Source organism: Zoogloea sp. (assembly GCF_028689785.1).
GTDB lineage: Bacteria > Pseudomonadota > Gammaproteobacteria > Burkholderiales > Rhodocyclaceae > Zoogloea.
The window spans coordinates 1-57,671 of the sequence record NZ_JAQVCN010000006.1; the positions used below are offsets into that span (position 1 = coordinate 1).

47 protein-coding genes (1 of these 47 running past the window's edge) are annotated in these 57,671 nt (G+C 66.6%); 24 read left to right on the plus strand and 23 right to left on the minus strand.

Annotation, left to right across the window (positions count from 1 at the left end; translation table 11 throughout):
- Positions 1-145 precede the first annotated feature (145 nt).
- From PHI64_RS04650 to PHI64_RS04665, 4 genes are all read left to right on the plus strand, one after another.
- Positions 146-571, plus strand: coding sequence for a hypothetical protein (locus PHI64_RS04650; protein WP_299879329.1), 426 nt, complete (start codon positions 146-148; stop codon positions 569-571).
- Positions 572-666: 95 nt separating this feature from the next.
- Positions 667-1,083, plus strand: coding sequence for a VOC family protein (locus tag PHI64_RS04655; protein WP_299879334.1), 417 nt, complete (start codon positions 667-669; stop codon positions 1,081-1,083).
- A gap of 83 nt (positions 1,084-1,166) precedes the next feature.
- On the plus strand, positions 1,167-1,526 hold the full coding sequence (locus PHI64_RS04660) for a DUF1801 domain-containing protein (protein WP_299879336.1): 360 nt from the start codon (positions 1,167-1,169) through the stop codon (positions 1,524-1,526).
- Between the two features lie 159 nt (positions 1,527-1,685).
- Entirely contained in the window at positions 1,686-2,174 is a 489-nt protein-coding gene (locus tag PHI64_RS04665; RefSeq protein WP_299879339.1) for a hypothetical protein, read from the plus strand.
- A gap of 162 nt (positions 2,175-2,336) precedes the next feature.
- On the opposite strand, the gene PHI64_RS04670 is transcribed toward PHI64_RS04665, so the two are convergent.
- Positions 2,337-4,340, minus strand: a complete 2,004-nt coding sequence (locus PHI64_RS04670; RefSeq protein WP_299879342.1) for a UvrD-helicase domain-containing protein — start codon at positions 4,338-4,340, stop codon at positions 2,337-2,339.
- 120 nt (positions 4,341-4,460) lie between these two features.
- On the opposite strand from PHI64_RS04670, the gene PHI64_RS04675 reads away from it, so the two are divergent.
- The 9 genes from PHI64_RS04675 (at position 4,461) to PHI64_RS04715 (ending at position 12,098) form a co-directional block, all read left to right on the plus strand.
- Positions 4,461-5,408: a homoserine kinase gene (locus PHI64_RS04675; RefSeq protein ID WP_299879344.1), complete on the plus strand. Its 948-nt coding sequence runs from the start codon at positions 4,461-4,463 to the stop codon at positions 5,406-5,408.
- A 109-nt stretch (positions 5,409-5,517) separates the two neighbouring features.
- Positions 5,518-6,321 (plus strand): BPSS1780 family membrane protein, encoded by an 804-nt coding sequence (locus tag PHI64_RS04680; RefSeq protein ID WP_299879347.1) that lies wholly within the window; start codon positions 5,518-5,520, stop codon positions 6,319-6,321.
- A 4-nt stretch (positions 6,322-6,325) separates the two neighbouring features.
- Positions 6,326-7,099 carry a BPSS1780 family membrane protein gene (locus PHI64_RS04685; protein ID WP_299879351.1) on the plus strand — a complete coding sequence of 258 codons (774 nt, stop codon included), beginning with the start codon at positions 6,326-6,328 and terminating at the stop codon, positions 7,097-7,099.
- Positions 7,086-7,748, plus strand: coding sequence for a nicotinate-nucleotide adenylyltransferase (gene nadD / locus PHI64_RS04690; RefSeq protein ID WP_299879352.1), 663 nt, complete (start codon positions 7,086-7,088; stop codon positions 7,746-7,748). The genes PHI64_RS04685 and nadD overlap by 14 nt, the downstream gene beginning before the upstream one ends.
- Before the next feature lie 4 nt (positions 7,749-7,752).
- Entirely contained in the window at positions 7,753-8,121 is a 369-nt protein-coding gene (gene rsfS, locus PHI64_RS04695) for a ribosome silencing factor (RefSeq protein WP_299879354.1), read from the plus strand.
- A gap of 43 nt (positions 8,122-8,164) precedes the next feature.
- Complete coding sequence (rlmH, locus tag PHI64_RS04700; RefSeq protein ID WP_299879357.1) at positions 8,165-8,635, plus strand: 23S rRNA (pseudouridine(1915)-N(3))-methyltransferase RlmH; 471 nt, start codon at positions 8,165-8,167, stop codon at positions 8,633-8,635.
- A gap of 1 nt (position 8,636) precedes the next feature.
- Positions 8,637-9,248: a nucleoside triphosphate pyrophosphatase gene (locus tag PHI64_RS04705; protein WP_299879360.1), complete on the plus strand. Its 612-nt coding sequence runs from the start codon at positions 8,637-8,639 to the stop codon at positions 9,246-9,248.
- A 154-nt stretch (positions 9,249-9,402) separates the two neighbouring features.
- Positions 9,403-10,857 carry a ribonuclease G gene (gene rng, locus PHI64_RS04710; protein WP_366945138.1) on the plus strand — a complete coding sequence of 485 codons (1,455 nt, stop codon included), beginning with the start codon at positions 9,403-9,405 and terminating at the stop codon, positions 10,855-10,857.
- 179 nt (positions 10,858-11,036) lie between these two features.
- A complete protein-coding gene (locus PHI64_RS04715; RefSeq protein WP_299879366.1) occupies positions 11,037-12,098 on the plus strand; it encodes a helix-hairpin-helix domain-containing protein in 1,062 nt (353 codons plus the stop codon).
- A 151-nt stretch (positions 12,099-12,249) separates the two neighbouring features.
- Here the strand turns inward: PHI64_RS04715 and PHI64_RS04720 are convergent, their stop codons facing one another.
- Positions 12,250-12,795, minus strand: a complete 546-nt coding sequence (locus PHI64_RS04720) for a YgjP-like metallopeptidase domain-containing protein (RefSeq protein WP_299879369.1) — start codon at positions 12,793-12,795, stop codon at positions 12,250-12,252.
- A 134-nt stretch (positions 12,796-12,929) separates the two neighbouring features.
- Between PHI64_RS04720 and PHI64_RS04725 the strand changes: the two genes are divergently transcribed.
- From PHI64_RS04725 to PHI64_RS04745, 5 genes are read left to right on the plus strand one after another with little or no spacing between them, the layout of a single operon-like run.
- Positions 12,930-14,282 (plus strand): TolC family protein, encoded by a 1,353-nt coding sequence (locus tag PHI64_RS04725; RefSeq protein ID WP_299879372.1) that lies wholly within the window; start codon positions 12,930-12,932, stop codon positions 14,280-14,282.
- Positions 14,283-14,294: 12 nt separating this feature from the next.
- Positions 14,295-15,362 (plus strand): efflux RND transporter periplasmic adaptor subunit, encoded by a 1,068-nt coding sequence (locus PHI64_RS04730; protein WP_299879375.1) that lies wholly within the window; start codon positions 14,295-14,297, stop codon positions 15,360-15,362.
- Positions 15,363-15,366: 4 nt separating this feature from the next.
- Positions 15,367-17,313 (plus strand): ATP-binding cassette domain-containing protein, encoded by a 1,947-nt coding sequence (locus PHI64_RS04735; RefSeq protein ID WP_299879378.1) that lies wholly within the window; start codon positions 15,367-15,369, stop codon positions 17,311-17,313.
- Entirely contained in the window at positions 17,310-18,464 is a 1,155-nt protein-coding gene (locus tag PHI64_RS04740; RefSeq protein WP_299879381.1) for an ABC transporter permease, read from the plus strand. Before PHI64_RS04735 ends, PHI64_RS04740 begins: the two co-directional genes overlap by 4 nt.
- Positions 18,461-19,612, plus strand: coding sequence for an ABC transporter permease (locus PHI64_RS04745; RefSeq protein WP_299879384.1), 1,152 nt, complete (start codon positions 18,461-18,463; stop codon positions 19,610-19,612). The genes PHI64_RS04740 and PHI64_RS04745 overlap by 4 nt, the downstream gene beginning before the upstream one ends.
- A 2-nt stretch (positions 19,613-19,614) precedes the next feature.
- Here the strand turns inward: PHI64_RS04745 and PHI64_RS04750 are convergent, their stop codons facing one another.
- On the minus strand, positions 19,615-20,343 hold the full coding sequence (locus PHI64_RS04750; RefSeq protein WP_299879386.1) for a PhnD/SsuA/transferrin family substrate-binding protein: 729 nt from the start codon (positions 20,341-20,343) through the stop codon (positions 19,615-19,617).
- A 340-nt stretch (positions 20,344-20,683) separates the two neighbouring features.
- Here PHI64_RS04750 and PHI64_RS04755 point away from each other — a divergent pair, with 340 nt between their 5' ends.
- Positions 20,684-21,517 carry a tetratricopeptide repeat protein gene (locus PHI64_RS04755; protein ID WP_299879389.1) on the plus strand — a complete coding sequence of 278 codons (834 nt, stop codon included), beginning with the start codon at positions 20,684-20,686 and terminating at the stop codon, positions 21,515-21,517.
- Here PHI64_RS04755 and PHI64_RS04760 read toward each other — a convergent pair.
- From PHI64_RS04760 to PHI64_RS04775, 4 genes are all read right to left on the minus strand, one after another.
- Positions 21,512-22,510: a phospholipase A gene (locus tag PHI64_RS04760; RefSeq protein ID WP_299879392.1), complete on the minus strand. Its 999-nt coding sequence runs from the start codon at positions 22,508-22,510 to the stop codon at positions 21,512-21,514. The genes PHI64_RS04755 and PHI64_RS04760 overlap by 6 nt on opposite strands.
- A 22-nt stretch (positions 22,511-22,532) precedes the next feature.
- Complete coding sequence (gene uvrA, locus PHI64_RS04765; protein WP_299879395.1) at positions 22,533-28,028, minus strand: excinuclease ABC subunit UvrA; 5,496 nt, start codon at positions 28,026-28,028, stop codon at positions 22,533-22,535.
- 102 nt (positions 28,029-28,130) lie between these two features.
- Positions 28,131-30,104, minus strand: coding sequence for a DUF1631 family protein (locus PHI64_RS04770; protein WP_299879398.1), 1,974 nt, complete (start codon positions 30,102-30,104; stop codon positions 28,131-28,133).
- Between the two features lie 70 nt (positions 30,105-30,174).
- The gene (locus tag PHI64_RS04775; RefSeq protein WP_299879401.1) at positions 30,175-30,678 is read right to left on the minus strand and encodes a hypothetical protein; all 504 of its coding nucleotides are present in this window, start codon (positions 30,676-30,678) and stop codon (positions 30,175-30,177) included.
- Between the two features lie 153 nt (positions 30,679-30,831).
- Here PHI64_RS04775 and PHI64_RS04780 point away from each other — a divergent pair, with 153 nt between their 5' ends.
- A complete protein-coding gene (locus PHI64_RS04780) occupies positions 30,832-31,689 on the plus strand; it encodes an HDOD domain-containing protein (RefSeq protein ID WP_299879404.1) in 858 nt (285 codons plus the stop codon).
- Positions 31,690-31,760: 71 nt separating this feature from the next.
- On the opposite strand, the gene PHI64_RS04785 is transcribed toward PHI64_RS04780, so the two are convergent.
- The 4 genes from PHI64_RS04785 to PHI64_RS04800 form a co-directional block, all read right to left on the minus strand.
- Entirely contained in the window at positions 31,761-34,286 is a 2,526-nt protein-coding gene (locus PHI64_RS04785) for a DNA topoisomerase III (protein ID WP_299879407.1), read from the minus strand.
- A gap of 232 nt (positions 34,287-34,518) precedes the next feature.
- Positions 34,519-35,001: a DUF494 family protein gene (locus PHI64_RS04790; protein WP_296570688.1), complete on the minus strand. Its 483-nt coding sequence runs from the start codon at positions 34,999-35,001 to the stop codon at positions 34,519-34,521.
- A gap of 27 nt (positions 35,002-35,028) precedes the next feature.
- Positions 35,029-36,117, minus strand: a complete 1,089-nt coding sequence (gene dprA, locus PHI64_RS04795) for a DNA-processing protein DprA (protein ID WP_299879722.1) — start codon at positions 36,115-36,117, stop codon at positions 35,029-35,031.
- Between the two features lie 16 nt (positions 36,118-36,133).
- On the minus strand, positions 36,134-37,246 hold the full coding sequence (locus tag PHI64_RS04800) for a LysM peptidoglycan-binding domain-containing protein (protein ID WP_299879412.1): 1,113 nt from the start codon (positions 37,244-37,246) through the stop codon (positions 36,134-36,136).
- A 144-nt stretch (positions 37,247-37,390) separates the two neighbouring features.
- Here PHI64_RS04800 and def point away from each other — a divergent pair, with 144 nt between their 5' ends.
- The 3 genes from def to htpX all read left to right on the plus strand — a co-directional run bounded on the left by def (position 37,391) and on the right by htpX (position 39,753).
- Entirely contained in the window at positions 37,391-37,894 is a 504-nt protein-coding gene (gene def / locus PHI64_RS04805) for a peptide deformylase (protein WP_299879415.1), read from the plus strand.
- Positions 37,894-38,814, plus strand: a complete 921-nt coding sequence (gene fmt, locus PHI64_RS04810) for a methionyl-tRNA formyltransferase (protein ID WP_299879418.1) — start codon at positions 37,894-37,896, stop codon at positions 38,812-38,814. Before def ends, fmt begins: the two co-directional genes overlap by 1 nt.
- Positions 38,815-38,901: 87 nt before the next feature.
- Positions 38,902-39,753 carry a zinc metalloprotease HtpX gene (gene htpX / locus PHI64_RS04815; protein WP_299879421.1) on the plus strand — a complete coding sequence of 284 codons (852 nt, stop codon included), beginning with the start codon at positions 38,902-38,904 and terminating at the stop codon, positions 39,751-39,753.
- Between the two features lie 50 nt (positions 39,754-39,803).
- Here htpX and PHI64_RS04820 read toward each other — a convergent pair whose 3' ends face one another.
- The 3 genes from PHI64_RS04820 to PHI64_RS04830 are packed head-to-tail and all read right to left on the minus strand — an operon-like array spanning position 39,804 to position 47,587.
- Entirely contained in the window at positions 39,804-41,246 is a 1,443-nt protein-coding gene (locus PHI64_RS04820) for a bacteriohemerythrin (RefSeq protein WP_299879424.1), read from the minus strand.
- Complete coding sequence (locus tag PHI64_RS04825; RefSeq protein WP_299879426.1) at positions 41,243-45,571, minus strand: PAS domain S-box protein; 4,329 nt, start codon at positions 45,569-45,571, stop codon at positions 41,243-41,245. The genes PHI64_RS04820 and PHI64_RS04825 overlap by 4 nt, the downstream gene beginning before the upstream one ends.
- Positions 45,572-45,583: 12 nt before the next feature.
- The gene (locus PHI64_RS04830; RefSeq protein WP_299879430.1) at positions 45,584-47,587 is read right to left on the minus strand and encodes a PAS domain S-box protein; all 2,004 of its coding nucleotides are present in this window, start codon (positions 47,585-47,587) and stop codon (positions 45,584-45,586) included.
- Between the two features lie 139 nt (positions 47,588-47,726).
- Here PHI64_RS04830 and PHI64_RS04835 point away from each other — a divergent pair, with 139 nt between their 5' ends.
- A complete protein-coding gene (locus PHI64_RS04835; RefSeq protein ID WP_299879434.1) occupies positions 47,727-49,007 on the plus strand; it encodes an HD-GYP domain-containing protein in 1,281 nt (426 codons plus the stop codon).
- 15 nt (positions 49,008-49,022) lie between these two features.
- On the opposite strand, the gene PHI64_RS04840 is transcribed toward PHI64_RS04835, so the two are convergent.
- The 9 genes in view from PHI64_RS04840 to PHI64_RS04880 are tightly spaced (at most 26 nt apart) and all read right to left on the minus strand, a layout consistent with a single transcriptional unit that may run on beyond the window.
- On the minus strand, positions 49,023-50,102 hold the full coding sequence (locus tag PHI64_RS04840) for a chemotaxis response regulator protein-glutamate methylesterase (protein ID WP_299879437.1): 1,080 nt from the start codon (positions 50,100-50,102) through the stop codon (positions 49,023-49,025).
- Positions 50,102-50,602: a chemotaxis protein CheD gene (locus tag PHI64_RS04845; protein ID WP_299879442.1), complete on the minus strand. Its 501-nt coding sequence runs from the start codon at positions 50,600-50,602 to the stop codon at positions 50,102-50,104. Before PHI64_RS04845 ends, PHI64_RS04840 begins: the two co-directional genes overlap by 1 nt.
- A complete protein-coding gene (locus PHI64_RS04850) occupies positions 50,599-51,432 on the minus strand; it encodes a protein-glutamate O-methyltransferase CheR (protein ID WP_299879446.1) in 834 nt (277 codons plus the stop codon). The genes PHI64_RS04845 and PHI64_RS04850 overlap by 4 nt, the downstream gene beginning before the upstream one ends.
- Positions 51,433-51,440: 8 nt before the next feature.
- Positions 51,441-52,031: a chemotaxis protein CheD gene (locus PHI64_RS04855; RefSeq protein ID WP_299879449.1), complete on the minus strand. Its 591-nt coding sequence runs from the start codon at positions 52,029-52,031 to the stop codon at positions 51,441-51,443.
- A 22-nt stretch (positions 52,032-52,053) separates the two neighbouring features.
- Positions 52,054-52,632, minus strand: coding sequence for a chemotaxis protein CheW (locus PHI64_RS04860; RefSeq protein WP_299879452.1), 579 nt, complete (start codon positions 52,630-52,632; stop codon positions 52,054-52,056).
- Between the two features lie 21 nt (positions 52,633-52,653).
- The gene (locus tag PHI64_RS04865) at positions 52,654-55,113 is read right to left on the minus strand and encodes a methyl-accepting chemotaxis protein (protein ID WP_299879455.1); all 2,460 of its coding nucleotides are present in this window, start codon (positions 55,111-55,113) and stop codon (positions 52,654-52,656) included.
- 26 nt (positions 55,114-55,139) lie between these two features.
- The gene (locus PHI64_RS04870; RefSeq protein WP_299879458.1) at positions 55,140-57,311 is read right to left on the minus strand and encodes a chemotaxis protein CheA; all 2,172 of its coding nucleotides are present in this window, start codon (positions 57,309-57,311) and stop codon (positions 55,140-55,142) included.
- 13 nt (positions 57,312-57,324) lie between these two features.
- On the minus strand, positions 57,325-57,618 hold the full coding sequence (locus PHI64_RS04875; RefSeq protein ID WP_296570631.1) for an STAS domain-containing protein: 294 nt from the start codon (positions 57,616-57,618) through the stop codon (positions 57,325-57,327).
- 23 nt (positions 57,619-57,641) lie between these two features.
- Positions 57,642-57,671 carry the end of a methyl-accepting chemotaxis protein gene (locus PHI64_RS04880; protein ID WP_299879463.1) on the minus strand. Its footprint extends 1,254 nt past the window's final position, so 30 of the gene's 1,284 nt are visible here — the last part of the coding sequence; the start codon falls outside the window, past its right edge; its stop codon occupies positions 57,642-57,644.

Below are 57,671 nucleotides of genomic sequence, written 5' to 3' on the forward strand. Positions count from 1 at the left end.
GAATCTCCTACGGCTCAATTCGACGGTCAAGGCCGGAATAAAGAACAAGCGCCTGCTCGCCTCCGCTTCCGATGAGTTCCGGGCGGAGGTGCTCGGGTTTATGACGTAACGGTGCGATTGCCCTGCTCTATGATCGAGCCTCACCATGAAAAAATGGATCCTCATCGCCCTAGTCGCATTCGTGGCCTTCTTCCACTGGAACTCCGGCCGTAATGCACGCGCCTTCGAAAAGGCGAGCGCTGAGCTGCAGCGGCGTGCGCCTATGGATCTGACGCCGGAGGTGCGCCTGGAAAAGGCAGAACTCAAGGGCAAGGAACTGGCTTTGTCCCTGACGCTGCGGGATGAAGAAGCAGATACGCCCGTGGTTCAGCAAAACCAGGGCATCCATCTGCTCAAGACGATGTTGACGAAGGGTTGGTGCGCCAACAAGGATCTCCGGCCTTCGATCAACGAAGGATATGTGATTTCGGTAACCGCCCTGCGCGCCGATGGGTCGGTTTTTACTCGGCTACAAGTGACGGAAGAGGAGTGCATCTGTGCCGTGCAAGGCGATATCTGCGTGATCCGCTGAACATGTCCCGGCTAAAGTCCTTGCCAAGAATACTGTACATGTATACAGTTAACGGCGATTTTCACATCGCCACCTCACACTAGGAGTAGCCTGCCGTGCTCGACCACATGACCTTCCGCGTAACCGACATTGCCCGGGCCAAAGCCTTTTACAGCGCGGCCCTCGCGCCGCTGGGCTACAGCCTTGCCTTTGAAGGCAACTATGGCATGAACATTCTGGGGTTCGCCTATCCCGACGCTTCCGAGCCCGATGGCAAGAAGGCCGACGTGTGGTTTATCGATGGCCCCTCCCCCTATGGCGGCCCGCCGGCAACAACGGGCTGTCACCTGGCCTGGCGGGCCGAGAATCGTGCTCAGGTGGATGCCTTTTACCGCGCGGCAATCGCCGCTGGCGGAAAGGACAACGGCGCCCCAGGGCTCCGCCCGGACTATCACCCGCACTATTACGGCGCCTTCGTCATTGACCCGGAAGGCAACAACATTGAAGCAGTGTGCCATCAACCCGAGAACTGATCCGGGTGCGGGCGTCGTCCTTCACATTTGCTTGATGGACGGCCCCGGCCCCCGGAGCACCCAACATTTCTAGCGCTGACAGCATGCCCTCCGATCGCATCTCAAGATTGCTCGACGACATCCGCCATCTCGACGCCGGGCACTTCGAGCTGGTTCAGGCTCTGAGAGAGACCATTCTCGGCCTTGACCCTTCGATTTCCGAAGAGGTGAAGTACGGCGGGTTTCTGTTCTCGTCGGGCAAGCCGTTTTGCGGCGTTTTTTCTTACGCGAAGCACGTTTCGCTGGAGTTCGGGGAGGGCGCATCGCTGCCCGATGCGTTCCAGGTGCTGGAAGGCGCGGACAAGTTTCGTCGCCACATCAAGTTGCTGTCGGTCGAAGACATCCGCAGCAAGCATGTCCGGGACTATCTCGTCCTGGCGCGCGGGCTGGCGGCAGAGCCTTGAGCGCGGGCGTCTTCCTGTTGACGGCCGGACAAGGCTAGAATGCGTTCCGGGCTGCCAGGACGCCCATCTCGCGAAAGCGCAAGCACCTTACATCGCAAGCCTTGCTTGCATACCCTCCGTGGCCAACGGCGAGAGCGGCCACTCGACTTCGGAGTCGGTATGCCTGTTTCATCCTCCCACCCGCCGTGCGCGGGTCAGATCTCTTCCGTTCAACTGGTGCTGCGCGAGGCAAAGCGCCTCCATCGCGCCGCAGCCTTGGGCCCCCTTTCGGAGGCGCTTCCCATCCTGCGGCGGCTCATGGCAACCCGCGCCGTGACGGACCGTTCGCTACCCGGCCTCTTCCGCGCCCGCTGCACCGTGCAGCGCAAACATGTGCTCCGGGCGCTGGCCCGCGAAGCCGGGTACGCCAGTTGGGAGGATTACCGCCACGCCCTTCCACATCTCGATGTCAGCCATCTTCAGCAGCTTGCCTCAGTACATCGCGGCACCTCGGTTCTGAAGCTCTGGTTCTCCGATGTGTCGGCAGCGCGGCGTTTCGCTGCGGAACAAGGTGGGCAGGCCGTGTGCGTCGGCGTGCAGGCCGTCGTCCTTTCTACCGCACCATCCGGCGACGCCAAGTCAGGGCTGCCACCATTGCCCGGCGCCTGAGGTTGGCAGGCTTTTCCGCGCAGCGGAGCGCCTCCGGCACGGGGAGTCGCTCCCGCCGGCGACAGCGGCGGATACCGTTCTCTTGCAGGCCTCTCGACAGGATGGAGTGCAGGCCGAGAGGCCCCTCTGTGGGTCGATTGAATTCGACCCCACGAAAACCGGCTAACCCGCGCCGCCCGGTTTGTTGCCCAGCATGGCGCGCAGGTTGGCGATGCGGGCCCGGGCGTCTTCCTTGGTCACGGGTTCGGCGGATTTGCGATCGCTGCGCTTGATGCCTTCGCCGCCCATCTCGTCGATGAAGCGGGAAGGGTCACAGGTGCGCACGTCGCGGCCCGCCTTGCGGCGGTCGCAGTAGCTGATGGTGAGGCTGCGCTGGGCGCGGGTGATGCCCACGTACATCAGGCGGCGCTCTTCCTCGATCTTGTCTTCGTCGATGGACGACTGGTGGGGCAGCAGGCCTTCCTCCACGCCCACCAGGAAGACGTGCTTGAACTCCAGGCCCTTGGAGGCGTGCAGGGTGGCGAGCTGGACCTGGTCGAGCTCTTCGTCGTCCTTGTCGAGCATGGTGATCAGGCTGATGGTCTGGATCATGTCCGACAGGGTCTTGCCGTCTTCCTCGCCCTTGCGGCCCAGCCAGCCAGTGAAGTCGCCCACATTGCTCCACTTTGTTTCGGCTTCGCGGGGCTCACAGCTTTCGTACAGCCAGGCCTCGTAGTTGATGGCCTTGAGCATGTCGTTGATGACCTGCCCGGCGGGCTCGCGGGGGGCGCGGTGGGCGATGCGATTGATGAAGTGGCAGAACTCCCGCAGGCTCTCCAGCTGCCGGGCAGCCACGTGCTCGGCGGCGCCCTCCTCGAAGACTGCGGTGAACAGGCTGATATGGCGGTGAGAGGCGTAGTGGCCCAGGGACTCGATGGTAGCGGGGCCGATGCCCCGGCGCGGCACGGTGATGCTGCGGATGAAGGCCAGGTCATCGTCCTCGTTGGCGATCAGGCGCAGGTAGGAGCACAGGTCCTTGATCTCGGCGTTCTCAAAGAAGCTGCGCCCGCCCGAGATGGCATAGGGGATCTTGTGGTTGCGCAGCTGCTGCTCGAACAGGCGGGCCTGGTGGTTGCCCCGGTAGAGGATGGCGTAGTCCTTGAAATGGGTGCGGTTCTCGAACTTGTGGGCGGAGATCTTCATCACCACCGCCTCGGCCTCGTGCTCGGGGGTCTGGTAGGCCACCACGTTAACCGGCTCGCCGGCACCGTGCTCCGACCACAACTTCTTGTCGAAGAGCTTTTCGTTGTTGGCGATCACCGTGTTGGCGGCGTGCAGGATGCGCGAGGTGGAGCGGTAGTTCTGCTCCAGCTTGATGACCCGCAGCTTGGGGTAGTCGACAGGCAGCTGGCGCAGGTTCTCGATGTCGGCGCCGCGCCATGCGTAGATGGCCTGGTCGTCGTCGCCCACAGCGGTAAACGCTGCGCGCACGCCGGCCATCAGCTTGAGCAGCCGGTACTGGGCGCGGTTGGTGTCCTGGTACTCATCCACCAGCAGGTAGCGCAGCTTGTTCTGCCAGCGCTCGCGCACCTCGGGGTGCTCGTCGAAGAGCTTCACCGGCAGGCGGATGAGATCATCAAAATCCACGCCCTGGTAGGCCCGCAGGGTCTTGTCATACTCCATGTAGAGCAGCGCTGCGGCGGACGAGATCTCGTCATTGGCCAGGTGGGCGGCTTCGTTGGGCTCGATGAGGGCGTTCTTCCAGCTGGAAATCTGCCACTGCAGGGCCTTGGCGCGGTTCTTGTCGGTGCTGGCCGTCATCTCGGCGATGATCTGGGTGGTGTCCGACGAATCGAGGATGGAAAACTGGGGCTTGAGACCCAGCAGCTTGGCTTCCTGGCGCACGATGCGCACGCCCATGGCGTGAAAGGTGCACACCGTCAGGCCCTTGGTGGCGCGGCCGCCCATCAGCTTGTTGATGCGCTCCAGCATCTCCTTGGCGGCCTTGTTGGTAAAGGTAATGGCTGCGATGTTGTGGGGGTTGAAGCCGCACTCGGTGATCAGGTAGGCGATCTTCTGGGTGATCACCCGGGTTTTGCCCGACCCGGCGCCGGCCAACACCAGGCAGGGGCCGTCCAGGTAGTGGATGGCTTCGCGTTGGGGGGCATTGAGGAGCAGGGCGGACATGGGGAAGTACGTAGGGTGGAACGGGACAGCATTTTACCGCCCCGGCGAGGCCGGGTCGTGCTCCCATAGGGGCGAATGAATTCGACCCCATGGGAGCCGCTGCGGTAAGCTCCGGCCATCATGTCCGTGTTCACACCCGTCACCGATTCCGACCTGGCCGCCTGGCTGGGCAATTACGCCATTGGCCGCCTGGACAGCCTGCAGGGCATCTCCGCCGGCGTCCAGAACAGCAACTTCTTCGTCAACACCAGCCTCGGGCGTTATGTGCTCACCCTGTTCGAGACCATGCCCCGGGCCGAGCTGCCCTTCTACCTGCACCTGATGGCCCACCTGGCACGCCACGGCCTGCCCGTGCCGGCGCCCATCGCCAACCGGGACAACGAATACCTGGGCACCCTGTCGGGCAAACCAGCGGTGCTGGTCAGCCGCCTGGCCGGCCGCTCCGAGATGGCCCCCACGGTGGCCCACTGTGCGCGCATCGGCGCCATGCTGGCCGGCCTGCACCTGGCCGGCCTCACCTTCGGCCGCAAGCAGGCCAACCCCCGGGGTGCCGAATGGCGCCGCGACTGTGCGGCCCGGGTGCGCCCCCAACTTCCGGCCGATGAACAGGCCGAGCTGGACGCGGAGATCGCCTTCCAGGCCGGCTTCGACCTGGCAGCCCTGCCCCAGGGGGTGATCCATGCCGACTTGTTCCGCGACAATGTGCTGTGGGACGGCGACTATATCGGCGGCGTCATCGACTTCTACTTCGCCGGGCACGACGCCCTGCTCTTCGATGTGGCCGTCACCCTGAATGACTGGTGCGCCGCGGCCGACGGCAGTCTCGACCCTGCGCGCAGCGGCGCCCTGCTGGCGGCCTACGCCGAATCCCGCCCCTTCACAGCGGGCGAGCGGGCCGCGTGGCCGGCCATGTTGCGGGCCGCAGCCCTGCGTTTCTGGCTGTCCCGACTCGAAGACTTCCACCTGCCCCGGGCCGGCGAAATGGTGCTGGTGAAGGATCCGGGGGAGTATCGGCGCATCCTGCGCCTGCGTGCCGGCGCAGCACCGCTGCCGGCCCTGCCTGGCTAAGGCCTCCGTCCGTCGCAGACCGCCGGTTTGAAGTGAACAGGCGATTTGGGCTAGCATCTCACCGCAGTGCAACATCCTGATTTTTCATCCCGTTTTCCCGTCGCCCGCCATGACTGATCCGGCACCCAAGGCCGTCCATCCCCACAACGCCGCGCGCCATCCGCAGCCGCAGCGCGTCTCGCCTGCCGAGGCCCTGAACTGGCTGAAGGCCGGTTGGGGCTATTTCATCGGCAATCCAGGCGTATGGGTGGCCATCAGTGTGATTTTCATCGTCATGCTCTTCGTGCTAGGGCTGGTGCCCCTGCTGGGCTGGGCGGTGGTACTGATCGGCTTTCCTGTCATGGTGGCGGGCATGGTGCTGGGCTGCCACGCCCAGGCCCGGGGCGAACCTCTGCGCATCGAACACCTCTTTGCCGGTCTCAAGGTGCATGCCGGCAATCTGGCCCTGGTGGGCGTGTTCTATCTGCTCGGTGGCCTCATCGCCGGCTTCGTGTCGGTGGTCATCGGCGGTGGTGCGATGCTCACCGGCTACATCCTCGGTGCCCTGGAAGGCCTGGGCCTGGGCCTGGTGAGCGGCGTGGTGCTGACCAGCGTAACCTTCTCGGTGCTGTGGGTGCTGCTCATCACCGCCCTATGGTTCGCCGCTCCGCTGGTAGTACTGCGTGACACCCCGCCCCTCGACGCCATGAAGCTGTCCCTCGCTGCATGCTTCAGCAACTTCGGCGTCTTCGTCGTGCTCGGCGTGCTGATTTACGTGCTGATCTGGGTGGCCATGGTGCCCGCCGGGCTCGGCGTGCTGGTGTTGATACCCGTGCTGGCCGGTACCGTGTATTCGTCCTACCAGGCTGTTTTCGGCGAGGTGCCGGCCCTGCCCGCGCCAGCCGACACGGCCCCCCAGGAAGGCACGGAGTAAGCGGATGCAGGCACGCATGCTGCCCGCCCAGCGCGGCTGGGCCTGGATTTTCGATGGTTTTTCCCTGTGGCGGCGCAACCCGGCCCTGATCACCTTTCTGGTCTTCGGCTGCTCCCTGTGCCTGCTGCTGATCGCCGCCATACCGCTGATCGGCCAGGTGATCATGTCCCTGATCATGCCGGCCCTGTCCCTGGGCATCTTCAACGGCTGCAAGGCCGTGGCCGAACGGCGCAAGGCCGGGCCGGACATCCTGCTGTCGGGCTTCCGCCAGAACCTGCCCGAACTGGTCAAGATCGGCGGTATCTACCTGGCCGGCACCCTGGCGGTGATGGGCGTAAGCCTGCTCATCGACGGCGAGATGAACATCAAGCTCTCCAAGGCCATGCTGGGCCGCGTCGGCTGGGGCGAAACCCTCGACGACCCTACCTTCACCCTGGCCCTGCTGGTGGCCACCATCGGCTCCACACCACTGATGATGGCCTACTGGTTCGCCCCGCTGCTGGCCGGCTGGGGGCAGGTGCCGGCAGCCAAGGCCCTGTTCTTCAGCTTCATCGCCTGCCTGCGCAACTGGCGCGCCTTCCTCGCCTACGGCATTGGTCTGTTGGTCGTCGCCCTGGGCGCGGGAATGCTCATCAGCATCCTTGGGCTGGTCTCGCCCCTGCTCGCCATGCTCCCGGCCCTGGTCTTTCCGGTAGTTTTCATTCCGGTGATCTTCGCCAGCTTCTACATCAACGCCCTCGACGTGTTCGAGCACATCGGGCCCGATGAGCTCATCTGAGGCGGGCGCAGGCGCGCTGGGCATCTTCGGCGGCACTTTCGACCCCATCCACTACGGCCACCTGCGCCTCGCCGAAACGGCACGGGAAGCCCTGGGCCTGGCGGGCGTGCGCCTGATTCCCGCAGGCCAGCCGCCCCACCGGGCCAGCCCAGGCGCCAGTGGCGCCCAGAGGCTGGCCATGGCCCGCCTGGCCGCGGCCGACAACCCGGCCTTCGAAGTGGACCCGGCCGAGGTGGAGGCCGCCCAGGCCAGCTTCACCATCCTCACCCTCGAGCGTCTGCGCGCCACCCTCGGGGCAGAGCGTCCGCTGGTGCTGTTGCTGGGGGTCGATGCCTTCCTCGGCCTGCCCACCTGGCGGCGCTGGGCCGAGCTGTTCGACTTCGCCCACGTTGCGGTGGCCAACCGACCCGGCTACACCCTGGACGAACCCCGCCTGCCCGACGAACTGGCCCGCCACGTGGAACAGCGCCGGGCCGCCCCAGAAGCCTTGGCCGGCGCGCCTTCCGGCTGCATCGTCAGCTTTTCCATGACCCCGCTGGCGATCTCCGCCACCGATATCCGCAACCGTGCCGCCAGCGGCCAAAGTCTGCGTTATTTGCTCCCCCCGCCGGTTCTTGACTATATTTCCCGGCATCAACTCTATTCTTGAATCAATGGACATCAGCCAAACCGAAAGCCTCATCGTATCCGCCCTCGAAGACATCAAGGGCAAGGACATAGAGGTCATCAACACCACACGCCTCACCTCCCTGTTCGAGCGCGTCATCATCGCCAGTGCCGACTCCAATCGCCAGACCCGCGCCCTGGCCCGCAACGTGGCCAACAAGGCCCGCGAAGCCGGCATCAACGTGCTCAGCATCGAGGGCGAAGACGGCGGCGAATGGGTACTGGTGGACCTGGGCGACGTGGTCGTCCACGTGATGCAGCCCGCTGTACGCGCCTACTACAACCTGGAAGAGCTGTGGGCCGGTGGCGCATCGCGCGGAGCCCGCCCGGGCGGCGGAATCGCCCGTAGCGCCTAATCTTCTTCTCCCCGCGGTGGCCCGTCCGCCGCCAAGCGCACCCATGAAACTGCTCCTCGTTGCCGTCGGCACGCGCATGCCTGCGTGGGTCGACAGCGGGTTCGACGACTTCGCCAAACGCATGCCCCGGGAGCTACCCCTGCAGCTCGTCGAGGTCAAGGCCGAACCGCGCACCACCGGCAAGACCGTCGAGGCCATGATGGCCGCCGAGGCCGCCCGCATCGAGGCTGCCCTGCCGGCCCGCTGCCGCCGCCTGATCCTCGACGAGCGCGGCGAAGACCTGACCACCAAAGCCCTGGCCAAGCGCCTGGAGCGCTGGCAGGACGGGGGCGACGACGTGGCCCTGATCATCGGCGGGCCAGACGGGCTCGACCCAGCCCTCAAGTCCACTGCCCACGAGACGATGAGACTCTCCAGCCTCACCCTGCCCCATGCCATGGTGCGGGTGATGCTGGCCGAGGCCCTGTACCGGGCCTGGAGCCTGTCAAAGAACCACCCCTACCACCGGGAGTGACATGAGCCATCCGTCCATCTACCTCGCCTCCAACAGCCCGCGCCGACGCGAGCTGCTCAAACAGATCCACGTAGCCTTCGAGCCCCTGCTCTTCCGCGGCCCCGGGCGCGAGGACCACGACATCAACGAGGACATTCGCCCCGGCGAGGACGCGGTAACCTATGTGCGCCGGGTAGCACGGGCCAAGGCCGAAGGCGGCATCAACCGGGTACGCTGGCGCGGCCTGCCCCCACGCCTGCTGCTGGCCGCCGACACAACCCTGGAACTGAACGGCGAGATCATCGGCAAGCCCGATCACGGCGAGCACGCCATGGCCATCCTGCGGGAGCTCTCCGGCCGCACCCACCAAGTGCTCACCGCCGTGGTGGTCACCGACGGACAGCGTTTCGAGGAGCGTCTGTCCACCAGCCAGGTGCGCTTCCGGCGCCTGCGCGATGACGAGATCCGCCGCTACGTGGCCACCGGCGAAGCGGCCGACAAGGCCGGCGCCTACGGCATCCAGGGGCGCGCCGCCCTCTTCATCGAGGAAATCCGTGGCAGCTACACCGGAATTATGGGCCTGCCCCTGTTCGAGACCGCGGCCCTGCTGCAGGAATTCGGCTATCCTCTCTGACGCTCTCTGAGAGAATCACGCCCGAGCCCGCAGAAGACGGGAACACAACACCACGACGCGGAAGCAATCCGCGCAGCCGATGCCGGACGAGCGGCGATCGGCGATGGCGCAGCACGTCCTGCGTCATCGCCCATCTCCGTTTGCCTCCCGCATCATGTCTGAAGAATACCTGATCAATTTCACACCCCAGGAAACCCGCGTCGCGCTGATGCAGCAGGGCGTCGTCCAGGAAGTCCACGTCGAGCGCACCGCCAGCCGGGGCATTGTCGGCAACATCTACCTGGGCAAAGTAGTGCGCGTGCTGCCGGGCATGCAGTCGGCCTTCATGGACGTGGGCCTGGAGCGCACGGCCTTCCTGCACGTGGCCGACATATGGTCCGACCGGCACGCCGGTGACCCGCCACGCCCCATCGAGCGCATCCTCGCCGAGGGCCAGAACCTCATCGTCCAGGTCCTCAAGGACCCCTTGGGCACCAAGGGCGCGCGCCTGTCCACGCAGATCTCCATCGCCGGTCGCATGCTGGTGTACCTGCCCCAGGACAAGCACATCGGCATCTCCCAGCGCATCGGCGACGAAGCCGGCCGCGAAGCCCTGCGCGAGCGGGTCAGCCGCCTGCTGCCGGCCAACGAACCGGGGGGCTACATCGTTCGCACCATGGCCGAGAACGCCTCCGACGACGAACTCGCCGCCGACATCGCCTACCTCAAGAAACTCTGGGCCGAGATCAAGAACCGCGCCGTCGGCGCCCGCCCGCCCTTCGTGCTGTACCAGGATCTCAACCTGGCCCAGCGGGTGATGCGCGACCTGGTCACCGACGCCACCACCCGCATCGTTGCCGACTCCCGGGAGAACTTCCAGAAGCTCAGCACTTTCGCCACCGAGTACATGCCCCAGGTGGCCCCGCTGCTCGACCACTACACTGGCGAGCGCCCCCTGTTCGACCTCCATGGGGTCGAAGCGGAGATCGAAAAAGCCCTGGCCCGGCGGGTGGACCTGAAATCAGGCGGCTACCTCATCATCGACCAGACCGAGGCGATGACCACCATCGACGTGAACACCGGCGGTTTCGTCGGCGCCCGCAACTTCGACGACACCATCTTCAAGACCAACCTGGAGGCAGCTCAGGCCATCGCCCGCCAACTGCGGGTGCGCAACCTGGGCGGCATCATCATCGTCGACTTCATCGACATGGAAAGCCCAGAGCACCGCAGCGCCGTGCTCGACGAATTCCGCAAGGCCCTCTCCAAAGACCATACCAAGATGACGGTAAATGGCTTCACCAGCCTCGGCCTGGTGGAGATGACCCGCAAGCGCACCCGGGAATCCCTGGCGCACCTGCTGTGCGAGCCCTGTCCGACCTGTAGCGGCCGGGGCGAGGTAAAGACCGCCCGCACGGTGGCCTACGAGATCCTCCGTGAGCTGCTGCGCGAAGCCCGTCAGTTCAATGCCCGCGAGTTCCGGGTGCTGGCTGCACCCAACGTGATCGACCTCTTCCACGAGGAAGAATCCCAGTCCCTGGCCATGCTGTCCGACTTCATCGGCAAGACCATCTCCCTGCATCCCGAGGCCAGCTACGGTCAGGAACAGTTCGACATCGTGCTGCTTTAAGGCCCGAAAAATACCCATGGAATAAACGCACCAATACAGTGCAATCCCAGTATTGGTGCGGGTTTCACGGCTTTTCCGCCCCGTGTCAGTGCATCCAAAAATTCAATCGCCAATTGATTGACGCTGCAATGCCCAGGCCCGCAGAATCGCGCCCCTCGCACAGGCAGGATGATCTCAGGATGCAAACCCCCAACACCCTCCAGGCCACCCCCGGCCAATCTTCCGGCGCCGTCCGGATCGGTCTCAACCACGGCTATGCCTTCGATGGCGACAGCGTCCAGCTCGACGCCGAGCTGCTGGTGAGCAACGCGGACGAAGCCGCCGATCAGGAATGGGCACTCCAGCTGTGGGCCTGCGAAGCCCCTTTCGACGGTCAGCCCGTCACTGCAGCCAAGATTGCCGAACTCCCCGTGGGCACCCTGGACGCCGGCAGCCCGGCCTGGGTCAGCGCCTTCACCGCCGCCCGCCCGCCCGCCGGCCAGGCCGGGCACAACATGGTGCTGGTGCTCGCCGCCGGCCGTGACGGCCACTTCGACCAGGTGCTGGATTACGCCAACTTCCCCCGCACGGAAACCTTCGTACAGCCCCGTCTCGTGGGCAGCACCGGCTTCAGCGTGGGCGAAACCACGATCAGCCTGAGCGTGGACGGCATCGACAACCCCCGTGGCGCGGACAATCTCAGCGGCACCCTGTCGCTGGAGCTGTGGGCCCTCGACGCCCCCTTCCGCAATGGCAACCCCGAGGGCGTACAGCTGGTCGCCAGCACCCTCGGCAGCCTGGCCGGCCAGAGCAGTTGGCAGAGCCTCGCCCTCGATCTGCCCCTCGCCGCCCGCCCAGCCGGCACCTGGCACATCGCCCTGCTGCTGCGTGAATGGACCGCCGTCGGCTACGTCACCCGCGACTTCACCAACTTCGCCCTGCCCCTGAGCTGGGAAGCCGAAGCCGTGGCCACTCCGATCGTCGAACCGGTCGCTTCCGCCAAACCGGCCTCCAAGGCCAAACCTGCAGCCAAAGCCGCTGCCCCCAAGGCAGCCGCCCCGGCCAAGGCCGCAACAGTACCGACCGCCGTTTCGGTCAACAAGGCCAGCGAAGCCGAGCTGGCTGCCGTCAAGGGCCTGCCCAAAGCCGTCGCCAGCGCCATCATCGCCGCCCGCCCCTTCAAGACCCTCGACGAACTGGTCAAGGTCAAGGGCATGGGCGTGAAGATGCTCGACAAGCTCAAGGGCAGCCTGAGCCTCTGATCGCCCGGGCGAAATTCATTCGACCCCACAGACGCCGTTGTCGCACCCGGTTTTATCCACCGGAGGCGCAGAGGCTTTTGTGGGGTCGAATTCAAACGGGGCAAAGCCGGGTGAATTGGCCCACACACCAGAAGCACCGCTCGCGTACGACCTAAGCGCCCGGCCCCTCCCGCACGCAGCTCCCCCACAGACTCTCGCCCCCCACTTCCAGCCAGCACAGCCACGCCCGTACGTCGAACTCCAGCTGGTGGTAAGCCGGCTCCATCCGGCAACACAACTGGTAGAAGGCCTTGTCGTGCTGGCGCTCCTTCAGGTGCGCCAGCTCGTGCACCACGATCATGCGCAGGAATTCCGCCGGCGCCTCGCGAAACAGGGTGGCGACGCGGATCTCGCGCTTGGTCTTGAGCTTGCCGCCTTGCACCCGCGACACGGTGGTGTGGGTGCCCAGGGCCTTGTGGATGGTCTGCAGTTTGCCGTCGAAGGCCACCTTGCTGAGGGGCTCGGCATTGCGCAGGTAGCGCGCCCTCAGCTCCGTCACGTAGGCGTACAACGCGCCGTCGTTGCGTACCGCATGGGGCTGGGGATACTTGCGAAGGAGCAGGGGCCCAAGCTGGCCGTCGGCGAGCCGGCTGCGCACCTGGTGCACCAGGTGCTCTGGATAGCCAGAGAGATATTTCAACGGGGCCACGGGGAGCATGACAGGCATCCAGGGAAGCAAGGCCGGAATTCTAGCGCCTGACCTCATCATTCCTTGATCTTCCGCAATATGCGCCGCGTCTGGCGGCGTAGTTTACTGACCAATCAGTCAGTAAACATCGAGAGGACGATGTGATGGAAACGTCCCGATCCGCCCCTTTGCCAGACCGCAGCCAGCCCTCGCATTGCCCCCTCCGGCGGGCACTTCTGGTGCTGCCCCTGCTGCTCGGCACCGCCTTTCCCCTGGCAGCAGCCGAAACCCTGGCCGATGCCTGGCGGGAAGCACTTGCCGTGGATGCGCGCCTGCACGCCGCCGATGCCGACACCGATGCCGCCCGGGCCACCCTGGAAGCCGCCCGCGGCCTCGCCCTGCCCAAGGCCACCGCCAGCGCCAGTTACACCGTACTGAGCAAAGAGCCCGCCGCCCGTATCGGCCTGCCCACACTCCCCGGCATCGCCCTGCCCGACCAGCTACCGCTTTCCGAGCGCACCTACGCCACCCATGCGGTCCAAGCCACCCTGCCCGTCTACACGGGCGGCCGCATCTCCGCCGCTGTCAATGCAGCCGGCATCGGGGTGCGGGCCAGCACCTTCGAGCGTCAGCGCAGCGAGCAGGCCGTGAAGCTGGAAGTGGCCGAAACCTGGCTCGACGTACTGCGCAGCCGCAGCGCCCTGGCCGCCACCGAACGCCACCTGGCGGCCCTGGATGCCCACGCCCGCGACGTGGACGATCTCCACCGACAAGGGGTCGTTCCACGCACCGACGTGCTGTCGGTGGCGGTTGCCCGCGCCGATGCCCGCCAGCAACTGACCCGCGCCCGCCACGGCGCCGACCTCGCCACCGCAGCCTACAACCGCCTGCTGGGCCGCCCTCTGGACGCCACGGCAGATCTGGCCGAACCCCCGCCCGACACCGCTGGCCGCGACGACTTTGCCACCCTCGCCGCCCGTGCCCACCAGCAGCGGCCCGAGCTGGCCCTGCTCGGCGCCCGGGCCGAGGCCGGCGACCAGGAAGCCGAGATGGAGCGCGCCGCCCGCCGCCCGCAGGTGGGCCTCAGCGCCGCCGTGCTCCACGAGGACAACCGCTACCGGGTCAGCCAGGACATCGCCCAGGTGGTCATCGGCGTGCAATGGGATCTGTTCGACGGGGGTATCCAGCGCCAGCGCACCGATGCCGCCACCGCCCGGGCCCGGGCCGCCCGCGAACGCCAGGCCGACAGCGCCAGCCGGGTGGAACTGGAGGTGCGCCACGAATGGCTGGCCGTGGACGAAGCCATCCAGCGCCTCGCCACCACCTCCACCGCAGTGGCCCAGGCCGACGAGAACCTGCGCGTCGCCCGTGACCGCTACCGCAACGGAGTTGGCACCCACACTGAAGTCCTGGATGCGGAAGCCCTGCGCACCCTCACCGACCGCAACCACCTCAACGCCCACTACGACGTGCACCTCGCCCGCTTCCGCCTGCAAAAGGCCGTCGGCGAGCTGTAAGGGAGTTCCGCCATGCCCCTCAACAAGAAGACCCTCGTGATCGCCCTCGCCGCCACCGCCATCGTGGCGGGTGGCGCCTGGGCCTGGCAGCACTTCGCCGGCAACGCCACCCTGCCCGAAGGCCTGATCCAGGCCAACGGGCGCATCGAGGGCGATCACACCACCGTGGCCAGCAAGCTCCCCGGACGCATCGCCGAAATGAAGGTGCGCGAAGGCGATGGCGTACAGGCGGGGCAGCTCCTCGCCCGCCTCGAAGACACCCAGCTCACCGCCCGCAAAGAGCAGGCCGATGCCGCCGTCGCCACCCTGCAGGCCCAGCTCGACGCCGCCCGTGCCCAGCTCGCCATCGCCCGCCGCGAAGTGCCCCTGGCCGAGGCCAGTGCCGGCGCCGTGCTGGCCAAGGCCCGTGCCGCCGAAACCCAGGCCGCCAGGGATGCCCGGCGCTTCGATGAACTGGCCGAGCGGGGCACGGTGGAAACCCGCCGCGCCGAGCAGATGCGCCTTGCCCACACCGCCGCCGCCGCCGACCTGCGCCAGGCGGAGCAATCGGCCAGCGCCGCCCGCCTGGGCAATGACAAGGTGAAGGCCAGGGAGAACGACATCGCTGCCCTCGAAGCCGGCCTGCGTCAGGCCCGGGCAGCGGCAAGCGAAGTCGCCAGCCTGATCGATGACCTGAGCCTGCGCGCGCCCACGGGTGGCGTGGTGCTGAACCGCCTGCGCGAAAACGGCGAAATGGTGGCCGCGGGAACGCCGATGTTCGACCTGGTGGACCTCGACAAGCTCTATCTCAAGGTCTACGTACCCGAAAAGCAGATCGGCCAGCTGCGCCTGGGCCTGCCGGCGCAGGTCTATACCGACGCCTTCCCGGGGCAGGCCTTCGCCGCCCGCACCCGCTACATCGCTTCGCGCGCCGAATTCACCCCCAAGGAAGTCCAGACCCCGGACGAGCGGGTCAAATTGAGCTATGCGGTAAAACTCTACTTCGACGCCAACCCCGAGCACCGCCTGAGCCCCGGCGTGCCTGCCGATGCGGTGATCCGCTGGAAGGACGAGGTGCCCTGGCAGGCACCACGCTGGTAGCGCCATGAACACCCCCACCTCTCCCGCCATCCGCGTCGAAGGCTTCGCCAAGCGCTACGGCAAACGCCTGGCAGCCGACGGGCTGAGCCTGACGGTGCAGCAGGGCGAGATCTACGGGCTGGTGGGCGCCGACGGATCGGGCAAGTCCAGCCTGATGAAGGCCGTGGCCGGCGTGCTGGCCTTTGACGCAGGCACGGTGGAGGTCTTCGGCACCCGGGTGGACTCGGCACGCAGCGCCGAGCGGGTCAAACAGCGCATCGGCTTTCTGCCCCAGGGGCTCGGCCTCAACCTCTATCCCGACCTGTCCATCGAGGAGAACGTGGATTTCTTTGGCCGCCTGCGCGGCGTGGCGGCGGCCGAGCTCGCCGAGCGCAAGCGCCAGCTGCTGGAAATGACCCGCCTCGACGCCTTCCGGGGGCGGCCGATGCGCCAGCTTTCGGGCGGCATGAAGCAGAAGCTCGGGCTGGTATGCACCCTCATCCACGAACCCGATCTGGTCATCCTCGACGAACCCACCACCGGCGTCGACCCCGTCTCCCGGCGCGACTTCTGGGCCATCCTCGGCAAACTGCTGGAAGAAAAGGGCATCACCGCCCTGGTGTCCACCGCCTACCTGGACGAGGCCGACCGCTTCCACCGGGTGTCCCTGTTCCACGAAGGCAAGGTAATGGGCGAGGGCACGCCGGCCGAGCTGGTAGCCCAGGTGCCTGGCACTGTGGCCCTGTTCCGCGCCGAACCCCAGGCCGAGGCCCTGCTGCGCCTCAAGGCCGCGTTTCCCCAGACTGAAGCCATGGGCCCCTGGCTGCGGGTGTTTGCCGAGGGTCTGGATGCAGCCGGGGCCCGGGAAACAGTGGGCAATGCGCTCACCGGCATCCTGCCGACGGACTGGTTCGCCCGCGAGCCGGAGCTGGAAGACGTGTTCGTGGCCATGCTGCGACAGCGCGGGGCACAGCTGGAATCAGCCTTTTCCGCGGGCAGCCACATGCCCGCAGGCGCTACCGACCTGGCCATTGAGGCCCGTGGCCTGACCCGCATCTTCGGCGACTTCCGCGCTGCCGACGCGGTGAGCTTCACGGTGCCCCAGGGGGAGATCTTCGGCCTGCTCGGCGCCAATGGTGCCGGCAAAACCACAGTGATCAAGATGCTCACCGGCATCCTCAAGCCCTCGTCGGGCGAAGGTCGGGTGGCCGGCGCCGACATGCGCAGCGCCGGGCGCGCCATCAAGGAGCGCATTGGCTACATGAGCCAGGCCTTCTCCCTCTACCACGACCTGTCGGTGGTGGAGAACATCCGCCTCTACGCCGGCATCTACGGCCTCGACGAGCGCCAGGCGCGCCTCCGCAGCGACTGGGTGATCGGCATGGCCGGGCTGGCAGGCTTCGAGAACGACGCCGCCGGCCGTCTGCCCATGGGCCTGCGCCAGCGCCTCGCCCTGGGCTGTGCATTGGTGCACGAGCCCCGGGTGCTGTTTCTCGATGAGCCGACCTCCGGAGTGGATCCCATCGGCCGCCGCATGTTCTGGGACATCCTCTTCCACCTGTCGCGTCGGGAGGGGGTGGCCATCCTGGTCACCACCCACTATATGAGCGAGGCCGAACACTGCGACCACCTGGCCCTGATGTACGCCGGTCGGGTGGTGGCCGACGCCTCGCCCGAAGCGATGAAGGCGGGCATCGCTGCCGAGTCGGGCCAGCTGGTGGAGCTGCGCGTGGACCACCCCGTGCCGGCCCAGGCGGCCCTGCGTGCGGCCGGCTTTGCCAGCGCCACCCTGCACGGACGCTCGGTGCACCTGCTCTCCCGCGATGCCGCCACCGACCTCCGGCGGCTGCCTGGCCTGCTGGCCGAGGCCGGCATTACCGTACACTCGGCCGACCTGCGCCCCCTGTCGATGGAAGACGTGTTCGTGCACCGCATCACCGCCCTGGAAGCCGCCGACCGGAGGGCGTCATGAAGCACCAGCGCATCATCGCCCTGGCCTGGAAGGAATGGCGCGAGATCATCCGCGACCGGCTGTTCTTCGCCCTCGCCTTCATCGTACCCACCATGCTGATGCTGCTGTTCGGCTTCGGCCTGACCCTGGACGTGGAGAACCTGCCCTTCGCCGTGGTGGACCACGACCGCAGCGCTGCCAGCCGCGACTACACCTACCGCTTCATCTCCTCCCGCTATTTCGATTTCAAGGGCCAGGCCGGCGACGAACGCCAACTCGACACCCTGCTGGCCGACAACCGCATCCGCCTGGCCCTGGTGATACCGCCACGCTTTGGCGAGCGTCTGGCCAGGGGCGAGGCCGCACCCGTGCAGGTGCTCATCGACGGCACCTTCCCCATGCGCGCCCAGACTACCCAGGGCTACGTGGCCGCCATCAACAGCGCGGTGAGCCTCGACAACATGGCCGGCGCCCTGTCAGCCGGCCGCGGCATCCCCCTGGCCGAGGCCCAGGCCCGGGTCCAGCCGGTGAAGCTGGAAGTGCGCTACCTCTACAACCAGAGCGTGAAGAGCATCTGGTCCCTGGCCCCCAAGCTGATCATGCTCATCATGATGCTGTCGCCCCCCTTCCTCACCGCCCTGGGCGTGGTGCGCGAGAAAGAGTCCGGCTCGATCTTCAACATCTACTCGTCCACCGTATCGCCGGGCGAATTCCTGATCGGCAAGCTCGCACCCTATGTGGCGATCTCCTTCACCAACGGGCTGATCCTGTGGGCACTGGCGGTGGGACTGTACGGCACCCCCTTCAAGGGCGACCCGGCCTTCTTCGCCCTGGCTCTGCTGCTCTACGTGGTGTGCACCACCGGCCTGGGGCTGGTGATCTCGATGCTGGTACAGACCCAGGTGGCGGCGATGATCGTGGCCAGCATCGTCAGCATCATCCCGGCGGTGCTGTACTCGGGGATGCTGCTGCCCCTGTCGTCCCTGGCACCCGGGGCCTCTGCCATCGCCCATGCCCTGCCGCCCATGTATTTCACCAACATCGTGGTGGGGAGCTTCCTGAAGGGAGTCGGCTGGCAGGCCCTGTGGGCCGACATGCTGGTGCTCACAGCCTATGCGGTGGGCCTGTTCGGGCTGGGCTACCTGCTGTTCAGCAAGAGGCCGTCAGCATGAATGGCATCTTCTCCGGCGCCGGCCTGCGCCGCCTGCGGGTGATGACCCACAAGGAGCTGCTGCAGCTCTTTCGCGATGTGGCCCTGATGGTGTTCTTCCTCTATGCCTTCACCGGTGACATCTACATCGCCGCCTCCGGGGTCAGCATGCAGCTGAAGAATGCGGCCATCGCCACCCTGGACGGCGACCACAGCCTGGCCTCCCGGGAACTGGCCAGCCGCTTCCAGCCACCCTATTTCCAGGCCGCGGGCAGCGCCGGCACGCCGCGCCAGGCGATCCGCCACCTGGACGACGCCGAGGTGATGGCGGTGCTCGACATTCCGCCGCGCTTCGGCGAACGCCTGTCCAGGGGCGAACAGGTGGCCGTGCAACTGCAGGTAGACACCTCCAATTCAGTGCTGGGCTTCCTGGCTTCCAGCTATGGCGCCCAGATCGTAGGCCGCTATGGCCTGGAGGTAGCTGCCCTGCGCGAAGGCCTGAGCAGTGGCGGGATCGCCGGCCCCGTCATCCAGGCCGACACCCGCATCTGGTACAACCCCAACCAAAACGACGCCTGGTTCATGGGCATCTCCGAGATGCTGACGGTCATCACCCTGTTCGCAATCCTTCTGCCCGCAGCAGCGATGGTGCGTGAGAAGGAGCGCGGCACCATCGAGCAGTTGATGGTCACTCCGCTGAGTGCCTTCCAGATCCTCTTCCCCAAGGTCATCGCGATGACGCTGGTGATCCTGGCGGGCACCGCCATCGCCCTGTTCGGCGTGCTCGGCCCGTGCTTCAACCTGCCCATGCGCGGCAACCTGGTACTGTTTTTTCTGATCACCGCACTCTACGTGTTCACCACCGCCGGCCTGGGCCTGCTGGCCGCCACGGTCGCCCGCAACCTGGCCCAGGTAGGCATGCTGACGGTGGTGATCCTGATGCCCATGCTGCTGCTCTCAGGCGCTTGGACGCCCATCGAGGCCATGCCCGAGTGGATGCGCATTCTGGCGTGGGCCTCACCGCTACACTACTTTCTGGACGCCGCCTACGGCATCCTGCTCAAGGGCGTCGGCATGGCGCTGCTGTGGCAACCGGTACTGGCCATGGGGCTGCTGGGTGTCGTGGTGTTCGGCGCCGGCATGGGCCGCTTCGGCAGGCAGTTCGGCTAAGCTCAGCGCCCCAGCAACGCGGCCAAGGGCGCCAGGATCTCCTCACCCACCGCGTCGAAGCGGCTGAAGCGCAGATCGTCCAGCACCCGCAGCCCGGCCGGGTCTTCGTGCATCGCACACAGGATGCGCTGGATGGTCTCACGCTTGTCGGCCCAGTCGGGCGACACCATGAAGCAGTGGAAGGCCAGCCCATCACAGCTCTCACCCACCACCTCCAACTGGCTGCGCGTGCTCGGGTTGAGGCTGTTCCAGGTTTCATTGAAAACAATCCCCAGGTCGGCCGTGCCGTCGATCACTGCTTTCGCCGCGTTGAGATGGTTGCCGACGAAAGTAAAGGCCGCCCGACGCACATCGATGTCGAGTCCGTCGAGCACCTTCAAACCCAGATCATGGATGATCAGCTTGTCGGTGGCACTGGCGATATGCGAGGCGGGGCCCCGCTGGGCGCCCCGGCGCGCCACCACGACAGCCTCGTCCACAACCCCGGCCGGCCGTGCAACGGGCACGAAACCCCGCTCCCGGGCAAAGCACAGCACACTGTACGGATTGGCATAGACCACATGATGAGGGTGGTCGAGCACAGCCTGACGCTCCTCGAGAAAGCTGTCGCGGGGATCAAAGTGAATCCCGATACCCAATTTGCGCTGAAGATAGGTGTTGAGGGTGAACCAACCAAGCAGGTTCTTGGCCGTGTCGTGAGGGCAGACACTGAGTTTGAACGGGCTTGGCATGGATCAGACCGTCCCGGATATGGTGTGAAGTGTGGGCATGGCGGGGTCTAGTCGTGACGGGAAGCCGGCACGCCAACCATTCGGAACGCGTGCCATATGCATGATTCTACCTGCCTGTTACATCCATCCCATGGGCTCGACGTCTCCGGGAAACCCGCCTCCGAAAACATTCAACGGAAAAGCCCGCATTTTAAAAATACGCCATACACAACAAAAATACGGTGAAAAAGGCGACAAGTTCGCGTATTTATCGGTTTCGAATTTTCTCTGAAAAAGCAATTTGATGCCTTTACGATAAATCCGGATAACATGTCTGCACCTCCCGCAGAGAGCCCCCCTCATGCCCCGCCCCTCATCCGCCATCCGGCTCCGGCCCTTCCTGCTTGTGGTCATTCTGGTGGCCGTGGTGCTCTACTACAGCTACCCCATGGCCCTCCGCCTGCAGAACGGCGGGCATTTTCTGGCAGCCCGCCCCCTGTACCTGATTTCCGCCGTGGCGGGCAATCTCAAGGCCCAGCACAACCTGGCCGCCATGCACCTGGAGGGCGAGGGCGGCCCGATCAACCCGGAAGCAGCCGCCTACTGGTATACCCGGGCAGCCGAGCAGGGGAGCATCATTTCGGCGACAACGTTGGGCGAAATGTATCTGAAGGGCTACGGCGTGGACGCGGACCCCGTAAAAGCAAGCACTCTGCTGGAGCAGGCCGCCAGGCAGGGCGACCCCGCCGCGGTGGTGATGCTTGGCGAAATGTATTCCGAGGGCGTCGAAGGTATGCCGAAAAACGGCGAGAAGGCCAAACACTGGTATCAGGTGGGGGCAGAGCGGGACATGCCGGCCGCCCAGTATGGCCTCGCCAGCCTCCATGCCTCCGGCGAACTCATACCCAAGAACCTGAATCAGGCCGAGTTCTGGTACCTCAAGGCGGCCCGCCGCGGACATGCCAAGGCTCAGCTGGCGCTGGGCATGCTTTACATCAGTCAGCCCGGGGGTGCCGGGGCCAGGGGCGCCCAGGTGTGGCTCACCGAGGCCAGCCAACAGGACGAAACCGCCGTCGCCGCACGCAAGCACCTGGCCAGCCTGTGCCGGGCAAACCCTGCCCTGAACTGCACCCTCAGCTCGGCAGGCCCCAGCCTGGGGGCATTGCTGCCCCCCGCCGCACGTCGTCGCCTATAGCCAGTCCACCAGTGCGACCCCCAGCCCCAGGGTGGTCTGACGGTGGTTGTAGTCGATCAAGGTTTCGCCGTAACCGCTGAAAACCTGGACGAAGCCCTTCAGCTTGCGATGGATGGGGAAGCTCCAGTCCACCTGGGCCGCGCCGCGCCCCCCGCTCTGCCACAGGGGCCCGCGCAGGGTCAGGCCGAGGCCGTGATCGCCCAGCTTCCACATGGCCTGCACGTCGCCATGGCCGAGATAGCGGGTGATGTCCGGGTTGTCGTCCTTGCCATCTTTCTCGGGGAAGCGATACCAGGAACGCACCAGCACGGCAAAGTCGCCACGCTCGATGCCGGCCTGGGCCATGACCCGGTTCCAGCTGCGGGACAGGGGCTCGGCTCGCCCATTGGACTGGTGATTGAAGCCCAGGGACATCATCTTGAGCTTGAACCCCGCCCCCGCATCCAGGTTGGTGCGAAACACCGCCATCAGCTCGGGCTCGTAGTTGGTCTCGCGGAAAGGCGACGAATTGCTCTTGTTGTACACCTGCCAGCTGGACTGCTGGGTGTAGCCCATCCACAGGTCTCCATGGCGCCCGAACATGCCCTCCCACAGCTTGGTCTTGAAACTGATCTGGTACTTGGCCTCCACCGGCGAGACGTCCATGGGCGTACTCACCGAGCGGTCGGGCCCGGGTGAGCTGGGCATCCGGTTGGCCGAGTTGGTGAGCCGCCCCAGCAGGATGTAGGTGGGCCGATAGGGGGTGATCAGGAAGGTGCCGCGCTTGTCCTCGGCATCCAGTTCCCAGCGTACTGAGAACGGCGTGTTGTCGGGCGGCGGGAGGGCCGGCGCCTCCTGGTGAGGGCGGCCGACGGCGTCGTCGTAGCAGGCAAGGCGCTCGGTGTTGTCGGCGATGGCGGCACAGGTGGAGGGGCTACCGGCGGCCAGCACCGGCCCGGCGCCAAGGGTGGCCAGCAGTGCCAGGGAGGGCCCAAGGGAAAAACGATGATTCATGAACGCTCTCTTTCTGTCCGGATCAGCCCGCCTGCCGGGCTGCCATGAACTCGCCAAGGATACGCCCGGTATGGGACCGGGCCACCTGCACCACCGCCTCCGGCGGCCCCGCGGCGACGATCTCGCCACCGCCCTCGCCGCCTTCGGGCCCCAGGTCGATGATCCAGTCGGCCTCGGCCATCAGGTCCAGATCGTGCTCGATCACCAGCACGGTGTGACCGGCGTCGGCCAGACGGTGAAGCACGTGGATCAGCTTTTCCACGTCGGCCATGTGCAAGCCCACGGTGGGCTCGTCGAGCACGTAGAGGGTGTGCTTCTCGGGGGGCAGAGGGCGGCCCGGTCCGGCGGCGGATTCGCCGGCCCGACCGCGCACCTTGGCCAGTTCCGACACCAGCTTGATGCGCTGGGCCTCACCGCCACTGAGGGTAGGGCTGGGCTGGCCGAGGGTCAGGTAGCCCAGGCCCACGTCCTGCAAGAGACGCAGGGGGTGGGCGATGGACGGGTGGGCGGCAAAGAAGTCCACCGCGTCCTCCACCGCCATGTGCAGCACCTCGGCCACGCTCTTGCCCTTCCACTGCACGGTCAGGGTTTCCGGGTTGAAGCGGGCGCCGCCGCAGGCCTCGCAGGGCATCTTCACGTCGGGCAGGAAGTTCATCTCGATGGTGATCTGGCCCTGCCCCTCGCACACCGGGCAGCGCCCGGCGCCCGTATTGAAGGAGAAGCGCGAGGCCGTCCAGCCGCGCATCTTGGCCTCGGTGGTCTCGGCGAAGAGCTTGCGGATGGCGTCCCAGAAGCCGATGTAGGTGGCCGGGCAGGAACGCGGGGTCTTGCCGATGGGAGTCTGGTCCACCTCCAGCAGGCGACCGATCTGCTCGCGCCCGTCCAGGGCCGTGCAGCCCACGGGGGCTGCGGCAGCCAGGCTGGCATGGAGCACGTCGCGGGCGAAGGTCGATTTGCCAGAGCCGGACACACCGGTGACCACCGTCAGGCGCGCCAGGGGCACCCTGGCCGACACGCCCTTGAGGTTGTGCAGGGTGGCATTGCGGACCACCAGGGCCGGGTGGTCGTCAGCCACCGCCCGGCGCGGGGCCAGCGGATGCACCAGCGGGTGGTTGAAGCAGCGCCCGGTGGCCGAATCCGGCGCGGCCATCAGGTCGGCAAGCCGGCCCTGGGCGATGATCTGCCCGCCGCGTACGCCGGCTCCGGGGCCGATGTCGATGACGTGGTCGGCGCGGCGGATGGTGTCCTCGTCGTGTTCCACCACCAGCAGGGTGTTGCCCCGCCCGCGCAGGGCTTCCAGGGTGTCGAGGAGCAGTTGGTTGTCACGCGGGTGCAGGCCGATGGTGGGCTCGTCGAGGATGTAGCAGACGCCGGTGAGGTTGGAGCCAAGCTGGGCCGCCAGGCGGATGCGCTGGGCCTCGCCGCCGGACAGGGTGGGGGCGGCCCGGTCGAGGGCCAGGTAATCCAGCCCCACCTTCCGCAGAAAGTCGAGCCGGCCGCGGATCTCGGCCACCAGGTCGCGGCCGATCTCGGCTTCCCGATGGGCCAGCTGCAGGCCCTCGAAGAAGCCCGACACCTTGCCCACCGCCAAGGAGGCCAGCTCGTGCAGGCCCAGGTCGCGGAAGCGCACGGCACGGGCCACCGGGTTGAGGCGGGCGCCATGGCAGCTCGGGCAGATTTCATCGGATTCGTGTTCGAGTTCGCCCAGGTCCAGTTCGTCCGGGTTCTCCACCTTGCCGGCGATCTTGACGCCGGTGCCGTAGCAGTCGGGGCACCAGCCGTGCTTGGCGTTGTAGGAGAACAGGCGCGGGTCCGGCTCGGGGAAGCTGGTGCCGCACTCCGGGCAGGCGCGCAGCGTAGACAGGGTGGTGAGCACCCCGCCAGGCTCGCCCAGGGGCAAGAGCTTGAGTACGCCCTTGCCATGCTCCAGGGCCGCCGTCACGTAGTCGCGCAGCAGCGGCTCGGTGTCGGCACCCACCTTCACCATGCCCACGGGCAGCTCGATGTTGTGCTCCTTGTAGCGGTCGAGGCGCGGCCACTTTTTGGTGGGCAGATAGTCGCCATCGACACGCAGCTGCTCGAAGCCCTTGCCCCGGGCCCACTTGGCCAGGTCGGTGTAGAGGCCCTTGCGGTTGATGATCAGCGGCGCCAGCAGCTCCACGGACTGGCCGGCGAAGTCGCGCTGGATGTGGGCGACGATGGACTCGAAACTCTGGGGTGTCACCGGCACATCGCAGCAGGGGCAATACTGGGTGCCCAGCTTGGTGTAGAGCAGGCGCAGGAAGGGCTGGATCTCGGTGAGGGTGCCCACCGTGCTCTTGCGCCCGCCGCGGCTGACCCGCTGCTCGATGGCCACCGTGGGCGGAATGCCGAAGATGGCATCCACTTCGGGCCTCGCCGAGGGCTGGGCAAACTGGCGGGCATAGGCGTTGAGGGATTCCAGATAGCGCCGCTGGCCTTCGCCAAACACGATGTCGAAGGCCAGGGTGGACTTGCCCGAACCCGACAGGCCGGTGATGACCGTGAACTGATCCCGGGGAATGTCCAGGCTGATGTTCTTGAGGTTGTGATGGCGGGCGTGGCGGATGGTGATGGCCTGCTCGGCCACCGGCCGGTAGCGCGCTGGCGGCTCGGCCACCACCGGCGCGGCCTGCATGGCCGAGAGCTGGGCGGCGTAGTCGGCCAGGGCCTTGCCGGTGTGGGAGGCGGGCGTGGCGATGAGCGCGGCCGGCGTGCCCTCGGCAACGATCAGGCCGCCACCGCTGCCGCCTTCGGGGCCCAGGTCCACCAGCCAGTCGGCGGCGGCGATCACGTCCAGATTGTGCTCGATGACCACCAGCGAATGGCCGGCATCCAGCAGTTTCTCGAAGGCCGAGAGCAGCCGCGCCACGTCCTCGAAGTGCAGGCCGGTGGTGGGCTCGTCGAACAGGAAGAGCAGACCGGGATCATCGCCCGTGGCCGCTTTCTTCGCTTTTTTAGCCGCGAGCTGGGCGGCCTCGGCCAGGTAGCCGGCCAGCTTGAGGCGCTGGGCCTCGCCGCCGGAAAGGGTCGGCACCGGCTGGCCGAGGCGCAGATACTCCAGGCCGACATCGGCCAGGGGCGCCAGGGCGGCGAGCACGGCTTTCTGGTCGGCAAAGAAGACGAGAGCCTCGGAGACGGTCATCTCCAGTACGTCGGCCACGCTCCGGCCGCGCCACTGCAGGGCCAGGATCTCGGGTCGGTAGCGCTTGCCGTCGCAGTCGGGGCAGCGCAGGTAGACGTCGGACAGGAACTGCATCTCCACATGCTCGAAACCCGAGCCGGTGCAGGTGGGGCAGCGCCCGGTACCGGAGTTGAAGCTGAAGGTGCCGGGGGTGTAGCCCCGGTCCTTGGCCTCATCGAGGTTGGCAAACAGCTTGCGGATGGCGTCCCAGGCGCCCACGTAGCTCACCGGGTTGGAGCGGGCGCTCTTGCCGATGGGCGACTGGTCCACCATTACCACGCCCTTGATGGATTCCACACCGGCAAAGCCGTCGAAGGCGCCCGGCACTTCGGCCGACTGGCCGAAATGCTTGGCCAGGGCCGGGTAGAGCACGTCCTGGATCAGGGTGGATTTGCCCGAACCCGACACGCCGGTGATACCCACCAGGCGCCGCAGCGGGATGGCCAGATCGACGCCCTGCAGGTTGTGCTGGCGGGCGCCCAGCAGCCGGAGGCGGGGCTCGTCTGCCGCCACCGGACGCAGCTGGCGGCGGGCATCGACGCGCTTGCGGCCAGCCAGGTAGGCGCCGGTCAGCGAGGCGGGGTCGTTGGCGATGGCGGTGGGGGCGCCGTAGGCGACGATCTCGCCGCCCCGCTCGCCGGGGCCGGGGCCGATGTCGAGCAGGCGGTCGGCGGCCAGCATCAGCTGGGGGTCGTGCTCCACCACCACCAGGGAGTTGCCGGCGTCCCGCAGGCGTTCCATCACGCCGAGGATGCGGTTGATATCGCGGGGATGCAGGCCGATGGAGGGCTCGTCGAGCACGAACAGGGTATTCACCAGCGAGGTTCCGAGGGCGGTGGTGAGGTTGATGCGCTGCACCTCGCCGCCGGACAGGGTGCGGGACTGGCGGTCCAGGGTGAGGTAGCCCAGGCCCACGTCCTGAAGATACTTGAGGCGGCCCTTGATCTCGCCCAGCAGCAACTCGGTGGCCTCGTCCAGGGGCGCGGGCAGCACCAGCCCGGCCACGAAGGGCACGATTTCGTCCACCGGCCGCCCCATCAGCTCATGGATCGCCCAGTCGCCCCCCGCCGCCGGCAGGCGCCACAACAGGGCATCGGGCTTGAGGCGGGCGCCGTGGCAGGCGGGGCATTCGGTATAGCTGCGGTAGCGCGACAGCAGCACCCGGATGTGCATCTTGTAGGCCTTGCTCTCCAGCCAGTCGAAGAAGTGGCGGATGCCGTACCAGTAGCGCGGCCAGGAGCTGTCCCAGCTCTTCCACTTGGAGTCGCCCTCGAAGAGCCATTCCCGGTGCTCGGCGGGCAGGTCGCGCACGGGGATATCCATGGCCACACCGTACTTTTTCGCCATCTTCACCAGATCGTCCTGGCACTCCTTGAAGCTGGGGCTCTGCCAGGGCTTCACCGCGCCCTCCTCCAGCGTCTTGGACTCGTCCGGCACGACCAGCGAGAAATCCACCCCGATGACCCGGCCGAAGCCCTTGCAGGTCTCGCAGGCGCCGATGGGCGAGTTGAAGGAGAACAGGCTGGGCAGCGGATCGGAGTAGGCGATGTCGCAGTCGGCGCAGTGCAGACCGCTGCTGAACTTCCAGCGCGCCTCGCCGGCATCGGCCAGGGCGTGCACCGACAGGCGGCCGTGCCCGGCAGAGAGGCCGGTCTCCAGGGCCTCCATCACCCGGGCGTGCTCGGCATTGCCGAGGCGGAAACGGTCCTGCACCACATGCAGCGTGTCGCCGTCCCGGGCGTGGATGCGGGTGTAGCCCTGCTGGGCGAGGAGGCCGGTGATCTCCTCGTCGCTGAAGTTGCCCGGCACCGTGACCGGGAAGCTCACCACCAGGCGCGGGTCGCCCGCTGCGGCAGCACGGGCGGACAGGTCTTCGAAGATCGTGGCCGGGGTGTCGCGGCTCACCGGTTTGCCGCAGCAGCGGCAGTGGAGCTTGGCGGCCCGGGCGTAGAGCAGCTTGAAGTGATCGGCCAGCTCGGTCATCGTCCCGACCGTGGAACGGGAGGTGCGCACCGGGTTGGTCTGGTCGATGGCAATGGCCGGGGGTACGCCCTCGATGCGATCCACCTGGGGCTTGTCCATACGGTCCAGGAACTGCCGGGCGTAGGGAGAAAAAGTCTCCACGTAGCGGCGCTGGCCCTCGGCGTACAGGGTGTCGAAGACCAGCGAGCTCTTGCCCGAGCCGGATACCCCCGTCACCACCACCAGCTCGTGGTGGGGGATGTCCAGGGACAGGTTCTTCAGGTTGTTCTGGCGGGCGCCGCGGATGCGGATGGCGCTGGGCCCGGTGGACGGCGGAGCGGAGTCGGAGGGCATGGAGGGCGGGTCGAAAAGGACGCAAGGCGGAATTGTAGGGCCTGTTGCCAGACCCGCCCCACCGGCATCGGTTCCTCCGCCCGCAGCCGACTCAGTGCGGCATCACGCATTGATCACACGATGGGTGACGGCCTCGTCCACCAGGGAGGTGTAGAGCAACACGCGGGTGGCCGGCAGCGCAGCCTGCTGCGCCAGGGCCCGGGCCGTCACGGCCAGCATCGCCGGGCTGTCCGCATCAGCGATCAGCAGCAGCTGCTGGGCGGCACCAATAAGGGCCACGAAGCCCCGCATGACGCGGCCATCCGGCAAGCCCAGCGCCACCCGGGCGCCGACATCCACCTCAGTCCACTCGGCAGGCAGACTCAAGCTGCCAGCAAAGAACTGCTTATGCTTGAGAACGCGTAGCTGGGGCGCATCCTCCAGGGGCGCCAGGGAAGGGCCCTGCGGCGGACGGCCCGTCGGCACAGGTCTTGGCTGACCGGCGATCAGGGCTGTCAGCAAGGCCTTGCACGGCGCCAGCCCCTCGCGGATAGCCAACTCGCCGAGCCCGATGTAACGCAGCCCGTCCTCAAGCCCGGTCAGCAAGGCTGGCAACTGGGCCATCAGCTGTTGCCGGGCGGCCGCATCCGGATTCGGAGGGGTGGCGTCGATCAGGCGCTTGGCCGGTTGCACCCGGGCCACCCATTTGGGCCCACCAGGGCCATAGCGGTAGGCTACTTTGGCCAGAACATGCACCCAGTAGCCTTCGATGAACTCCCGGGCCACCGCATCGGTGGGCTCTGCAGTCATCTCCTGCACGGTCTGGCTGGCCTGGAGCAAGGCCACCTCGCGACGCTCCAGGCGATGGGCGACCTCGATGCAGGCGGCGCCGCGCTCCAGGGCTGCACGCAGACGTGAGTCGAGCAAGGACTCGACACTCTCCAAGAGGCCCAGAAAATCCTTGTCGGCAATCCGCGGTGCCTTGCCGAGAGACTGGGCCAGGCGCAGCAAGGACTGGCACACGGGCAGTTCGGGGGAGGCGTCGGGTGCCATGCTGCGCCCCAGATCAGCAATCAGGTCCAGGACGCGCAAGGCTGGATGGCGGGGTTCCGCCAGCAGGGTGTCACTGCGCAGGGCCAGGCGCAGCAGGGGCACTCGCAGCAGCCCAATGGCCGTGCGGATCGGCGCAGGCAGGTCGGCGGCCTGGGCGGCGTAATTGCACACCGTCTCGATAACCTCGACCGCCACTGCCTGATTCGGCGCCAGCAGCGCCCCCAGCTCGCTTCCGCCCAGAGACGCCGGCACGCCTTCTCCGTATTGCTGCCGCTCGCCCAGCCAGGCTTCAACCCGCTCGACCAATACCGATGCCAGCCCCGCATCCATGCCGCCGGCGCCCCCTGTCACGGCCTCGCGACGAGCCAGCACCGACAGGCGCAGGGACGCCAGAGGGTCGATGGGCAGGCTGCTGCGGGCCGCCATGCCATCGATCCAGACCTCCTCCACGACCGGCTGGCGCACCACCGCAGCAGGTTGAGCCACTGGGGCGACGGGACTGGCGAGATGGTGCTCCAGGGTCCGGTAGAAGCTGCACAGGTGCCTGCACAAGGCTGGCTCAAGCTGTTCGATCAGTTGCAACGCCTCGTCCGCCCGGAGCCTTTCCCGGTCGCGCAGGGCACGCAGAGCCCGGCAGACCACCTCGGGGCCAAGAGGCAACTCATTGCCCAGGTTCAGGCCGAGGGCCTCGAAGACCTCCTTCATGCGCAGATGCAAGGACGCCAGTTCACGTCCGCAGAAGCTGCGGATCCGTTGCTCCAGGTTCATCAGCTCCACGGCCAGATCCATGTCCTGGTCGTGCACCAGGCTTATCCGCGAAGCCGTCAGCCCCTGCACTTGCTCTCCCCATCGCTTGGCCTGCCGACCGGCTAGGTCGTCGAAACAGTCTCCCGCCACCAGGCCCAGCACTTCAGGCCAGTCCGGGTGCCTGAGCGCCTCGTCGGCGGCCTCACGGAGGGTTTGCAGGAATCCTTCACGGCAATAGGCGAGCCGGGCGTCGGCTTGGCCTGGCAAAGAAGCATGAAAAGAATGGGCGCGCTGCATGTGGAGCCGACAAGGGGAATGTCAAACAATGTTATCGAGAAGCACTTGATCGTGCTAATACTCCACAGCTTCAGTGTGACGTACTCCCTGGCCCGATCAGCAACCGGCGCGCAGTAATCCACACAAACACCCCGACCAGCCCCCATTTGGCCCCCGAGCACAGGGCCGACAGGGGGATCGCAATGCTGTCGGCGCCTGGCGGACCGGACAGCAGCGTCAGTTGCAGCAGGTTCTCGCCCAGATCAAACAGGCCGGCGGCCGGCAGCAGCCACGCGGCCCACCGCGCCAGCCTCTGCTCTGCCGGACCGAACAAGCCGCCCCGGCTTGCCAGCAAGTAGCCAAAGGCCGAAAAGATGCCGATATGGAAGAAGTCGTAAGCAAAATGGTCACGATAAGCCTGCCGGCCGGCTTCACCCCAGAGATCGAGTATTTCCCAATACCGACCAGGTGAAAAAGTTAACTGAAGTTCCACCAGATTCGGTCGTAAGTGATGGACCTGTCCGATCAGGTAGGCCTGCGACAAGGCGCAGGCCAACGCAGCCAGGACAAGGGCAGTTTTGGACGATGGCTTCACTGGATCACTCCGAACGGCTTGTATGCAGGGTGTGAAATAGTGACGACATACGGCTGGTGTGTCATTGAATGAACGCGACAAGGCAGTAAAATGATAAAAATAGTAAATTTTATATTTTTATCAAATTCAGAAACGGCTCATAGTTGACTCCCTATGAACACAGCTCTCGCTCCTCGCCCCCTCACCCACAAGGAACTGGAAGAAGCACTGGTTGCCGTCCGCATCCCGGCCTACCCGGCCGTAGTGGCCGAGGTCATGCGCGAAGCCCAGAAGGACGATCCGCAAGTCAAGGTGCTTGCGCGCATCATCGCTTCCGACGTGGGCATGTCCGCCATGGCGGTCAAACTCGCCAACTCGCCCCTCATGGGTGGCGCCAATCCGGTCAAGAGTGTGCAGCAGGCGGTCAACCGCCTGGGCACCAGCAACATCCTGAACGTAGTGATCGCGGTCGCCTTGCACAAATCCACTGAGGGCCTGCCCGAGGATCTGATGGCGCGCTTCTGGGCGCGAAGCTCGACCCTGGCCCTGGCCACCGGCGTGCTTGCCCGCAAGCATGTGGGGATTTCGCCCGAGCTGGCTTACACCTATGCCCTGTTCCACGATGCCGCCATCCCGGTAATGATGCTGAACTTCCAGCGCTACACTGATCACTGCGGCCATCTGCTCGACGACCCGGAAGCGCTCACGGTGCTTGAGCGGGAGCACTTCAAGTGCGACCACGCCGTGGTCGGCTGGCTGCTCGCCCGCAACTGGGGTCTGCCCGACAGCATCGCCGCCGCCATCCGCTACCACCACGATCCAGACGCCTACATCCTCCCCGAGCGGGAGTTGCCGTCCGGAGCCCTCGCTCTGATCGCCCTCACCGTGATCGCCGAGCACGTGATTGCCGACTGCACCGGCAGTGCCGCAGAGGTGGGAAGCCGCAGCGTCGAGAACGCCAGAATCTTCCTCGGCACCTCCGATGCCGACATCGACGAGTTCCGTGAGCTGGTGGCGGCCGTCATGGCATAAACCGGGAGAGCTTCTCCAGATGAAAAAGGCCCGCTGAAACGCGGGCCTTTTGCCTTCATCAGGGGCACCGACTACTCGGCGGCAGCCTTTTTGCGGGTCGCTGGCTTTTTGGCAGCGGCCGGCGCCTTGGGCTCCTTCTTCTCGAACTCGAAGCCCACCTTGCCGTCATCCCCCCGCACCAGAAAAGCGGAGAACTTGCGCTTGGTGCGACTGGAGACGAAACCTCGCAGCAACTCGGTACGCCCGGTATCGAGGAGTTTGTGCATCTGCTCCCGTTCAATGGGCTGCTGCAGGATGACCTTGCCGGAGCGGAAATCACAGGACTTCTCAGGCCCCACGGATTTTCCGCAGACGTAGGACAGGCCGTGCTCATAGACCTGGCTGTTGCACTTGGGGCACAGGCCCAGGGAGTCCTGGCCGGAGAAATCGACGGGCTCCGTGGCCTCGTCCTCCTTCGGCTGACCGAAATCGAACTCAGGCTGCTTATCGTCATTGAGACGGATCTCGGCGTTGAAGAGGCGCCCCATTTTGTTGCGGAAGCCGAGCAGCGGCCCGACCCGGCCGGTGGCGAGCAGGGTTTCGATCTCGGGAATCTCGAACTGGCGGCCGGCTACGATCTTCCAGGCCTGCCAGTCACAAGCCTGGCAGGCGAATTTCTTGTAGTTCTCCTTCACCAGGCCACCACACTTGGGACAGGGCGTCTGCAGAGTGGCGAAATTGCCCGGCACGGTGTCCGACTCATAGCGTTTGGCCCGCTCCACAATGTCGCGGGTCATGGCCTGGATGTGCTCCATGAAGTCGGCACGACTGAGTGCGCCACGCTCCATCTGAGCCAACTTGTGCTCCCACTCGCCGGTGAGCTCCGGCGAGGTGAGCTCGTTGGTACCCAGACCCCGCAACAGCGTGATCAGCGAAAACGCCTTGGCGGTGGGGATCAGCTCCTTGCCGTCGCGCAGCATGTAGGTCTCGCCGATCAGGTTCTCGATGATCTGGGCGCGGGTTGCGGGAGTACCGAGGCCGCGGCCGGCCATGGCGGCACGCAGCTCCTCGTCGTCCACCATCTTGCCGGCGCCTTCCATGGCCGACAGCAGGGTGGCTTCGTTGAAGCGTGCCGGCGGCTTGGTGACCAGCGCCTTGAGCAGGATCTCGTCTGTGCTGACCTTCTCGCCGGGCTCCACCACCACCAGCTGGGGCGCGCCGCCCTCCTCGTCGCTGGCCACCGCGGCCGATTTGCCATACACCGCCAGCCAGCCCGGATTGACGAGGATCTTGCCCTCGGTCTTGAAGGCTTCACCTTCGACCCGGGTAATGCGGGTCGTCACACGATACTCGGCCGCCGGATAGAACACGGCCAGGAAGCGCCGGGTCACCAGATCGTAGATCTTGGCCTCGGCCTCCGACAGGCTCTTGGGGGCCGTACCGGTGGGGATGATGGCGAAGTGATCGGATATCTTGGCGTTGTTGAAGATGCGCTTGTTGGGCCTGGCCCAGCCCTGCTTGACGATCTGGTTGGCAAAGGGTGCGTATTCGTCCGGCAGCCCGCCAAGAATGCCCGGCACCTGCCCGACATAGTCTTCAGGCAGGGCCCGGGCGTCGGTACGCGGGTAGGTCAGCACCTTGTGCTTTTCGTACAGAGCCTGGGCCAGCTGCAGGGTGGTACGGGCCGAGAAGCCGAAGCGGCCGTTGGCCTCGCGCTGCAGGGAGGTCAGATCGAAGAGCAGGGGCGACAGTTGGGTGGAAGGCTTGGACTCCTCCTCCACCGTACCGGTCTTACCCTCGCACTTGGCCTTGATGGCCTCGGCACGGGATTTGTCCCACAGGCGGAAGGCGGTGGCGTGTTCGGCCAGGGGCGCACCCTCTTCTGGCTTCCTGAAACCCTCGTCAAACCAGCGGCCCGCATAGGCACCGGCCTGACAGCCAAAGCTGGCTTCCAGCTCCCAGTAGTCGGTGGGCCGGAAGGCACGGATCTTTTCCTCGCGCTCCACAACCAGCGCCAGAGTGGGGGTCTGCACCCGGCCGACGGTGGTGAGGTGGAAGCCACCGGTCTTGGAGTTGAAGGCGGTCATCGCCCGGGTGCCGTTGATGCCGATCAGCCAGTCACTTTCGGCACGACACACGGCGGCCTCACGCAGACCCTCCACGTCGGCGGCAGCCCGCAGCTGGGCAAAGCCCTCACGGATGGCATTGGCCGTCATCGACTGCAGCCACAGGCGCTGCACCGGCTTGGTGCTGCCGGAATGCTGCACGATGAAGCTGAAGATCAGCTCGCCTTCGCGGCCCGCGTCACAGGCGTTGATCAGGCCGGTGACGTCCTTGCGCTTGATCAGGCGGGTGAGCAGCTTGAGGCGGTCTTCGGTCTTCTCGATCGGATTGAGCGCAAAGTGGGGCGGGATCACCGGCAGGTGGGCAAACGACCACTTGCCGCGCTTGACCTCGAATTCGGCCGGCACGGTCAACTCCAGCAGGTGGCCGACGGCCGACGAGAGGACGTAGTGCTCGGACTCGAAGTAGTCCTTCTCTTTGGTGAAACCACCGAGGGAGCGGGCAATGTCCGCTGCAACCGAAGGTTTTTCCGCAATGATCAGCTGCTTGCTCATGCCTGTGGTGCGCCTTGCGGCGCCTGACTCAGAGGGTGTTGGGGAATCGCCGCGAGTCGGCCCGGGCGCGTGACGCGGAACGCATCTGTGTGGGAATGCAATAGGCGCCTCAAGCACAGGCCGGACATGCGCAACAAATGGACTGCCACCCTTGCAGATTGTTGGAAAGCGCGGCGCATCATACGGAAGCCGACGCCGGGCATGCAAGCCACCAAGGGCTCAAGGCGTCGTCTCAGTGCACCGCGAATGGCGCCTGCTGCTGCTCTTCATCCTCTTCGGACTCGTTGAGCAGTTCGTCGAGGATCAGCCCGTTGATCGGGCGATCCTGCTGCCACAGCACCATCAGCACAATCACCTTGAGGTTCTCAAGCTCGATCTCGGTTTCGCCGAGGGCCAAGGCCCGCTCGACGATCATCTCCCGGCATTCGGAATCAAGGATGCCTGCGTTCTCGAGGAACAGCAGGAAGCCCCGGCATTCCATGCCCAGGCGGATCTGTTCGTCATCGGAGTAGATGCGCAGGGAGCCCGCGCGGGAGAACTGGGCCGGACGCTCGCCGTCAGACAGTTGGCGCAGGCCGGACAACCACTCAAGGGCTTCGGTGATTTCTTCTTCCTCGAAGCCGGCAGCCGTGAGCTTGCGGGCCAGTTGCGCGGGTTCCGGGCACGCATCGGCGTGGACGTAGTTCTCGAAGAGGTACACGAGGATATCGAACATGGCGCGTAGGCCTGAGGCCGGTCATTTTCAGAGACGCTGGAGGCGCCCTCCGGGCAGGCGGGCAACCCGTCCTTCGAGCTCCAGCGATAGCAGAATGGCGTAGAGCGCTTCCGGCGTCAAGCTGGTGCGGTGCACCAGGGTGTCCACATCCACTGGGTCGTGACCCAGAGCAGACAATACCCCGTCCTCGCCCGCCCCCTCCTCCGTCAGTGCCATGTCACGCGCCGGCGCGGCTTCCCGCGGAGTGAAGCGGAGCTCCTCGAGTATGTCTTCGGCACATTCGACGAGCTTCGCCCCGTCGCGGATCAGGCGATGACAGCCTTTCGCCACCGGTGAGTGGATCGACCCCGGGATGGCGAAAACCTCCCGTCCGCAATCGATGGCGAGCCGGGCGGTGATCAGCGAACCACTCTTGACCGCCGCCTCCACCACCAGCACGCCCCGGGCCAGGCCGGCGATGAGCCGGTTGCGACGGGGAAAGTTGTGGGCCAGGGGCCCGATGCCGAGAGGAAACTCGCTGACGATGGCTCCTTCGGCCGCAATCCGTCGGGCCAGATCACCGTTGCGTGCGGGGTAGATCCGGTCGGCGCCGGTACCGATCACCGCCACCGTGCGGCCCGGGCCGCTCAGCCCACCCCGATGCGCCGCCGCGTCGATACCCAGGGCCAGCCCGCTGACGATGCCGAGCCCGGCCCCGGACAGGCTGGCCGCAAAAGCTTCGGCATTAGCCTCGCCCTGGGGCGTGGCGCTGCGCGCCCCCACCACGGCGATGGCGGTATGCGACAACAGGCCCACATCACCCTTTACATAGAGGCAGACGGGCGGATCGGGGATTTCCAGCAAGGCGGCCGGATAGGCGGAATCACCCAGGGTCAGCAGACTGTTGCCGGGTTCGTCGGCCCACCGGAGCGCCCGGTCTACAGCCTCGCCGACATCATGATCGAGCACCAGGCGGGCGGCGGGGCTGCCGACCACCGCCGCGAGCGCGCTATGGCCAGCATCGTAGATGGCATCCGGCAGCCCGAAGGCGGCAAGCAGCTGACGCTGTTGCGCCGGGCCGAGGCCCGGCGTCAGGGTCAGGCGCAACCAGGATGCAAGGGGATGGCGCTCCGACAAGTAGAGCCCCAGGGCCTCAGGGCTTGCGGACGCTGTCGGCGACGGCGGCAGGGCCGTCACTTTCCATCACCAGCGCGTAGGCCAACCGGTCGAAGACCCGGAACACGAAGGCCAGGCCGTAGCGATGCTCGGGCAACCTGTAGCGCTGGGCAGGCCCGACGTTATCTTCCCGGTAAACCGTTTCACCCCGGTTGCGGTGGAGCGCCAGCACATGGCCTACCTCGATCTGGTCACGCTTGCCTAAGCTCACGGCCACCACATCATGACGGCCAGCCCCCCCCACCCCGTTGTAGATGGAGACCACACGGCCGCTCACGTCCTGCTCGGGGGCATGGGGCACATAGCTGGGCAGTTCGGGGCGCCCGGCGGGCAGCAGGCGGTCGCCCTTGCCGATCTCCTGTTTGAAGGAGGTGACCACCAGACTGGCCGGAATGGGCGAGCCCTGGCCAGCCGCGACTGCATCGCCTGCGGCGAGATCAGGAACGAGCACTCCGGCTCCCGAGCTGACCCGTGCTTGCCCCAGATACGCGGCCTCGAACCCAAGGAGCTCACCGCTGACCGGATCCTTGAGGGGCTTGGCCTTGCGATAGACGTTCCAGTTGCGGACTTCCGGATCGATGCGGGTGGCGAAGATCGTATCGCCAGGGCTGGTAAACACGCGGCCTTCCTGGGTTGCCACGACGATGCCGGCAGCGGCATCGTCGGCATCGTCGACAACCAGGGGCTCCGACAGGAAGGGCGCGATGGCCCGCAAGGGAATGCTCTGGATTGCAACCCGCGCCGGCTCGGAATAGACCTGCGGGAAACGTTTTTCGTAGAGGGCGCGGTCGCCGGCTCCACCGATCCGCTTGCCCAGCTTCAGGGTCGGACCGTTGCGGTCGAGAACGACAATCTGGCCGGGATAGATGAGATGCGGATTGCGGATCTCTTCCCGGTTCAGGCGCCAGACTTCGGGCCAGCGCCAGGGCTCGCGCAGGAACTTGCCGGAAATGCCCCAGAGGGTGTCACCCGACACCACCACGTGGCTGTCGGGCGCGTCGTCGGCCAGCCGGATCGGGCCGGCTGCGCTGGCGCCAGCCGGAACCAGGGCGGCGACGCCAATGAGGAGGGCGGATATAATGCGGATCATGGGAGTTGCGCTCGCTTTCGGCGGACAGTTGCGCCGCATCGTGGGCAGTCTGAGTTGCGGAGCCTGATGCCCTCTCCTTCAAGACGCAGGCATCGCATATTTCGCTCAAAATTCTGCACGTAAAGTCTTCATCCGGCAATATTTATGGCTCTTCTACCGATTCTCCGCTACCCCGACCCGCGCCTTCACACCCGTGCAGCCCCCGTGCATGAAGTGAACGACGAAATCCGTCAACTGGTCGCCGACATGGCGGAAACCATGTACGAGGCTCCAGGCATCGGTCTGGCCGCCACTCAGGTGAACGTGCACCAGCGCGTGGTGGTCATCGACACCTCGGAAGACAAATCGGCCCTGCTGGCGCTGATCAACCCCGAGATCATCGCCCGATCCGGCGAACAGGTCTGTGAGGAAGGGTGTCTGTCGGTACCCGGCATCTACGACAAGGTTAGCCGTTCCGAGACGGTACGGGTACGCGCCCTTGACCAGCACGGCAAGACCTTCGAGCTCGACGCCGAGGGCCTGCTGGCCGTATGCATTCAGCACGAACTTGACCACCTGGAAGGCAAGGTCTTCGTCGAATACCTGTCGCAGCTCAAACAGACCCGCATCAAGGGCAAACTGGCCAAGAAGGCCCGGATCACCGCCTGATGAAAGTCGCTTTCGCCGGAACCCCCGAGTTCGCTGCTGTCGCCCTCGAAGCCATCCTCGCCGCCGGTTTCGAAGTCCCCCTGGTCCTGACCCAGCCCGATCGCCCGGCCGGACGCGGCATGCAACTGCAGCCCAGCCCGGTCAAGCAGGTGGCCGTGGCCGCCGGCATCCCGGTGCACCAGCCCGAAAAGCTGCGCACTGCCGAGCAACAGGCTCCCCTGGCCGAAGCTGGCGTCGACGTGCTGGTGGTAGCCGCCTACGGCATCATCCTGCCCCAGGCCGTGCTTGACCTGCCCCGCCACGGCTGCCTGAACATCCACGGCTCACTGCTGCCCCGCTGGCGGGGCGCTGCGCCCATCCATCGGGCCATTCAAGCCGGCGACACCGAAACCGGCATCACCATCATGCAGATGGATGCGGGGCTCGACACGGGGCCGATGCTGCTCAAGCGCGCCGAAGCGATCAAGGCCGACGACACCACTGGCAGCCTCCATGACCGCCTGGCCTGGCTGGGCGCCAGGATGATCGTCGAAGCCCTCGAAGCCCTGCCCGGCGGCCTTGCCGCCACGCCCCAGCCAGCTGACGGAGTCACCTATGCCGCCAAGATCGGCAAGGCCGAGGCCGTGGTGGACTGGAGCCGTCCGGCGGTCGAACTCGAACGCATGGTCCGCGCCTTCAACCCCTTTCCCGGCGCCATCGCCACCCACGGGGAGACGCCGATCAAGCTGTGGCGGGCCCGGGCCATCGACGCCAGCGGCACGCCGGGCGAGGTGCTACTGGCCGAAGGTGCCGGCGTGATCGTGGCCTGCGGCGAAGGCTCCCTGTGCATCACCGAACTGCAGAAGCCCGGCGCCAAGCGCCTCTCTGCCGCCGACTTCCTGCGCGGCATGCCGATTGCCGTGGGCAGCCGCTTCACCTGAAGCGGCGTCCAGCCCATTGAATCTTTTGCGATTCGCCCCATCTAAGCCTTCGCTTTCCGCTTAACTTCGAAAGGACGGATAAACGCAATGCTCGGCAACTGGCTCAAGACTTCCATCCTCATGGCCGGGATCATCGCCCTCTTCGGGGCGATAGGTGCCATGATCGGCGGGCAGTCGGGGATGCTTCTCGCGCTGGTTTTTGGCGGTGCGATGAACGTCTTCTCGTACTGGTTTTCGGACAAGATGGTCCTGCGCATGTACAACGCGCAGGAGGTGGACGAGACCAGCTCCCCCTACCTCTACAACATGGTGCGTGAGCTCGCCGGGCGTGCCCAGCTGCCCATGCCCAAGGTCTACATCATCCACGAAGACCAGCCCAACGCCTTCGCCACCGGTCGCAACCCCGACAACGCCGCAGTGGCCGCCACCAGCGGCATCCTGCAGATGCTCAGCGAGCGCGAGCTACGGGGGGTGATGGCCCATGAGCTGGCCCATGTGAAGCACCGGGACATCCTGATCTCCACCATTTCGGCCACCATGGCGGGCGCCATCTCCGCCTTGGCCAACTTCGCCATGTTCTTCGGCGGGCGCGACGAGAACGGCCGACCGGGCAACCCCATCGCCTCCATCGCCGTCGCCTTGCTGGCCCCCCTGGCGGCCAGCCTGATCCAGATGGCCATCTCCCGCGCCCGGGAGTTCGAGGCCGACCGCGGCGGCGCCGAGATTGCCGGCGACCCGAACGCGCTGGCCGATGCCCTGCTGAAGATCGACGCCTTCGCCCGCGGCATCCCCATGCACACCGCCGAGGCCCACCCGGAAACCGGTCAAATGATGATCATGAACCCCTTGTCCGGTGGCGGCCTGCGTGGTCTGTTCAGCACCCACCCGGCCACCGAGGAACGCGTGGCGCGCCTGCGTGCCCTGGTGCTGCGGCGCTGATCCGGCCGCTGCCCTGACTGACGAACCCGGCCCCGGCCGGGTTCTTTTTTTCAGCCTGGCGGCACAAGGGGCAGCACCACCCGGAAGCAGCTCCCCTTGCCCGGCGTGCTGCTCACCTCAAGGCGCCCGCCGTGCCGGCTCACGATGCGGTAGGCGGACGACAGCCCCAGGCCCCGCCCCTGCCCCACCGGGCGGGTAGTGAAGAAAGGCTCGAAGATGCGCCCCCGGGTCGCCTCGTCCATGCCGCAACCGTCGTCCTCCACCTCCACCACCAGGCTCCCGTCCTGACGACGGGCACGCACTGCGATCGTGCCCGGATCGCTCCCCAGGGCCTTCCCGGCATTGTCTAGCAGGGCCTTGAAGGCCTCCCCAAGCAAGGTGGGATTGACCGCCATGTCTGGCAGGCTCGCGTAGCTCCGTACCACCTCCTGGCCGGGCTGGCGCGTGCTGGCGGTGGCCTGGATCGCCTCGTTGAGCATCTGTGCCGGGGCAACCTGGCGGGTCTCGGCGGGGCCTGCGCTGGCAAAATCCTGCAGGGCATGGACGATATCGGACACCTGCCCCAGCCCCCGGTTGGATTCCGCCACCAGGGTCGGCAGATCCTCGCGCATGAAGTCCAGGTCGGTGCCGTCCCGGGCAGCCGCCCAGGCGTCGGCATTGCGCCCACCCGCTGCCAGGCGGTCGGCCGTATCCACCAGAGCCAGCAGGCGCTCCGCATACTCGCGCAGGGTGCCCAAATTGGAGGCCACATAACCCAGGGGCGTGTTGATCTCGTGGGCAACACCGGCCGCCAACTGGCCAACAGCTGCCAGCTTGTCGGCCTCCAGCAGGCGATCGCGGGTCTCCTGCAGGGACGCCAGGGTGTGGCGCAGGGTCTGGTTGGCGGCAGTCAGCTCGGCAGTCCGCTCCGTCACCCGCTGCTCCAGTCTGACATTGATGCGGGCCAGTTCGCTGTTGCGCTCGGCCACCAGTCCGAGCAGGTTGTGCACCGCAGTGATCAGCGCCGTGTTGCCCGGATCGCTGCTGTAACCGGCTGCAGCCTCGAAGGCCTCTGCCGGGGTGCTCCCTGCCGCCACCGCTCGCAGCTGACGGGCCATGCTCTGATCGGTATCGAGAATGTGGAAGGTCAGCCAACTGGAGACGAAGCGATGCAGCATCGGCACGGCCCTGGCGGGGTCGGTGCTGTGACGCATCTCCGCCACCTGGGCCACAAAGTCGGCGTGGCTCTGGCGATGGCTGCGGAGGTGGCGCTCATCAAGGCCCGTTCGGGCCATCAGCGCCTCTTCGGCGGTGAAGTGATGGAGTGCATAGCTGCCGAGGCCATCGAGCACGTGGGACAGCTCGGCCGGTTTGATCTCGCTGCCAGTGGCTGCTCGCTGGGCCAGGGCATTCACCAGGTCCACCAGCTTGTGATGCTGGGCGTCCACCTCACCAAAGCCGGTTTCGAAATAGTCGGCCCACTGGAAGGGTGTGATCCGTGGGACGCCGCTCATGGCTTCTCTTCCCCGTCACGGTCAAGTTGCCGGCCGATGGCCTTGAACAGATCATGCAGGGCCAGCCCCAGCCCGGCCACCAGGTCGGCCAGCTCTTCCGGGGAGCGCTCCGCCCGGGCAGCCTGGCACACGGCGTCAGCCAGGCTGCTCACCCGCACCGCCCCGACGTTGCCAGCCGACCCCTTCAGAGCATGGGCCAGGCGGGTGATCTCGGCGATGTCGCCGGCAGCCAGGCAGGCAGTCAGGCGCTCGGCGACGCTTCCATGGGTATCGACAAAGATACCCAGCAGACGCAGATAGGTGGGCCATTTGCCCCGGACAATGCGCAAGCCACGCTCCACGTCGAGGTCGTCGGCCATGCCCCCGCCAGCGACGGCCACCGCCGGCGCCGACTGCGGCCCCACCGGTCCGGTCTTGCCCCCCGGGCGCCACTTCATGAGCATCTGGCACAGGGTCTCGGGCTCCACCGGCTTGGCCAGAAAGTCGTTCATGCCGGCCGCGATGCAGGCATCCTGGTTCTCGTCAAAGACATTGGCAGTCATTGCCACGATGGGGGTCCGGGCATAGCCATCAAGACAGCGGATGCGGCGGGTGGCCTCAAGGCCGTCCATGACAGGCATCTGCATGTCCATCAGGATCACCGCATAGGCATTGAGGCGAGCCAGTTCCACGGCCTCCGCACCATTGGCCGCCCGGTCGATGATCAGGCCGAGGTCGCCGAGCATTTCCACCGCAACCTCCTGGTTTAGGAGATTGTCCTCGACGAGCAAGACCCGCGCACCCTGCAGGCTGAGGGCCGCATCCACCAGAGTCTCCACCGGCGCCTCCGAAGCGCTCAGGGGCAGGGCCACCCCAGGACGCTTGGTCAGGCGGGCAGTAAACCAGAAGGTGCTGCCCCTGCCGGGCGTGCTGTCCACCCCCGCCTCACCGCCCATCAGCTCGGCCAGATGGCGGGTCAGGGCCAGCCCCAGGCCGGTACCGCCATAACGGCGGGTGGTGGAGGCATCCGCCTGCTCGAAGGACTGGAACAGACGGGGCTGATGCTCGGGTGCAATGCCGATGCCGGTATCAATCACTTCAAAACGCGCCAGCAGATCACCCTCCCCCTCCTCCAGCACCCGGGCCTGCAGGCTGACGCAACCTTGCTCGGTGAACTTCACTGCATTGCTGAGGTAGTTCAGCAGGGCCTGACGCAGGCGAGTCACGTCACCCCGCAGCACTGGCGGCAGGCCGTCGGTGTCAGACCGAAACTCCAGGTGCTTCGCGGCCAGGCGCTCCTGGATCAGGGAGTGGGCCTGATTGAAGAGCACGCCGGGGGCAAAGTCGATGGACTCCAGGGTCAGCTTGCCGGCCTCGATCTTGGAGATGTCGAGAATGTCGTTGATGATCGACAGCAGGTGGCTGCCGGCATTGCGGATCTTGTTGAGACGATCCTGCTGGGCGGGCTGCAAGGGACTGCGTTCAAGCAGGCGGGCCAGCCCGAGGATGGCGTTCATGGGCGTCCGGATTTCATGGCTCATATTGGCCAGGAAGGCGGTCTTGGCCTGGCTCGCCAACTCGGCCTTCTTCCGCGCCTCGGCCAGCTGGGCCGTACGCTCGGCCACCAGATCCTCCAGATGCTGGTGGTAGAGATCGAGCTGGGCATCGAGCTTGCGGGTCTCGGTGACATCGAAGAAGGTTGCCAGAAGGCTGTCGCCCACCAAGGCACCCGATACCATCAGGGTGCGCACCTCCTCCGTGCGGCAGGTGATGCGGAACTCGAAGGGCTCCACTGCACGCTGATTGGCTCTGGCTTCACACAGGGCCGCATCCCAGGTGGCCTGAGCCCAACTCCGATAGTCCGGGTCGGGGTAGGCCAGGCGCCACCAGGTTTCCATGTCGGGCACATCGGCGAGGGTGTAACCGAGGGTCTCGGTGAAACTGCGGTTGATATCCACGACCACGCCGTTCGCCCCAACCAGGGCCAGGGGCATCGGTGCCACCTCGAAAAGCTGACGGAAACGGGCCTCACTGTGGCGCAGGGCCGACTCCTCCCGATGCCGGGTGATGGCGATGGCGGCCACGTCGGTGGCCAGGGCGATCTGCTCCAGGTGGTCTTCCGCCGGCCGCGAGACCACCGCCGGATACAGGGCAAAGGTGCCCAGCACGCTCCCGTCGCGGCTGAAGATAGGGGTGGACCAGCAGGCCTTCAGGCCGAAACCCGCGGCCACCTCGGCATAGGCGGCCCACAGCGGGTCGCGGGAGATGTCCTCGACGATCACCGGTGCGCGCCGCCAGGCGGCCGTTCCGCAGGAGCCCACCGCCTCGCCGATGCTGACCCCGTCCACCCACTGGTTGTAGGCATCGGGCAGGCTGGGGGCCGCCCCGTGGCGCAGGTGCTCGCCGTCGGGATCGAGGAGCAGGACGGAGGCCCGCACCCCGCTCAGCTGGGCTTCGACTCCGCGCACCAGGGTATCCAGGGTGTCCGCCAGGCTGGCCCCGGAGGCCACCATTTCAAGCACCTGGCGCTGGGTGGTGAGAGCCACCTCGACGCGCCGGCGCGCCGTGACATCCGTCCAGGCACCGACGATCTCGAGCTCGCCCGGGCTACCGGCAGTCCCATCCCGTTCAAGCCGCAGCTCGTCGCGCACCCACACGTAGTCGCCATCCTTACGGGCAAAACGGTATTCATGGGAGATCTGCCGGAGCCGGGGCAGACGCCGCGACATGGCCACGACCCGGGCCCGGTCATCCGGATGGATGTGGGCCTCCCACCAGCCCGGGGCCAGGACTTCGACGGTGGTGAAGCCGAAAATGCGCAGGATGTTGTCCCCGACCATCATCGGCACCGTCTGGCCGTCGACGATCCGCAGGGAATACAGGATGGTCGGGCTGGCCTCGACCAGGTGGCGCAGCTTCAGCTCCGCGGAGCGCTGCAGGCGCTGGGCCTCGTCCCGGGCGATACGGTCGCGCAGGGCGCGGATGCCGAAGGACAGATCACCGCTCAGATCGGTGAGCAGGCGGATCTCCTCCTCGTCGAAGGCCTCGATCTCCTCGGCGTAAACCGACAGGGCCCCCAGGCAGCTGCCCTCAGCGGTAAGTAGCGGCAGCGCACAGGACGAACGGTAGCCACGCTGCACGGCCTGCTCCCGCCAGGGATGGAAGCCGGGGTCGGCGAGCAGGTTGCGGCACATCACCGGGCGTCGTTCGCGGATCGCCGTACCGGTCGGGCCCCGCCCCGCGTCAGTGTCGCCCCAAGACAGCGTCAGGGTGTCGAAATAGCCGGCATTCACCCCCGCATCGGCCACTGGCGTCACCGTCTTGTCCGCATCGTTCCGGGCATAGCCGATCCAGGCCATGCGGTAGCCGCCGTATTCCACCATCAGTCGGCAGATATCCTGCAGCAGCGCCTGCTCGTCGGTGGCCCGGGCCAGGGCCTGGTTGCATTCGGAGACGGTGCGCAGGGCCCGGTTGGCTCGCCGCAGACTGAGCTCGGCACGCTTGCTGTCGGTGATGTCGCTCCAGATCGCCGCCAGGTACTGGTGCCCATCCCCCAGGGTGATGCCCCGGGCGTGCACCCGCACATCGCGGACGGCGCCGCTGGCATGGCGATGCCGGGTCTCGATGGTCAGCCCCTCCGGGCTCAGCATCTGCCCCACATAGCGGGCCATCAGCTCCGGACTCAGCTCACAGTCGATGGCCGCGATCGTCAGCTCGGCAAACGCGGCCCGGCTATAGCCCAGATTGCGGTGGGCCGCGTCGTTGAACTCGACAAAGCGGCCGCTCCGGGCGTCCACCAGGGCGATAGAGTCCGGCGCCTGCCCGACGATGCTCGCAAAGATCTCCTCCCGTTCACGCAACGCCTCCTGGGCGCGCCGGGTGTCGGTAATGTCCCGAGCCACCCCGAGCACCCCCACCAGCTGCCCCTCGGCGTCGTACATCGGCGTCTTGAGGGTCTCCACCCGCTCCCGGTGGCCATCGTCGGCAAACACCAGCTCTTCCTCGTTACGCACCGGGCGCCCGGCATGAATGGCCGCCAGGTCGTTGCGGCGGAAGCTGTCCGCCATGTCCCAGGGCACGAATTCATAGTCGCTGCGGCCGATGATGTCCGCCTCCCGCGCACCGAAGAAGCGCTCGAAACGCGGGTTGCAGGCCAGGTAAACGCCGTCCGGGTCCTTCAGCCACACCAGGTCGGGCAGCGCCCGCACCAGCGCCTTGAGGAAAGCGCGTTCCTGCTCCAGGCTGCGGACGAGCCCCTCGCCCTCCCCGGCAAGAGGCATGGCAGCCGGAGCCGGCGCGGCGCGCGAGGTCGGATCCTCAGGAGGGGAAGCGGGCGGGAGGGTCATTCAAGAAGCCTTTCAGGTCCCGTGGGAGGGTTGCATGGCGTGCACCGGAAGCACAAGGCGGAAGGTGCTGCCCTCCCCGACCCGGCTCTCCAGCTCGATACGCCCGCCATGTTTGCGCATGATGCCGTAGCTGATCGACAGACCCAGCCCCGTCCCCTTGCCCACCGGTTTGGTGGTGAAGAAGGCATCAAAGATACGCTTGTGATTCTCCGGCGGAATGCCGCAGCCGGTATCGCTGATCTCGATCACCACCGAATCGCCGTCACGGCGCGTGCGCACGGTGATGCGCCCGCTCCCGGTGATCGCGTGGGCAGCATTGGCCAGCAGGTTGAGGAAGACCTGGTTGAGCTGGGAGGGCTGACACCACACCTCGGGCAGTTCGCCATACTCCCGCAGCACCTCGACCCGGTGCTTGATCTCGTTGCGCAGGATGTTGATGGTGGAGTCGAGCCCCCGATGGATATCGACGTAAGCCCACTGCTCGCTGCCCAGGTGGGAGAAATCCTTCAGGTCGGCGACGATGCGCTGGACCCGCAGGATGCCGTCCTGGGTTTCGGCGAGCAGCGCCGGAATGTCCTCGCGCAGGTAGTCGAACTCCACCTCGGCCAGCCTCTCGCGCAGGGTCGCCAGGGCCGGCACCCCTTCGATCCCGGCGGTGGCGGTGCGAAAGGCCGCCACCAACTCCATCAGTGTGGCGGCGTAGCCCTGCAGGCTGCCCACATTGGATTTGACGAAGCCCAGCGGGGTGTTCATCTCGTGGGCCACGCCGGCAGCGAGCTGGCCGATGGAGGCCATCTTCTCGCTCTGCACGAGCTGCACCTGGGCCTCCTCGAGTTCGGCATTGAGGCGCTGGGTCTCGGCCAGCTGCGCCTGCAGCGCCGCCTCGGCCTCATGCCGGGCGTGCACGTTGCGGTGGGTGCCCACCATGCGCAGCGGCTTGCCGTCCGGGGTCCATTCGATCACCTTCCCGCGGGAGGCGATCCAGTGATATTCGTCGTCGGCGGCGCGCATGCGGAACTCGCAGCGATACAAGGGAATCTCGCCGCCGAACACAGGCTCCAGGGCGCGGATCAGCCGCGGCCAGTCATCCGGATGCACCAGCCCGCGGAAACTCTCGAAGCTGCGTGGAAAGGCATCCTCCTCATAACCCAGCATGCTATAGAAACGGGGCCCCTGGAACACCTCGCTGCTGACCACGTTCCAGTCCCATACGGCGTCGCCGCCACCTTCCAGGGCAAACTGCCAGCGTGCCTCGGCCAGCGCCAGGCGCGCTTCGGCCCGGGCCCGCTCGGTCACGTCGCGGACGATGCCCAGCGCCTGCCAGCGGCCGGCCATGCGATAAGCGGTGACCGACACCTCGACCTCGATCACGCTGCCATCCTTGCGCACGGCCGGCAGGCGGATGATGGAGCCGAAGCTGCGGCCCTGCCCGGTCTGCGGCCAGGTGCCCTCTGCCGCCGCGAAACGTGCCCGCTCCGATGGCCCGGCCAGGAGGGTGTGCAGATTGCGGCCCAGCACTTCACTGGCCGTCCAGCCGAAGATGCGCTCGGCGGTGGGGTTCCACTGCTGGATGCGGCCCCTGTGGTCCATCGTGATGATGGCCTCCATGGCCGCGCTGGTGATGGCCCGCAGCCGGTTCTCGTTTTCCTTCAGGGCGTGGTGCAGGCGGATCCGCTCGGTATCGTCGTGCAGCAGCAGGATCAACCCGCCCCCCTCGTCCCGATGCAGGTCGGCGGCGTAGGTGCGCTCACCATCGGGGGCATCGAGGGTCAGGCAGAAGGGTCCGTCGGCCTCGCGGAGCAGTTCGGCCAGGCCTTGCAGGCGCGGGCTGGCGTCCAGCGTGGCGGCACTCGCCGGAAGGCTCTCGTCCATGTCGAGGGCCCGCGCCGCCGCCCGGTTCCAGTCCAGGATGCGCCGATCCGGCCCCAGCAGGAAGAGCGGGTCGCGGATCAGCGACGCAGCCTCCCGGGCCTGGAGGCGGCCACGAATCCGCGCGGGAGATCTGGACTTGGTCATGGAGTAGGCGGGACGGACCGGTGAACGGGCAGGCATTGCCGCGAGGCACGATATCGGAAGGGACTACGGCCCTCCATCGACGAACTTTAGCTGCCGGCCACACTGCCGTTATGCCTGCAGTACCGCCAAGGAGTCCGCCGTGCCCCCCTTCACCCGTCGCCACGAAGTGGTGACAGAAATCGACCCTTCCCAGCTGCAACCCGGGCTTTTCATCCGGCTGCCGTCGGGCTGGATGGCCCATCCCTTCCTGTTCAACCAGTTCCGCATCCACGACCAGGCTCAGGTGGAGGTCCTGCGCGGGCTCGGCCTGAAGACCATCCAGTACCTGCCCGAGCGCAGTTCGGCCCAGCCCCTGCCACGCAGCACCACACCCGCAGCCGCCCCGCCGGCCACCCCCGCCCCGCCGAGCGCCGAGCAGCTGGCCGCCCTGGCGGAGAAGCGCCTGCAGGCCGAACGGGTGGCCCACCAGCGCAAGCTCATCGCCCAGTGCGAAAAGCGCTACCAGGGCGCCGCCCAGCAGATCCGCGACGTGATGCGCAACCTCTTTGCCGCCTCCGAACGCTCGGTGGTGGGCGCCCGCGAGCTGGTGGACGGGGTGGTCAGCGCCTTTGCCGACGATGCCGGCATGATCCTGCACCTGATGGGTGACAAGGTCGCCGACGACAACGCCTACTTCCACGCCCTCAACGTGATGATCCTGTCACTGATGCTGGGGCGTTCGGCCGGGCTGTCACCGGATGAGCTGCGCCTGCTGGGCGAAGGCGCCCTGTTCCACGACATCGGCAAAGCCCGGGTGCCCGATGCAGTGCTGCGCAACCCCCAGCGCAACCGCCACGAAGAAGAGTTCTTCCGCCTGCATACGGTATACGGGGCCGAGATGGCCCGGGACCTGGGGGTACTGCCCCCGGCGGTCATCGACATCATCCTGAGCCACCACGAGACCGTGGACGGCAAAGGCTATCCGAACCACCTGGGCGAGGCCCGCCTGTCCCGGGCGGCGCGCATCGTCGCCATCACCAACCGCTACGACAACCTGTGCAACCCCCAGCAGCGGGACAAGGCAGTGACCCCGGCGGAGGCCATGACCCTGATGTTCAAGAGCGAGCACATGCACTGGGACGCCGACCTGCTGCAGCGTTTCGTGCGCCTGCTCGGCATCTACCCGCCGGGATCGATGGTGCAGCTGTCGAATGGCAACCTGGGGCTGGTGGTAGCGGTGGATCACACCCGCCTGCTGCGCCCCACGGTGATGATCTTCGACCCCGCCGTGCCACGCAGCGAGGCGCTGATCGTCGACCTGGCCACGGAGCCGGACGTGAAGGTGGATGCCGTGGTGCGCCCCGCCGAAGCCGACCCCGCCGCCCTTGAGTACCTGGCGCCGCGACGGCGCCTGAGCTACTTCCACGGCCAGCCGGAGTAAACGCCGGCGCGCCACTCAGTCGCTGCGCAGGGCCCCGCGACTCCACGCCACCAGGCCTGCGGCGATGTCGTGGAGGGGCAGCACGGTGTCTACCGCGCCACGCTGGATGGCCTCCTTCGGCATGCCGAAGACCACGCAGGTCTCCTCAGCCTCGGCAATGGTGGTGGCGCCGGCATCACGCATCTCCTTGAGGCCCAGGGCGCCATCGTCGCCCATGCCGGTCATGATGATGCCCAGGGCACGGGCCCCGGCCGTTCTGGCCACCGAGCGGAACAGCACATCCACCGAAGGTTTGTGGCGATTGATGAGGGGCCCATCCACCACCCCCACGTGGTAGCCGCCCCCGTCCCGGGCCAGCTGCAGGTGGCGGCCCCCCGGGGCGATCAGGGCCAGGCCGGGCTCCACCCGGTCGCCCGGACGCGCCTCGCGGACACGGATGCGCGCCAGGCCGTCGAGGCGCCGGGCGAACATGTCGGTGAAACCCGCCGGCATGTGCTGCACCACGACGATGCCCGGCACCGCCTCGGGCAGGCTGGTCAGCACCGCCTCCAGGGCCTGGGTGCCACCGGTGGAGGTGCCGATGGCCACCACCCGGGTCCGGTCCGTGGTGGCAGCCAGCCGCGGGCCGGCGGGCAGATCGTCGAGGGTCAGCTTGGGGCGCGGCAGCGGCGCCGGCCCGTGGCGCAGGCGGGCCCCCGCAGCGGCGCGGATGGCCGCCACCAGGCTCTCGCTCTCATCCTGCAGAAACTGCCGGACCCCCACCTTGGGCTTGGCCACCAGGCTCACCGCCCCCGCCGCCAGCGCATCGAAGCTGGCTTTGGCGCCCCGATCCACCAGGGACGAGCAGATCACCACCGGGGTCGGGCGCTCGGCCATCAGCTTGCGCAGGAAGGTCAGCCCGTCCATACGCGGCATCTCGATGTCGAGCACGATCACGTCGGGCCACGCCTTGCGCATCTTGTCGATGGCAAAGAGCGGGTCCGAGGCGGTGGCCAGCACCTGCATGTCGGTCTGGGCGGCAATGGCCTCGCTGGCCACCTGGCGCACGATGGCCGAGTCGTCCACGATCATCACGCGGATGGGCGACCTGGGCATCACAGCCCCCCATCCAGCGGCCGGTGGGCCATCCACACATGCCCGGTCCACAGATCGAAGATCAGCTTGCGGTGCCCCTGGCCGCCACAGTGCGTCACCGTGGGGTGATAGCCGTGGCGGGCCAGCAGTTCATGGGCGCGCTCCACGTTGCGGCTGGCGATGTCCATGGCCCGGGGCACGGAAGCATCGCGGGAGAGCATGTTGCCGCCACCAAAGACCTTCACCTGATATTCGGCCGGCCGGCTCGCTGCACGGGCCACGGCCTGGTCGAACAGCGCCAGGGCCTCGTCGGCATAACGCCCGTCCAGGGGTGCGTCCGCCGCCCGGCTGCGCCCGGGCAGCATGTAGTGGCACATACCGCCGATCAGGCGCCGGGGGTGCCACAGGGTGATGGAGATGCACGACCCGAGCAGGGTGGACAGGCGCGTGCGCCCGCCCCCGAAATGGAAGTCACCCGGCTGCAGGAATACTTCGTTGATGTCGTCGGCCAACTCGATCATGGCTTGCGGTAGATGGTCGCCCGCACCATCTCCAGCCCCTGCTGGATACCGTTGAGGGTCTCCGAGTGACCGATGATCAGGTGTCCGCCCGACTTGAGGCGGGGCAGCAGGTTGGCCACAACCTTGCGCTTGGTGTCCGTATCGAAATAGATCATCACGTTACGCAAAAAGATTACCTCGAAATCACCAATCTCGGCATCCACCGGCAGAGTCAGGTTCACTTGCGCGAAGCGCGTCCGGCGCTTGAGCTCAGGGGTGATGAGGAAGGTGCCGCTTTGGGCGCGCACGCCCTTCAGACAATACTTGACCAGGTAGGCAGGGGGAATGCCCTCATTGCGATCGAGCGGGTAATGGCCCGCTTCCGCCTTGGCCAGCACCTGGGTACTGATGTCCGAACCGAATACCTCCCAAGGCCCATTGGGCAGGGTCTCGGCGAGCAGCATGGCCAGGGTGTAGACCTCCTCACCGGTGGAGCAGGCGGCGCTCCATACCCGGAAGGGCGCCGAGCTACGCCGGGGGCGGATGATCTCGTCGCGAAGGAACTCGAAGTGGCGCGGCTCGCGGAAGAAGTAGGTCTCGTTGGTGGTGAGCAGATCCACCATCACCTGCAGTTCCTCCGGGTGCTGGCCGGTGGCAAGCAGGCGGTAATACAGGGAGAAGCTGGGAAGGCCGTAGTGCTTGAGGCGTCTGGAGAGACGCCCGACAAGCAGCACCTTCTTGGCATCCGACAGGCTGATGCCGGCGATCTTGTAGATCAGGCGCTGGAACAGCGCGAATTCCTGGTCGGTGATGGCGGCACCTGACGGGTGCCCGGCGGCGAAGCCGTTCATGGGCAGGCTCAGAACAGTTCCACGTTGTCGTCCGCCACCGTCGGCTTGAGGAGCGTGGCCGCGTAGGCGCGCTCCTCACGGGCGATGACCTCCGCAGTGGCGTGGGAAGTGACGATGCGCTTGCACCAGGCGTCGCCATTGGCAGGCAGGAAGAGCAGCTTGCGCGACCAGGGGCCGAGAAAGTCGGAGGCCACCACGGGGATGCCCTCCCGCTGCAGCCAGTCGCGGGCGAAGCGGGCATTGCGCTGACCGATGGCCAAGGACTGCCCGGCGGTCTCGATGATGGTGCCGCCACCAAAAGCCTTGGCCTGGATGCGCGGCTTCTTCGCGCCCCGGGCGAGCAGCGCGTTGAGCAGGGTCTCCATGGCGTAGTCGCCGGCCAGCAGGGCATCCACCTCGCTGTTGGCGCTGCGCTGCAGGTTGGGCAGCATGAAATGGTTGAGGCCCCCCACCCGGGCCTGAGCATCGAACAGGCACACCGCCACGCAGGAGCCGAGCAGGGTGGACAGGGGCTGCTCGCGCTCCACGGCCCAAGCACCCGGGGCCACGTTGCGTGATAGGCGCTCGATCTCCCGGGCCGGCAGGCTGGCGTAGTCCATAATGACCGGCGGCTAGCCGTGCTCAGTCCGGAGCCGTGGCGCCGGCCAGGCCGTCGGGGGCAGACTCGGTAGCCAGCTGCGACAGGGAGGCGATCTCATCCACCGACAGCACCTTGGCGACTTCGAGGATGATCACGAACTTGCCATTCACCTTGCCCATGCCGCGGATGAAGTCGGCGCGGATGCGGGCACCAAAGGACGGCGGCGGCTCGATCTCGGAGGCCGGGATCTCCAGCACCTCCGACACCGCATCGACGACCACGCCCACGTCCTGGCGCTCGTCGTTCTCGGACAGCTCGATGATGACGATGCAGGTGCGCCGGGAGATCTCCGAGCGCTTGCCGCCAAAGCGGCTGGCCAGGTCGATTACCGGCACCACCGCACCGCGCAGGTTGATCACCCCGCGGATGAAAGGCGGCACCATGGGGATCTCGGTGACGGTGCCGTACTCGATGATCTCCTTGATGTTGAGGATGCCGACGGCAAACATCTCGCCGCCGAGCTGGAAGGTCAGGTACTGGGCGGGGCTGGCCTCCACCACCACCGGCGCCGTGGCGCCACTGGTGGCAGGGTTGCCCGCCGCGGTAGGCAGCGTGGACATGCTCAGGCTCCTTCTCGCCGCTCAGAACTTTTCGAAGTCGTTCTCGTTGAACGCAAAACCCGCCACCCGGGCCCCACCGCGGGGTTTGGCGGGGGTATGGCGCACCGCGCCGGCTGCTGCCGGACGGGCAGCACCGCGACCCATGTTGCGCTCGTCGATGGTGAAGAACAGCATCAGCTGCTGCAACTGTTCGGCCTGACCACCCAGCTCTTCCGCAGTGGCCGCCAGCTCCTCGGAGGCCGAGGCGTTCTGCTGGGTGGCCTGGTTGAGCTGGTTCATGGCGTTGTTGATCTGGGCCACCCCGGACGACTGTTCCTGGGACGCGGAGGCGATCTCCTGCACCAGGTCGGAGGTCTTGCGGATGGACGGCACGATCTCGTCCAGCAGGTGCCCGGCGCGCTCCGCCAGGCCGACGGAATCGCCCGCCAGGCCGCCGATCTCCTGGGCAGCCACCTGGCTGCGCTCGGCGAGCTTGCGCACTTCCGCCGCCACCACCGCAAAGCCCTTGCCGTGCTCGCCGGCGCGGGCCGCCTCGATGGCGGCATTGAGGGCCAGCAGGTTGGTCTGATAGGCGATGTCGTCGATGATGCCGATCTTCTGGGCGATCTTCTTCATCGCATCGACGGTGTTCTTCACCGCGTCGCCGCCCTCGGTGGCTTCGACCGCAGCCTTGGAGGCCATGCTGTCGGTGACCTTGGCGTTCTCGGCGTTCTGGTTGATGGAGGCCGACATCTGCTCCACCGACGCGGACGACTCCTCGACGCTGGCGGCCTGCTCGGACGAGGACTGGGACAGGCTCTGGGCGGTGGCCGAAACCTGGCCGGAGGCGTTGGTCAGGGCATCGGCCGCGGTACGCACCTGGGTGATGGTGTCGGAGAGCTTGGCGACGGTGTTGTTCACCGCCTCCTTGAGGGCCTTGAAGTCGCCCTGGTAATCATTGGCGATGTTCTGGGTCAGGTCGCCCTGCTCGATGGCACTCATGATGCGGCGCACTTCGTTGATCGGCCCGACGATGGCGTCCAGGGTGCCATTCACGCCATCCACGATCTTCCTGAAGTCGCCCTGGTGCTGACTGGCGTCGGCACGGGTCTCGAGACGCCCGGCGATGGCCGCCGCGGACAGCAGGTTGGCATCGGCCACCAGCTTGTCCACCGCGTCGATGCAGGTGTTGAGGTTGTTCTTGATGGTGTTGAAGTCGCCGTTGTAGCTGTCGGTGATCTTCGCCGGGATGTCGCCCTTGGAGATGCGATCCACGTAGTTGGCGGCCACGTTCAGGGGGCCGATCACCGCATCCAGGGTGTCGTTCACCCCTTCAACAATCTTGCGGAAATCACCCTGGTGCTGGGTGGCGTCGGCACGGGTGGCCAGGCGACCCTCCACGGCAGCCTTGGACAGCACGCCCGCATCGGCCACCAGCTTGTTCACCGCATCAATGCAGGTGTTGAGGTTGTTCTTGATGGTGTTGAAGTCACCGTTGTAGCTGTCGCTGATCTTCGCCGGGATGTCGCCCTTGGAGATGCGATCCACGTAGTTGGCGGCCACGTTCAGGGGGTTGATCACCGAATCGAGGGTGCTGTTAACACCTTCGACGATCTTGCGGAAATCCCCCTGGTGCTTGCTCGCATCGGCGCGGGTGGCCAGACGGCCTTCCACCGCAGCGGTAACCAGCAGAGAGGCATCGGTGGACATGGACTGGACGGCATGCTGCACGGCCTCGACGGCCTGGACCACCTGCCCGACCTCATCCTTCGCGTCGCTCTTGAGCGTGAAGTTGAAATCACCTGTAGCCATCTTCTTGGCCGCATCCACCACCTGGTTGATCGGGCGGGTGATGCTGCGGGTCAGCCAGAAGGCAAACAGGGCCGCCAGCGCGAAGGCTGCCGAGGCCAGGGTGATGACCAGGCTGCGTGAGGAGCTGGCCAGTTCCACCGCCTTGACCCCCGCCTTCTTGGCGCCATCCACCTGGAAGGCGGCGAGATCCGCCAGGGCCCCGTTGTACAGGCCGGCAACCTCAGTGTACTCGCCGAACAGCAGCTGAGTGGCTTTGTCCTGGTTGTACTGGGAGGAAGACGTATCCGCCAGCGTCAGCAACCTGTCGGTGACGGCGTTGTACTTCGTCCGCAGATCGGTGGCCTTGGCCAGCAGGGCCTTGCCCTTCTCGGTCACGATCAGCGGCGCGATCTGCTGGAAGATCTCGGTGTTGCGGCTGCGGGCCTTGGCAATGGCCTCGAGCTGCTGCTTCTCGATGCCCTTGTCATTGCTCATGATCACGTTGCGCAGCCCCCGGCCAATGAGCTGGACGTTGAAGGCCAGCTCGTCGGCCATGATGATCTTGGGGATCCGCCCTTCCGCCAGCTCGTTGATCCCGGCGTTGAGCTCGTTGATGCGGGTGATGGACAGGATCGAGATCGCCGCCAGCATCAGCAGGACGAAGGCGAAGCCGAGCCCGAGGCGCACACCGATCTTCAGATTATTGAACATGCTTGGTCTCCGGGTAATGCAAAAATTCAGGCGCTACGTTGCTCGGGGCGGGCCAGCAGACGCTGCTCGGCCTGCCCCGAAATCTTGATCAAAGCGGAAATATCGAGGATCAGGGCCACCTCGCCGCTGCCCAGGATGGTCGATCCGCCGATGCCCTGCAGATGGCGGAAAATCGCCCCGAGGGGCTTGATCACTGCCTGCAGCTCGCCAGCCAGGCGATCCACCACGATGCCGGCGCGCTGGCCGGCGTATTGCACCACCACCACGCTCTCCCGGGCCGGGCGCTCGCCGGGGAGCTTGAAGCTCTCCCGCAGGCATACCGCCGGCAGCACCTGGCCGCGCAGGTTGAAGTAATTGCGGTCGTGCTCGGCAACGGGGCGCTCGATGCACTCCACCACCGCATCGAGGGGAATCACATAGGAGCGGTTGGCCGACACCACCAGGAAGCCGTCGATGATGGCCAGTGTGAGGGGCAGGCGCAGGGTCAGGCGGGTGCCCTGCCCGGGGTGACTATCCACGTTGATAGTGCCGCGCAGGGCCTGCAGGTTGCGCCGCACCACATCCATGCCCACGCCGCGGCCGGAGAGGTTGGTCACCTGCTCGGCGGTGGACAGGCCGGGGGCGAAGATAAGGTCGTAGACCTCCCGGTCAGACAGATGCGCGTCCGGGTCCACCAGGCCGCGCTCCACGGCCTTGGCCAGGATGCGCTCCCGGTTGAGGCCGGCCCCGTCGTCGGCCACCTCGATGACGATGCTGCCCGCGTCGTGGTAGGCGTTGAGGGACAGGCTGCCGCGCCGGCTCTTGCCGGCGGCCTCCCGCACGGCGGGGGCCTCGATGCCGTGATCGAGGCTGTTGCGCACCAGGTGCATCAGGGGGTCGCCGATCTTCTCGACGATGGATTTGTCGAGTTCCGTCTCGCCACCGGAGATCACCAGCTCCACGTCCTTGCCCAGATCCTTGCAGGCGTCGCGCACCAGGCGCTGGAAGCGGTTGAAGGTCTCGCCGATCTGCACCGTACGCAGTTGCAGGGAGGCGTCGCGGATCTCCTCCACCAGACGGGTCAGCAGGGACGAGGACTCGATCAGCTCGCCGTCGCGCCGGGTGTGGGCCAGCAGGCTGGTGGCGGCGCCGGCAATCACCAGCTCGCCCACCAGGTTGATCAGGTGGTCGAGCTTGTCCGCCGGCACGCGGATGAGCTTGGCGTCGTGGGCCTTCTTTTCGCTGACCTGGGTCTGCTTGGCCACGGCGGCGGCCACCAGCTCGGGCTGCACCACCTGGCGGGCCACCAGGATCTCGCCGATGGGCGTGCCCTCGGGGGCGCTGTCGGGAGAGGCGGGGGCGGCCTGGGCGCGCAGGCCCTCGGCCAGCTCGTCGGCGGTGAGGGCACCGACCCGCACCAGAATCTCGCCCAGGCGCAGGCTGTCCTCGGGCAGGCTGTCGATGAGCTCCAGGTAGTCGCCCACCTTGCTGTCCGGCGGCAGGATGGCCAGCCGGCATTCGTCACGCACAAAGGCGAAGACGTCCTCGATGGCCTGCTTGTCGGCGGCCGATTCGAGGGCGATCTCGAAGCCCAGGTAGCACAGCTCCGGGTCCATCTCCGCGGCGGCGGGCATGCCGTCGGCCAGAGTCTCGATGTGGCGGATGTTGCCCACCGTCTCGAGAAAGCGCAGGAAGTTCTCCGGGTCCATGCCCTGGCGCAGCACCTCGGGGCCGAAGCGCACCGAGATGTGCCAGCAGGTGTGGCCGGCATGCCCTGCGGGAATGCGCTGCACCCCCGGTTCGGCCGGCTTGGGGCTGGCAGCGACCTGGCCGCCGGGCCCGAACTCGCGCAGACGGGCCAGCAGGCCTGCAGTTCGGGTCTGGATTTCTTCCGCAGCCAGGTCGGCCACGCCAGCTTCGTCGGCCACCAGCACCCGCAGCTGATCGGTACAGGCCAGCATCAGGGCGGCCAGCTCGGTGCTCACCGCGATCTCGTGATTGCGCAGGCGGTCGAGCACGTTCTCGACCACGTGGGCAAAGGATTCCACCGCCGCGCACTCGACCATCCCGGCCGCGCCCTTGATGGTGTGGGCCGCCCGGAAGATGCCGTTGAGGGTGGTCTCGTCGTCGGGGCGGGCTTCCAGCTCGAGCAGCAGCGCCTCGAGGGCATCGAGCTGCTCATTGCTTTCCTGCAGGAAGACTTGCTTGAGTTCGTCCATGGTGGGGGTGCCGCTATTGGGCCGCTACGACCAGAGGGTCGCCGAACCAGGCGGCCAGGTTGTAGAACTCGATCAGGGATTGCACGGCCGGGCTGTGGGCCACAATGGCCAAAGTCTTGCCGGCGGCGCTGGCCTCGCGCTTGGCCAGCATCAGCAGCTGGCAGCCGGCGGAGTCCATGCGCTCCACCTGGGCAAGGTCGAGCTCGATGCGTTCGCCGGCCGCAATCGCCTCCAGCAGTTCGGGTTTGATCTCGGCCACCCGATAGATCGTGAAATCTTCGGTAAAGGCACGTCGGATCACGCTCATCATCTTCTCCAGGCTGCGGCGCGTCAGAACAGCTCGACCGGGGGGCCGCTCGC

Excerpts from the sequence above, each read along its gene's own strand:
- PHI64_RS04650 (WP_299879329.1), top strand. The coding sequence starts at position 146 with ATGAAAAAATGGATCCTCATCGCCCTAGTCGCATTCGTGGCCTTCTTC.
- PHI64_RS04660 (WP_299879336.1), top strand. The coding sequence starts at position 1,167 with ATGCCCTCCGATCGCATCTCAAGATTGCTCGACGACATCCGCCATCTC.
- PHI64_RS04665 (WP_299879339.1), top strand. The coding sequence starts at position 1,686 with ATGCCTGTTTCATCCTCCCACCCGCCGTGCGCGGGTCAGATCTCTTCC.
- PHI64_RS04670 (WP_299879342.1), bottom strand. The coding sequence starts at position 4,340 with ATGTCCGCCCTGCTCCTCAATGCCCCCCAACGCGAAGCCATCCACTAC.
- PHI64_RS04675 (WP_299879344.1), top strand. The coding sequence starts at position 4,461 with ATGTCCGTGTTCACACCCGTCACCGATTCCGACCTGGCCGCCTGGCTG.
- PHI64_RS04680 (WP_299879347.1), top strand. The coding sequence starts at position 5,518 with ATGACTGATCCGGCACCCAAGGCCGTCCATCCCCACAACGCCGCGCGC.
- PHI64_RS04685 (WP_299879351.1), top strand. The coding sequence starts at position 6,326 with ATGCAGGCACGCATGCTGCCCGCCCAGCGCGGCTGGGCCTGGATTTTC.
- nadD (WP_299879352.1), top strand. The coding sequence starts at position 7,086 with ATGAGCTCATCTGAGGCGGGCGCAGGCGCGCTGGGCATCTTCGGCGGC.
- rsfS (WP_299879354.1), top strand. The coding sequence starts at position 7,753 with ATGGACATCAGCCAAACCGAAAGCCTCATCGTATCCGCCCTCGAAGAC.
- rlmH (WP_299879357.1), top strand. The coding sequence starts at position 8,165 with ATGAAACTGCTCCTCGTTGCCGTCGGCACGCGCATGCCTGCGTGGGTC.
- PHI64_RS04705 (WP_299879360.1), top strand. The coding sequence starts at position 8,637 with ATGAGCCATCCGTCCATCTACCTCGCCTCCAACAGCCCGCGCCGACGC.
- rng (WP_366945138.1), top strand. The coding sequence starts at position 9,403 with ATGTCTGAAGAATACCTGATCAATTTCACACCCCAGGAAACCCGCGTC.
- PHI64_RS04715 (WP_299879366.1), top strand. The coding sequence starts at position 11,037 with ATGCAAACCCCCAACACCCTCCAGGCCACCCCCGGCCAATCTTCCGGC.
- PHI64_RS04720 (WP_299879369.1), bottom strand. The coding sequence starts at position 12,795 with ATGCTCCCCGTGGCCCCGTTGAAATATCTCTCTGGCTATCCAGAGCAC.
- PHI64_RS04725 (WP_299879372.1), top strand. The coding sequence starts at position 12,930 with ATGGAAACGTCCCGATCCGCCCCTTTGCCAGACCGCAGCCAGCCCTCG.
- PHI64_RS04730 (WP_299879375.1), top strand. The coding sequence starts at position 14,295 with ATGCCCCTCAACAAGAAGACCCTCGTGATCGCCCTCGCCGCCACCGCC.
- PHI64_RS04735 (WP_299879378.1), top strand. The coding sequence starts at position 15,367 with ATGAACACCCCCACCTCTCCCGCCATCCGCGTCGAAGGCTTCGCCAAG.
- PHI64_RS04740 (WP_299879381.1), top strand. The coding sequence starts at position 17,310 with ATGAAGCACCAGCGCATCATCGCCCTGGCCTGGAAGGAATGGCGCGAG.
- PHI64_RS04745 (WP_299879384.1), top strand. The coding sequence starts at position 18,461 with ATGAATGGCATCTTCTCCGGCGCCGGCCTGCGCCGCCTGCGGGTGATG.
- PHI64_RS04750 (WP_299879386.1), bottom strand. The coding sequence starts at position 20,343 with ATGCCAAGCCCGTTCAAACTCAGTGTCTGCCCTCACGACACGGCCAAG.
- PHI64_RS04755 (WP_299879389.1), top strand. The coding sequence starts at position 20,684 with ATGCCCCGCCCCTCATCCGCCATCCGGCTCCGGCCCTTCCTGCTTGTG.
- PHI64_RS04760 (WP_299879392.1), bottom strand. The coding sequence starts at position 22,510 with ATGAATCATCGTTTTTCCCTTGGGCCCTCCCTGGCACTGCTGGCCACC.
- uvrA (WP_299879395.1), bottom strand. The coding sequence starts at position 28,028 with ATGCCCTCCGACTCCGCTCCGCCGTCCACCGGGCCCAGCGCCATCCGC.
- PHI64_RS04770 (WP_299879398.1), bottom strand. The coding sequence starts at position 30,104 with ATGCAGCGCGCCCATTCTTTTCATGCTTCTTTGCCAGGCCAAGCCGAC.
- PHI64_RS04780 (WP_299879404.1), top strand. The coding sequence starts at position 30,832 with ATGAACACAGCTCTCGCTCCTCGCCCCCTCACCCACAAGGAACTGGAA.
- PHI64_RS04785 (WP_299879407.1), bottom strand. The coding sequence starts at position 34,286 with ATGAGCAAGCAGCTGATCATTGCGGAAAAACCTTCGGTTGCAGCGGAC.
- PHI64_RS04790 (WP_296570688.1), bottom strand. The coding sequence starts at position 35,001 with ATGTTCGATATCCTCGTGTACCTCTTCGAGAACTACGTCCACGCCGAT.
- PHI64_RS04800 (WP_299879412.1), bottom strand. The coding sequence starts at position 37,246 with ATGATCCGCATTATATCCGCCCTCCTCATTGGCGTCGCCGCCCTGGTT.
- def (WP_299879415.1), top strand. The coding sequence starts at position 37,391 with ATGGCTCTTCTACCGATTCTCCGCTACCCCGACCCGCGCCTTCACACC.
- fmt (WP_299879418.1), top strand. The coding sequence starts at position 37,894 with ATGAAAGTCGCTTTCGCCGGAACCCCCGAGTTCGCTGCTGTCGCCCTC.
- htpX (WP_299879421.1), top strand. The coding sequence starts at position 38,902 with ATGCTCGGCAACTGGCTCAAGACTTCCATCCTCATGGCCGGGATCATC.
- PHI64_RS04820 (WP_299879424.1), bottom strand. The coding sequence starts at position 41,246 with ATGAGCGGCGTCCCACGGATCACACCCTTCCAGTGGGCCGACTATTTC.
- PHI64_RS04825 (WP_299879426.1), bottom strand. The coding sequence starts at position 45,571 with ATGACCCTCCCGCCCGCTTCCCCTCCTGAGGATCCGACCTCGCGCGCC.
- PHI64_RS04830 (WP_299879430.1), bottom strand. The coding sequence starts at position 47,587 with ATGACCAAGTCCAGATCTCCCGCGCGGATTCGTGGCCGCCTCCAGGCC.
- PHI64_RS04840 (WP_299879437.1), bottom strand. The coding sequence starts at position 50,102 with ATGCCCAGGTCGCCCATCCGCGTGATGATCGTGGACGACTCGGCCATC.
- PHI64_RS04845 (WP_299879442.1), bottom strand. The coding sequence starts at position 50,602 with ATGATCGAGTTGGCCGACGACATCAACGAAGTATTCCTGCAGCCGGGT.
- PHI64_RS04850 (WP_299879446.1), bottom strand. The coding sequence starts at position 51,432 with ATGAACGGCTTCGCCGCCGGGCACCCGTCAGGTGCCGCCATCACCGAC.
- PHI64_RS04855 (WP_299879449.1), bottom strand. The coding sequence starts at position 52,031 with ATGGACTACGCCAGCCTGCCGGCCCGGGAGATCGAGCGCCTATCACGC.
- PHI64_RS04860 (WP_299879452.1), bottom strand. The coding sequence starts at position 52,632 with ATGTCCACGCTGCCTACCGCGGCGGGCAACCCTGCCACCAGTGGCGCC.
- PHI64_RS04865 (WP_299879455.1), bottom strand. The coding sequence starts at position 55,113 with ATGTTCAATAATCTGAAGATCGGTGTGCGCCTCGGGCTCGGCTTCGCC.
- PHI64_RS04870 (WP_299879458.1), bottom strand. The coding sequence starts at position 57,311 with ATGGACGAACTCAAGCAAGTCTTCCTGCAGGAAAGCAATGAGCAGCTC.
- PHI64_RS04875 (WP_296570631.1), bottom strand. The coding sequence starts at position 57,618 with ATGAGCGTGATCCGACGTGCCTTTACCGAAGATTTCACGATCTATCGG.